54 protein-coding genes (1 of these 54 only partly in view) are annotated in these 57,671 nt (G+C 47.5%); 13 read left to right on the forward strand and 41 right to left on the reverse strand.

Annotation, left to right across the window (positions count from 1 at the left end; genetic code table 11):
* Window positions 1-111: 111 nt before the first annotated feature.
* The 4 genes from MKY01_RS17360 to MKY01_RS17375 all read right to left on the reverse strand — a co-directional run bounded on the left by MKY01_RS17360 (window position 112) and on the right by MKY01_RS17375 (window position 6,026).
* Window positions 112-378, reverse strand: coding sequence for an HPr family phosphocarrier protein (locus tag MKY01_RS17360; RefSeq protein ID WP_026081056.1), 267 nt, complete (start codon window positions 376-378; stop codon window positions 112-114).
* A gap of 165 nt (window positions 379-543) precedes the next feature.
* Entirely contained in the window at window positions 544-1,611 is a 1,068-nt protein-coding gene (locus tag MKY01_RS17365; RefSeq protein WP_315371975.1) for an NAD(P)-dependent alcohol dehydrogenase, read from the reverse strand.
* An 81-nt stretch (window positions 1,612-1,692) separates the two neighbouring features.
* Window positions 1,693-3,840: an alpha-glucuronidase family glycosyl hydrolase gene (locus tag MKY01_RS17370; RefSeq protein WP_315371976.1), complete on the reverse strand. Its 2,148-nt coding sequence runs from the start codon at window positions 3,838-3,840 to the stop codon at window positions 1,693-1,695.
* On the reverse strand, window positions 3,837-6,026 hold the full coding sequence (locus tag MKY01_RS17375) for a glycoside hydrolase family 52 protein (protein WP_339282835.1): 2,190 nt from the start codon (window positions 6,024-6,026) through the stop codon (window positions 3,837-3,839). The genes MKY01_RS17370 and MKY01_RS17375 overlap by 4 nt, the downstream gene beginning before the upstream one ends.
* Window positions 6,027-6,245: 219 nt before the next feature.
* Between MKY01_RS17375 and MKY01_RS17380 the strand changes: the two genes are divergently transcribed.
* Window positions 6,246-7,157, forward strand: a complete 912-nt coding sequence (locus tag MKY01_RS17380; RefSeq protein ID WP_076250429.1) for an AraC family transcriptional regulator — start codon at window positions 6,246-6,248, stop codon at window positions 7,155-7,157.
* A gap of 30 nt (window positions 7,158-7,187) precedes the next feature.
* Here MKY01_RS17380 and MKY01_RS17385 read toward each other — a convergent pair whose 3' ends face one another.
* Both MKY01_RS17385 and MKY01_RS17390 read right to left on the reverse strand, forming a co-directional pair.
* Window positions 7,188-8,591 (reverse strand): aldehyde dehydrogenase, encoded by a 1,404-nt coding sequence (locus tag MKY01_RS17385; RefSeq protein ID WP_339282837.1) that lies wholly within the window; start codon window positions 8,589-8,591, stop codon window positions 7,188-7,190.
* A 90-nt stretch (window positions 8,592-8,681) separates the two neighbouring features.
* Window positions 8,682-8,984 (reverse strand): metalloregulator ArsR/SmtB family transcription factor, encoded by a 303-nt coding sequence (locus MKY01_RS17390; protein WP_017688208.1) that lies wholly within the window; start codon window positions 8,982-8,984, stop codon window positions 8,682-8,684.
* A 271-nt stretch (window positions 8,985-9,255) separates the two neighbouring features.
* Here MKY01_RS17390 and MKY01_RS17395 point away from each other — a divergent pair, with 271 nt between their 5' ends.
* From MKY01_RS17395 to MKY01_RS17415, 5 genes are all read left to right on the forward strand, one after another.
* A complete protein-coding gene (locus tag MKY01_RS17395) occupies window positions 9,256-9,933 on the forward strand; it encodes a GntR family transcriptional regulator (RefSeq protein ID WP_026081054.1) in 678 nt (225 codons plus the stop codon).
* A 40-nt stretch (window positions 9,934-9,973) separates the two neighbouring features.
* Window positions 9,974-11,041, forward strand: a complete 1,068-nt coding sequence (uxuA, locus tag MKY01_RS17400; RefSeq protein ID WP_036673719.1) for a mannonate dehydratase — start codon at window positions 9,974-9,976, stop codon at window positions 11,039-11,041.
* On the forward strand, window positions 11,038-11,901 hold the full coding sequence (locus MKY01_RS17405; RefSeq protein ID WP_339282839.1) for an SDR family oxidoreductase: 864 nt from the start codon (window positions 11,038-11,040) through the stop codon (window positions 11,899-11,901). Before uxuA ends, MKY01_RS17405 begins: the two co-directional genes overlap by 4 nt.
* Window positions 11,902-12,107: 206 nt before the next feature.
* On the forward strand, window positions 12,108-12,836 hold the full coding sequence (locus tag MKY01_RS17410; protein WP_244988206.1) for a DUF421 domain-containing protein: 729 nt from the start codon (window positions 12,108-12,110) through the stop codon (window positions 12,834-12,836).
* A 26-nt stretch (window positions 12,837-12,862) separates the two neighbouring features.
* Window positions 12,863-13,234, forward strand: coding sequence for a DUF4363 family protein (locus MKY01_RS17415; RefSeq protein ID WP_076328606.1), 372 nt, complete (start codon window positions 12,863-12,865; stop codon window positions 13,232-13,234).
* Window positions 13,235-13,351: 117 nt separating this feature from the next.
* Here the strand turns inward: MKY01_RS17415 and MKY01_RS17420 are convergent, their stop codons facing one another.
* The 6 genes from MKY01_RS17420 to rpmG all read right to left on the reverse strand — a co-directional run bounded on the left by MKY01_RS17420 (window position 13,352) and on the right by rpmG (window position 17,754).
* Complete coding sequence (locus MKY01_RS17420; protein WP_036613817.1) at window positions 13,352-14,053, reverse strand: M50 family metallopeptidase; 702 nt, start codon at window positions 14,051-14,053, stop codon at window positions 13,352-13,354.
* A 237-nt stretch (window positions 14,054-14,290) separates the two neighbouring features.
* Window positions 14,291-14,773 carry a hypothetical protein gene (locus MKY01_RS17425; protein WP_339282843.1) on the reverse strand — a complete coding sequence of 161 codons (483 nt, stop codon included), beginning with the start codon at window positions 14,771-14,773 and terminating at the stop codon, window positions 14,291-14,293.
* Between the two features lie 165 nt (window positions 14,774-14,938).
* Complete coding sequence (locus MKY01_RS17430) at window positions 14,939-16,021, reverse strand: metal ABC transporter substrate-binding protein (RefSeq protein ID WP_339282845.1); 1,083 nt, start codon at window positions 16,019-16,021, stop codon at window positions 14,939-14,941.
* Entirely contained in the window at window positions 16,008-16,901 is an 894-nt protein-coding gene (locus tag MKY01_RS17435; protein WP_282321172.1) for a metal ABC transporter permease, read from the reverse strand. Before MKY01_RS17435 ends, MKY01_RS17430 begins: the two co-directional genes overlap by 14 nt.
* A complete protein-coding gene (locus tag MKY01_RS17440) occupies window positions 16,847-17,554 on the reverse strand; it encodes a metal ABC transporter ATP-binding protein (protein ID WP_339282847.1) in 708 nt (235 codons plus the stop codon). The genes MKY01_RS17435 and MKY01_RS17440 overlap by 55 nt, the downstream gene beginning before the upstream one ends.
* A 50-nt stretch (window positions 17,555-17,604) precedes the next feature.
* Entirely contained in the window at window positions 17,605-17,754 is a 150-nt protein-coding gene (gene rpmG, locus MKY01_RS17445) for a 50S ribosomal protein L33 (protein ID WP_036613813.1), read from the reverse strand.
* Window positions 17,755-17,923: 169 nt separating this feature from the next.
* Between rpmG and MKY01_RS17450 the strand changes: the two genes are divergently transcribed.
* Entirely contained in the window at window positions 17,924-18,781 is an 858-nt protein-coding gene (locus MKY01_RS17450) for a hypothetical protein (RefSeq protein WP_127549150.1), read from the forward strand.
* A gap of 69 nt (window positions 18,782-18,850) precedes the next feature.
* Here MKY01_RS17450 and MKY01_RS17455 read toward each other — a convergent pair whose 3' ends face one another.
* Together MKY01_RS17455 and MKY01_RS17460 are read right to left on the reverse strand one after the other, a co-directional pair.
* Window positions 18,851-19,138, reverse strand: a complete 288-nt coding sequence (locus tag MKY01_RS17455; protein WP_307720266.1) for a GTP-binding protein — start codon at window positions 19,136-19,138, stop codon at window positions 18,851-18,853.
* Between the two features lie 23 nt (window positions 19,139-19,161).
* Window positions 19,162-19,260, reverse strand: a complete 99-nt coding sequence (locus tag MKY01_RS17460; protein ID WP_127549146.1) for a GTP-binding protein — start codon at window positions 19,258-19,260, stop codon at window positions 19,162-19,164.
* Between the two features lie 223 nt (window positions 19,261-19,483).
* Between MKY01_RS17460 and MKY01_RS17465 the strand changes: the two genes are divergently transcribed.
* Together MKY01_RS17465 and MKY01_RS17470 are read left to right on the forward strand one after the other, a co-directional pair.
* On the forward strand, window positions 19,484-20,518 hold the full coding sequence (locus MKY01_RS17465; protein ID WP_127549144.1) for a permease: 1,035 nt from the start codon (window positions 19,484-19,486) through the stop codon (window positions 20,516-20,518).
* 84 nt (window positions 20,519-20,602) lie between these two features.
* Window positions 20,603-21,586, forward strand: coding sequence for a TIGR03943 family protein (locus MKY01_RS17470; protein WP_127549142.1), 984 nt, complete (start codon window positions 20,603-20,605; stop codon window positions 21,584-21,586).
* Window positions 21,587-21,709: 123 nt separating this feature from the next.
* Here the strand turns inward: MKY01_RS17470 and MKY01_RS17475 are convergent, their stop codons facing one another.
* The 6 genes from MKY01_RS17475 to MKY01_RS17500 all read right to left on the reverse strand — a co-directional run bounded on the left by MKY01_RS17475 (window position 21,710) and on the right by MKY01_RS17500 (window position 28,420).
* Window positions 21,710-23,011, reverse strand: coding sequence for a pyrimidine-nucleoside phosphorylase (locus MKY01_RS17475; protein ID WP_127549140.1), 1,302 nt, complete (start codon window positions 23,009-23,011; stop codon window positions 21,710-21,712).
* Window positions 23,012-23,187: 176 nt separating this feature from the next.
* Window positions 23,188-23,895, reverse strand: a complete 708-nt coding sequence (gene deoD, locus MKY01_RS17480) for a purine-nucleoside phosphorylase (RefSeq protein ID WP_017688193.1) — start codon at window positions 23,893-23,895, stop codon at window positions 23,188-23,190.
* A gap of 96 nt (window positions 23,896-23,991) precedes the next feature.
* Window positions 23,992-25,170 (reverse strand): phosphopentomutase, encoded by a 1,179-nt coding sequence (gene deoB, locus MKY01_RS17485; protein ID WP_127549139.1) that lies wholly within the window; start codon window positions 25,168-25,170, stop codon window positions 23,992-23,994.
* Between the two features lie 29 nt (window positions 25,171-25,199).
* Window positions 25,200-26,387: a NupC/NupG family nucleoside CNT transporter gene (locus MKY01_RS17490; RefSeq protein ID WP_036613804.1), complete on the reverse strand. Its 1,188-nt coding sequence runs from the start codon at window positions 26,385-26,387 to the stop codon at window positions 25,200-25,202.
* Between the two features lie 230 nt (window positions 26,388-26,617).
* Window positions 26,618-27,268 carry a deoxyribose-phosphate aldolase gene (gene deoC, locus MKY01_RS17495; protein WP_339287202.1) on the reverse strand — a complete coding sequence of 217 codons (651 nt, stop codon included), beginning with the start codon at window positions 27,266-27,268 and terminating at the stop codon, window positions 26,618-26,620.
* Window positions 27,269-27,481: 213 nt separating this feature from the next.
* Complete coding sequence (locus MKY01_RS17500; protein WP_036613997.1) at window positions 27,482-28,420, reverse strand: sugar-binding transcriptional regulator; 939 nt, start codon at window positions 28,418-28,420, stop codon at window positions 27,482-27,484.
* 240 nt (window positions 28,421-28,660) lie between these two features.
* Here MKY01_RS17500 and MKY01_RS17505 point away from each other — a divergent pair, with 240 nt between their 5' ends.
* Entirely contained in the window at window positions 28,661-29,287 is a 627-nt protein-coding gene (locus MKY01_RS17505) for an FMN-dependent NADH-azoreductase (protein WP_036613802.1), read from the forward strand.
* 113 nt (window positions 29,288-29,400) lie between these two features.
* On the opposite strand, the gene MKY01_RS17510 is transcribed toward MKY01_RS17505, so the two are convergent.
* The 13 genes from MKY01_RS17510 to MKY01_RS17570 all read right to left on the reverse strand — a co-directional run bounded on the left by MKY01_RS17510 (window position 29,401) and on the right by MKY01_RS17570 (window position 45,693).
* Window positions 29,401-29,751: a hypothetical protein gene (locus MKY01_RS17510; protein ID WP_036613800.1), complete on the reverse strand. Its 351-nt coding sequence runs from the start codon at window positions 29,749-29,751 to the stop codon at window positions 29,401-29,403.
* A gap of 85 nt (window positions 29,752-29,836) precedes the next feature.
* Entirely contained in the window at window positions 29,837-31,024 is a 1,188-nt protein-coding gene (locus MKY01_RS17515; protein WP_127549137.1) for an MFS transporter, read from the reverse strand.
* Between the two features lie 82 nt (window positions 31,025-31,106).
* Window positions 31,107-32,324 (reverse strand): Xaa-Pro peptidase family protein, encoded by a 1,218-nt coding sequence (locus tag MKY01_RS17520; RefSeq protein ID WP_339282855.1) that lies wholly within the window; start codon window positions 32,322-32,324, stop codon window positions 31,107-31,109.
* Window positions 32,317-33,162 (reverse strand): ABC transporter permease, encoded by an 846-nt coding sequence (locus MKY01_RS17525; RefSeq protein ID WP_036613795.1) that lies wholly within the window; start codon window positions 33,160-33,162, stop codon window positions 32,317-32,319. Before MKY01_RS17525 ends, MKY01_RS17520 begins: the two co-directional genes overlap by 8 nt.
* Window positions 33,155-34,072: an ABC transporter permease gene (locus tag MKY01_RS17530; protein WP_339282857.1), complete on the reverse strand. Its 918-nt coding sequence runs from the start codon at window positions 34,070-34,072 to the stop codon at window positions 33,155-33,157. Before MKY01_RS17530 ends, MKY01_RS17525 begins: the two co-directional genes overlap by 8 nt.
* A complete protein-coding gene (locus MKY01_RS17535) occupies window positions 34,069-35,199 on the reverse strand; it encodes an ABC transporter ATP-binding protein (protein ID WP_339282858.1) in 1,131 nt (376 codons plus the stop codon). The genes MKY01_RS17530 and MKY01_RS17535 overlap by 4 nt, the downstream gene beginning before the upstream one ends.
* 72 nt (window positions 35,200-35,271) lie before the next feature.
* The gene (locus MKY01_RS17540) at window positions 35,272-36,408 is read right to left on the reverse strand and encodes an extracellular solute-binding protein (protein ID WP_339282860.1); all 1,137 of its coding nucleotides are present in this window, start codon (window positions 36,406-36,408) and stop codon (window positions 35,272-35,274) included.
* Between the two features lie 68 nt (window positions 36,409-36,476).
* Complete coding sequence (locus MKY01_RS17545; protein ID WP_127549130.1) at window positions 36,477-38,450, reverse strand: hydantoinase B/oxoprolinase family protein; 1,974 nt, start codon at window positions 38,448-38,450, stop codon at window positions 36,477-36,479.
* A complete protein-coding gene (locus MKY01_RS17550) occupies window positions 38,447-40,495 on the reverse strand; it encodes a hydantoinase/oxoprolinase family protein (RefSeq protein ID WP_127549128.1) in 2,049 nt (682 codons plus the stop codon). The genes MKY01_RS17545 and MKY01_RS17550 overlap by 4 nt, the downstream gene beginning before the upstream one ends.
* Window positions 40,496-40,536: 41 nt before the next feature.
* Window positions 40,537-41,265, reverse strand: a complete 729-nt coding sequence (locus tag MKY01_RS17555; protein WP_245838229.1) for an FCD domain-containing protein — start codon at window positions 41,263-41,265, stop codon at window positions 40,537-40,539.
* A 289-nt stretch (window positions 41,266-41,554) separates the two neighbouring features.
* Window positions 41,555-42,217: a class II aldolase/adducin family protein gene (locus MKY01_RS17560; RefSeq protein ID WP_127549126.1), complete on the reverse strand. Its 663-nt coding sequence runs from the start codon at window positions 42,215-42,217 to the stop codon at window positions 41,555-41,557.
* A 70-nt stretch (window positions 42,218-42,287) separates the two neighbouring features.
* Window positions 42,288-43,778 carry a rhamnulokinase family protein gene (locus MKY01_RS17565; protein WP_127549124.1) on the reverse strand — a complete coding sequence of 497 codons (1,491 nt, stop codon included), beginning with the start codon at window positions 43,776-43,778 and terminating at the stop codon, window positions 42,288-42,290.
* Window positions 43,779-43,902: 124 nt separating this feature from the next.
* Window positions 43,903-45,693, reverse strand: coding sequence for an L-fucose isomerase (locus MKY01_RS17570; RefSeq protein ID WP_036673744.1), 1,791 nt, complete (start codon window positions 45,691-45,693; stop codon window positions 43,903-43,905).
* Between the two features lie 411 nt (window positions 45,694-46,104).
* Between MKY01_RS17570 and MKY01_RS17575 the strand changes: the two genes are divergently transcribed.
* On the forward strand, window positions 46,105-47,121 hold the full coding sequence (locus tag MKY01_RS17575; RefSeq protein WP_127549122.1) for a LacI family DNA-binding transcriptional regulator: 1,017 nt from the start codon (window positions 46,105-46,107) through the stop codon (window positions 47,119-47,121).
* Between the two features lie 237 nt (window positions 47,122-47,358).
* Here the strand turns inward: MKY01_RS17575 and MKY01_RS17580 are convergent, their stop codons facing one another.
* From MKY01_RS17580 to MKY01_RS17590, 3 genes are read right to left on the reverse strand one after another with little or no spacing between them, the layout of a single operon-like run.
* Window positions 47,359-48,252 carry an NAD-dependent epimerase/dehydratase family protein gene (locus MKY01_RS17580; RefSeq protein WP_076250366.1) on the reverse strand — a complete coding sequence of 298 codons (894 nt, stop codon included), beginning with the start codon at window positions 48,250-48,252 and terminating at the stop codon, window positions 47,359-47,361.
* Window positions 48,253-48,264: 12 nt separating this feature from the next.
* Entirely contained in the window at window positions 48,265-49,035 is a 771-nt protein-coding gene (locus MKY01_RS17585) for a class I SAM-dependent methyltransferase (protein ID WP_255319859.1), read from the reverse strand.
* A 30-nt stretch (window positions 49,036-49,065) separates the two neighbouring features.
* On the reverse strand, window positions 49,066-50,046 hold the full coding sequence (locus MKY01_RS17590; protein ID WP_127549120.1) for a Gfo/Idh/MocA family oxidoreductase: 981 nt from the start codon (window positions 50,044-50,046) through the stop codon (window positions 49,066-49,068).
* A 190-nt stretch (window positions 50,047-50,236) separates the two neighbouring features.
* On the opposite strand from MKY01_RS17590, the gene MKY01_RS17595 reads away from it, so the two are divergent.
* Together MKY01_RS17595 and MKY01_RS17600 are read left to right on the forward strand one after the other, a co-directional pair.
* A complete protein-coding gene (locus MKY01_RS17595) occupies window positions 50,237-50,821 on the forward strand; it encodes a bifunctional transcriptional activator/DNA repair enzyme AdaA (RefSeq protein WP_200868514.1) in 585 nt (194 codons plus the stop codon).
* Window positions 50,818-51,636 carry a radical SAM protein gene (locus MKY01_RS17600; protein WP_036613783.1) on the forward strand — a complete coding sequence of 273 codons (819 nt, stop codon included), beginning with the start codon at window positions 50,818-50,820 and terminating at the stop codon, window positions 51,634-51,636. Before MKY01_RS17595 ends, MKY01_RS17600 begins: the two co-directional genes overlap by 4 nt.
* A 168-nt stretch (window positions 51,637-51,804) precedes the next feature.
* On the opposite strand, the gene MKY01_RS17605 is transcribed toward MKY01_RS17600, so the two are convergent.
* The 5 genes from MKY01_RS17605 to glpX form a co-directional block, all read right to left on the reverse strand.
* On the reverse strand, window positions 51,805-52,911 hold the full coding sequence (locus MKY01_RS17605; RefSeq protein ID WP_036613782.1) for a Gfo/Idh/MocA family oxidoreductase: 1,107 nt from the start codon (window positions 52,909-52,911) through the stop codon (window positions 51,805-51,807).
* 96 nt (window positions 52,912-53,007) lie between these two features.
* Entirely contained in the window at window positions 53,008-53,733 is a 726-nt protein-coding gene (locus MKY01_RS17610; RefSeq protein ID WP_036613781.1) for a ThuA domain-containing protein, read from the reverse strand.
* Between the two features lie 69 nt (window positions 53,734-53,802).
* On the reverse strand, window positions 53,803-54,975 hold the full coding sequence (locus MKY01_RS17615) for a Gfo/Idh/MocA family oxidoreductase (RefSeq protein ID WP_076317674.1): 1,173 nt from the start codon (window positions 54,973-54,975) through the stop codon (window positions 53,803-53,805).
* Between the two features lie 54 nt (window positions 54,976-55,029).
* Complete coding sequence (locus MKY01_RS17620; RefSeq protein WP_339282867.1) at window positions 55,030-56,079, reverse strand: LacI family DNA-binding transcriptional regulator; 1,050 nt, start codon at window positions 56,077-56,079, stop codon at window positions 55,030-55,032.
* Between the two features lie 521 nt (window positions 56,080-56,600).
* Window positions 56,601-57,671, reverse strand: the 3' portion of a protein-coding gene (glpX, locus tag MKY01_RS17625) for a class II fructose-bisphosphatase (protein ID WP_036613775.1). 12 nt of this gene lie beyond the right edge of the window; only the last 1,071 of its 1,083 coding nucleotides appear in the window; its start codon lies off the right edge, out of view — the gene reads right to left on this strand; the stop codon is at window positions 56,601-56,603.

The following is a 57,671-nucleotide window of genomic DNA, read 5'->3' on the forward strand; positions in this document are numbered from 1 at the left end:
TTTAGAATCAAACTACATTTTATTATACTCTTTTTTTGGACAAAGTACCAGCAGGTTTTGAGGAATAGCTAAAAAAAATATGATATCTGTGATTTTGCACCTAATCAGGTGTCACGCCGTCCCTTTCTCCAGTACATTCAACATGTACTCCAAAGCCTCAAGTTCATCCCTGCCTCTTGTCTGTAATCTGACAACACTACCATATCGAATGGGTAGTAACGCCATTCCAAGCAGGCTTTTGACATCTACACGATGCTCATGCTCAGACTCCATATACGACAAAATAATATCCGAGGAAAAACGCGACGCTTGAGAAGATACCGACATCAAATCATCCCGATGAAAATCAGCGTGTATCATAAATTCATGTACTCTCACAACCTTCAGTTCCTTTCGCTAAGTACTTATTCACCAATATGGTGTGTATCCATTTATATATTAAAATCATCATGAATTATACCATGTTATGGGAGCTTGACCCATACTTTTTTGCAAAAAAAACAAAAAAAGAGTCCTGAACCGCAGGACTCTTCCAGGTTGTTCTTACATACCATTCGGATATACCATGACCTTCAGACTGCCGCTTTTATTGTGTAATGCACGCTCCATCGCTTGCTGTGTCTCTTCGAGTGAATAACGATCTGTAATCAGGGACATCACGTCATGCTGGCCGGAGCTCAGAAATTCAATTCCTGCCGGATAAGTATTGGCATAACGGAATATGCCATAGATATCAACTTCATTGTCCGCAATAAATGGAACATTGAGTGCGATCTCGTCCTGTGCAGGCAGGCCCACAATCGCAAGTTTTCCTCCACGTCGAAGTGAATACAGAGCAGATTGTAGCGCCTTCGGATTCCCCGCTGTTTCCCATGCAGTATCAACACCCACACCATTTGTTAACTCGCGAATCACAGCCAGCGCATCTTCATTCCGCACATTAATGGTATGAGTGGCACCCATGCGGCGAGCTGCTTCCAGCCTAACTTCCTCCAGATCCGTTACTATGATCTTCTCTACACCGAAAGATTTGGCAGCAGCCACAGCCATGAGTCCAACGGGACCCATGCCCATAATCGCCAGGGTTGTACCCGGAGCCAGTTTGCTGCGGCGTGCAGCATGAATACCAACAGAGAATGGCTCGTTCATAGCTGCTTCCTCATAAGACAGATGATCCGGGATCGGGAATACCATATCTTCACGCATCACCATATATTGTACAAATGCCCCATCCACCGGAGGGGTCGCTAGAAATTGTACATCCGGACACAGGTTATAGCGACCTTCCTTGCATGCCGTGCAGCGTCCGCAAGTCACCCCAGGCTCAATAGCAACCCGATCCCCTGTTTTCAGACGTGATACGTTCGAGCCAACAGCAGCAATGATCCCCGCACACTCATGACCCAGAATGATCGGTTTCTCCACCACAAATCTGCCAATGCGTCCATGTTCAAAATAATGCACATCCGAGCCACACACCCCGACTGCCATCACTTGGATTAACACCTCATCCGTTGCCGGTTGCGGGACGGGTTGTTCCTCAATAATAATGTGTCCTGGCTCTGTCATGACAGCGGCCTTCATGGTCTCGGGCAGTTGATGTTGTCCCATACGGTTCTCCTCCTCATGTATGTCCATGCTGTCTATTCTACATCAAAGAAAACAAGATATCTTCTTTCTTCATATCACCAATCAATAGATTGTTCGACCTTGTTCATCCGCAATGCCGCTCTTGCGATAGAAGTACGTATTGATCATGTCCCGCCATTCCTTCGCATGTTCGGCCTGGTTGTCCTGTAATGAAGCAACTTTGCTGAAAATGACTGGGTCGATTTTGCCCTCCAGCCCTCTCCATGTCTCGGCTAACGCCTCCGCCTGCTCAACACCTTCAAAGTGTGTATCATAAATATGCTGAATGACCGTTTTACCCGAATGCAGAACATGGGTGTATGGCACGTGATGGAAAAATAAGATCAGCTCATCCGGACAGGTGTCTACGGACTCATAACGATCAGCATTCTCAGGGTGATACTGTGAAGTGTATCCTGTACCACTGTTCACGGTTCGATCTACACCAATGCCATGACAATCGGCAAAGTGATACGTTCCCCATTTGGAATACTCGTATCCATCTACATTCGGCCCGTAATGATGATCCGGATTAACCATCCAACCTAAACCGAGAGGCGCCGTATAATTCTCATAGATTTCTAGTGAAGTCAAAAGCATGCCCGTAACCTGCCGCACAACTTCGTCTTCATGTCCAAATGTGAGTCTCACCCACTCATCAGCAATCTCTTCGGCGGACAGCTCCGGGTTCCACGCAAGTCTTCCGTATCCATATAGATTCGCCTGCGCGAGTGGATGCCCTGTCCAACAGGCATCTGCACCAATATTGGATACTGCGGCGAAGCCACTGTATGGTCGTTTATACAGAGAACCGTCCGCGATTCGCTTGATCTCTGAACCTTTGCCTTTGGCGTATGTGTCAAAGTCCAATACTTCTTTCCACTGGGGAACCAGATAACAGAGATGACGTTGTTGCCCGGTATACTCCTGTGTAATCTGAAATTCAATCACCTGATTTGTATTTTCCATGGCGCCAAACAGCGGGGATACCGCCTCTCTCACCTGAAAGTCCATCGGCCCGTTTTTGATCTGCAAAATAACATTTTCGGCAAAACGCCCGTCCAGCGGCGTAAAGTGGTCATAGGCTGCCCGCGCACGGTCAGTGGAACGATCCCGCCAGTCCTGCTTGCAGTTATAGACGAAGCAACGCCAGATGACCAATCCACCGAATGGCCGAAGGGCTTCAGCCAGCATGTTCGCACCATCGGCATGATCACGGTTATACGTGAATGGTCCCGGACGATGCTCGGAGTCTGCCTTGATCAGGTAACCGCCAAAATCCGGAATCGCTGCGTACACCTTGGCCGTTTGAATATTCCACCATTCCCGTACCTGCGCATCCAGCGGATCAGCCGTACGCAATCCACCAATCTCAATTGGACTCGCGTAGTTGGCGCTCAGGAACAATCGAATGCCATACGCTCTGAATTCAGCGGCAACCTTCGCCACATCATTAAGATAACGTTCCGTCAGAAACAGACTCTCACGGCGGTGTACATTGACGTTGTTGATCGATATAGCATTGATTCCCGTGGAAGCGAGCAAACGTGCGTAATCCCGGATGCGTCCCAAGTCCAGCGTGAATTCCCCGTTATCATAGAAAATGGATTCTCCTGCGTACCCACGCTCAATGCTACCGTCCACGTTATCCCACTGATTAATCATCCGTAGCGCATTGGTTGGCTGCTCTGTAATGAAGTTCCACTTATTCACAGCGTCATCCGCCTCATGTGCACTTCCTTGATCCATTGTCAGCTCTCGAAGCAGATGGAATGCACCATACAGCACACCTTGGGGGGTCTCTGATCCAATGACCAGTACACCCTCGGTCTTGTTCTCACGAATGACATAGCCTTCTCCTTGAACAGTTGAACGCTCTGTCTCACTGAACGACCCAGCCACCAAATCGCTCCCTGTCCAAGTGCCGATTCGTATTGCGGGAGTGGAAGCATGACTGTCCCGTTCACTTTCCTGAGCATCAGACAGATGACTGACCGACGGTTTCACGCCATATAACCTCTCCAGTCCCCGTGAAAGTTCGGTCAGAGCTGTTGTGATCACTCCATGGTTCTCTTCCGCCAGTATCAGTTTGCTCCATGCAGGAGCCGTCTTTTTGGTAAACTCATTCGCTCCTGGCAATTCAGAGTGATACCCCAGCCACGCATCATACTGTGGACCTGACAAAGCAGATTGAACGACGGATTGGCTCATTGTACCGCCTCCTTGCTGGCATAGATCTGCCCAAGGCGATTCCCTTTTCCTTCGAGTAGCCATAGAATCGACGTTACACCACGCGGATAATATTTGCTGCCAACCGCCACACCAGACAGGATCTGGTCACTCCAGCACCAGTAGGATTCCTCCGGATGCAGCAGCCAGTTGACATGAGCCGCGTCTGCTGCCTTACCTGTCTCATTCCATTCCACACCCAGCAGCTCTCTAGCGATAAACTGGGACAAATAGATTTTGCTCAGCCACGAGTTATTGCTTGTTGAGGACAGTTTCCAGCCTCCATCTTCGAACAGACATGTTCCCGGGACAAGAACCGTCTTCAGATGAGTTTGGAGTGCTTTCAGATAAGGGCCAAAGCGACCATTGACATCCAGTGCTGCTTCACAGCCTGTAAAGTACGGGAACACCAAACCTTCAATCGCCGGAATGATTCGAGAATCATTATTTTCTGCAATAACAGCTGGAATGTAGCCGCCATCAGTCAATTGTGCAGCAATACTGGCAGCGCAGCGATCTGCTTGAAGCCCTGCTTGATGGGACAGATCTGCCAACTTCTCAGTTGCGAACAGCTTCTCCAATGCAACATAGACCGCCCAACATTTACCCGCCAGATAGATATTATTGCGAGACTGACCAAGTGACACATCCAGGCTGTCGTAAGTTGTAATCTCCGCTCCACCTTGGGTACGACTGCTATCCAGACCCATCAGACCGTTACGCTGCTCTGCGTCGGGATGGTCACGATTAAGCATGCTTTCGAAGCAATCCTCGATAACAGGCAACATGTTTTTCACAAAAGCTTGATCCTGTGTCTGTTCAATGTATACTGTCGCGCAGCAGAGCCAGTTCACCAGCTCCTCGTGGCTCATCTGTGAGAAACAGTCGTCAATGCCAACCAGCTCATATGCCGAGTGTCCAGGGCGTGAGAACACATTGGCAACACCAATATCATGGGTAAAGGTAATTCCGCCCGGATATAACTTCTCTTCCCCCGGGAAACGAACCTGATCCGTATAACTGTATCGTTTCACAAACCACTCCAGCTCATTACGCACCGTCCATGGATTCAAGGCAAGCTCGAAGTACAACTGATCAGCCGTCAGATCAAGTGTGTTCATCATCCGATACTCCCCTTCGTTCACCACCCAGAGTGGCTCACCATCGGCATCCAGCAGTTGAGTACTCGCATAATAGCTGTGAATGGAATGAGCAAGCATGAATGATTGATCTTCGGTCAAAGCAGCCGATCCAAGGCGCTGTTCAACCTCTCCACAGGATGCAGTCAACTCACTAAAGCGTTGTAGTGCATACTCTCCTGCTGCCTGAATATCGGAGAAATAGCGCGTATACCAATACGTTGTGTCCATGCCGGTCGTCACAATGCCCCCGCGATAGAAACATACTGCGAATTGATACGTACGTTTCTCTCCAGCCGGCACCTCCATCAGTAGTGCAGCGGTTGAGCCAAGTCCAAATGCCAGATTCTCCCGATGTTTCTCCTGCAACAGTTTCTCCAGCGTAAATCCGCGTGCGGGCCACAGTCCATCATCTGCTGACATAATCGCTGTAAGTCGACCTTGTCCCACACCTGTGATGGAGCCACCTTCCGGTCCTCCAATCAGACGCATCGCAGAGTACGGATCATTGCCCTGATAGCCAAAGTAGGCTTTGCGGGATTGTTGACCTTCCGTATTGTCAATCGTCATCTCAACCAATACGGCAGGTACGAGTGCATCGATTAATTCTTCACGATCCCCATTCGTTGGATCAGGTACTGGACGTACAGGCGAGTAGATACGGAACGTCAGATCTCCAGCAGTCCACGTATCCGTACCTGAGGTAAATTCACGGGTAATATCTTCATCGCGAAAAGCCGTAATAAGAGGTTGTGGAACTTTGGTCGCTGTTGTCGACGCAGTGTCCCCATTCTCCAACTTCTCTACATCATAGCGGCTGCTCTCATCCTCGGAAGCTTCATAAAAAGGAAGCGCCTGATAATGGTCGCCATCGCGAGATTGTAATCCAATATATACATTCTGGTCAGCCGGCTTGCCGAGTTCAAGACCCAGCCCGCCTTTGGCTCCTTTGTAACCCAGTGTAAAACTCGCAAAAGCACCAATCGGTGCGTGATGTGCATTATAAAAGATGGATTTGGACGTATTCATGAATCATAACCCCTCTCAGAATGGTTGCATACGTTTTCATTAGCCCCATCCTAACACGTGGTTCCACCTCCGACCATGATCAAATCAATCGGATATTTACCCAAATCAAGCTGATAGACTATAATAGATTAAAGCGGTTACACAAAAACATTCCATTAGATATACGTGCGTAATCAAAATCACATTTTTTGAACAACCTCATATGAAGGGGGATCTTCCATGTCTTCAACGTATTTGCCTCCTACTTTGGGAGAAAGTGTCCATGAAGTTTTTTATCCAGATGTGCAAACAACGGTCAATCTGTTTGCCATTCATTTACGAAGTGTGGGTATGGACTGGGATTATCCGGCACATGAGCACCCTCAATATGAATTGAATTATGTCACGGAAGGCGAGCAGCGCATGATGGTGAATGGTACCCTATACATTCAAAAGGCTGGCGAACTGCTCCTGATTCCTCCGGGAAGCATTCATTCCAGCCAGAGTCATAACGGCAAGGGATTCACGTATTTTTGCATGCATTTTGACATTGATGATCAGTTGTTCCTATCGTTGCTGGCGCGCATCAAACAAGTGCGATTTAGTAGCGATAGTCCGGTTACACAGCAGATTGAGCCGGTTTTGCGCAAATTGATGTCATCTGCGGATGATGAAACAGCAAATACGATGGTACAGCGTATGCAGCTGCAATCTGCGGTATTTGAACTATTTGGCCATCTGTGGGAGGCGGTCTCGAAAGAGGCAGCTCACTGGTTTACCGACGGACACGAGAAGATCGAACTCGCCCACCAGATTCGTAATCGGTTGCAAGGCCTGATGAGTCAGCAATTCAAACAGGGACACGAGTCCAACGGTCACTATGGCATTGATGATATTGCAGCAGAGCTGGGCATCAGTTCTTCTCACTGTAATCGCGTGTTCAAGCAGGTGTTTGGTCAGTCTCCACGTGCTGTATTATCCCAGTTGGTTTTGCATGAAGCGAAGCTTCTTCTGGGCAATCCGAAGCTGTCCGTTCAAAATATTGCCGTCATGCTTGGTTATAAGGATATTGCCCATTTCAGTCGTCAATTCAAGCGCTGGTCCGGCATGTCACCCTCCCGTTACCGACAGGAACAGCCTGCTCTGGAATAGGTCCAGTAGCAGGCTGTTTGTCTTTCTTATTTATTTCAACAAACGCTTAATCAGCTTCAGCTTGTTATCATACGGTGGATACAGAATCGGCAGATTCAATTTGGTGCTTTTTTTCAGTACACTTTTGAGATGAGAGAAGGTTTCGAAGCTGTACTGCCCATGATACGAGCCAACACCAGAATGACCAACACCGCCAAACGGCAGACGTGGATTCGCTACATGCGTGATGGTATCGTTAATGCAGCCGCCTCCAAAAGAAACTTCGCGCAGCACTTTGTCCTGAACCCGGGTGTCGGAAGTGAACAGATACAAGGCGAGTGGTTTCGGCCGCTTTACGATTTCTACAATGGCTTCATCCAGGTTACGATAACTAATGATCGGCAGAATCGGTCCAAAAATCTCATCTTCCATCGTTGCTACATCCCAGGACTCCGCATCAATCAGTGTAGGTTCAATGAAGCGATCTTCCTCATCCGAAGTTCCCCCATATATCACTTTGGCCTGATCCCGCTCAATCAAAGTCGTCAGACGTTTAAAATGTCCCTTGTTCACGATTCGCCCATAGTCCTTGTTGTGCTGGATATCCGAACCAAAGAAAGACACGATTGCTGCCTTCATCTCTGTAATTAACGGTCCCTTCACGCGCTCATGCACAAGTAAATAATCGGGTGCGATACAGGTCTGTCCTGTATTGAGCAGTTTGCCCCATATAATGCGCTCAGCTGCTACTTTGATATCCGCCTGTTCATCAACGATGACCGGACTTTTGCCTCCCAGTTCTAACGTAACGGGAACGAGATTTTTGGCAGCTGCCTCCATCACAATCTTGCCAACCGGTACACTGCCTGTAAAAAAGATATAGTCGAATGGCGCGTTAATCAGCGCTGTTGTTGTATCTTTTGCACCATCGAGCACTTGTACGTATGCCGGTTCGAACACACTCGCAATCATTTCACGTACAACAGCGGACACCGCAGGTGTATTCTCTGACGCTTTGAGCACGGCTGTGTTACCTGCTGCAATAGCACCTACCAATGGTTCGATTAAGAGTTGAAAAGGATAATTAAACGGTCCGATAATCAGAACCGCCCCGTAGGGTTCGGGTATGATATAACTTTTGGAACCCAGGAGCGCCATTTGTGTTTTCACTTTAACAGGTTTCACCCATTTATTCACTTTACGAATGGTGTGTGTGATGCTATCCATCATAAATCCGATCTCGGTTGTGTAGGATTCAAACTCACTTTTGCCCAAATCCTGATAGAGAGCTTCTGTCAGTCTGGATTCGTACTTTTGAATGGCCTGCTTCAGTTGGGTCAGATGTGCGATTCGAGCTTCTGCCGATCTTGTTGCCCCGGAACGAAAGAACTGTCGTTGCTGCTCCAAAATCTGTTCAACTTCCTGACTGGTTACTTCCTGTATAGTCGTTGTCATATATACATACTCCTCTATTCATTATTGATCAAGCGTTTAAACTTACGAACCTATAAGGCACATGCAAAAGCATGTTTTATCACTATTACTCTACAGACACTCTTCTTCCAAAGCAGCTACCAGTTCCTTCAGCAGTTCCACCGATGCATTCAATGAAGCCGAATAATAACGCTGTGTGCCCTTCTGTTCCACAGATATAAGCCCTTTCTCTAACAACAGCTTGAGATGATGAGATATGGCTGGCCGGGATAGGCTGGATTGTTCGGTAATTTCATTCACTGTCATTCTGCCTTTCTCGGTGAGTGTCAGCAAAATGGATTGACGATGGTTGTCACTTAACACCTGAAATAACGGGATACAGGTTTGAAAAACGCTAATTGCTTTTTGTCCCATGGTTTCACCTCTATACTATTTCTTCTTCATTATTTCTACGTATATTTCTCTGTTTGATGTCTGTTAGTTTAAACATTCGAACCTAATGACTGAATTGTACTCTTTAATCACTTGAACTGCAAGTGAACCATCAACTAAATTTAATATAATACTTATAAAGCGCTACCATACTACCATACAAGTATGGTAGTATGTCATTGAAGGAGTTGAAGTTGTGGAATATATCCCAAAGTTATCATCCAGAGCCGGTTTGTTGCCTGTTGCGAGCAATATGTCTTCCATGAATAATAAGCAATCTTACTCAACGCGAGATGTCGTTTACTTCACGCTGAAACAACTCATTTTGAGTTTGAAAATGCCTCCGGGAACAGCTATTTCAGAGAAGGAAATTTCGCTGGAGTTCCAGGTAAGCCGGACACCTGTTCGAGAAAGTTTTGTAAGGCTTGCACAGGAAGGTCTGCTGGAAGTGTATCCACAGCGTGGCACATACGTCTCTCTGATTCAGGTCGATCTCGTTGAGGAAGCACGGTTCATGCGTGAACAGCTCGAACGAGCCGTAATCAGACTCGCCTGCGAGAACTTTCCGAACGAACAGATGGTAGCTCTTGAACAGAACCTTGCGTGGCAACAGGAATGCAGAGTCAAACCGGATGATGAACGAATGTTCCAATTGGATGAGGAATTCCATAGCACTCTTTTTGCAGGCTGCAACAAAAGCAACACCTGGACTGTTATCCAGCAGATGAATGTACATTTGAATCGAAGTCGCATGTTACGCCTGTCCTCGGACCACCAGTGGGATCATCTGATTGAACAGCACCGGTCTATGGTCAAGGCCATTCAGCAGCATGATGCCGACACAGCAGAGCGACTGATGCAGGAACACTTGCATTTAACTGTCACCGATTTGGCTGTCCTGCAGGATACATATCCGTCCTATTTTCAATGACTGAATTTTTCTTCCTACTATTCATGATGAGGTGAACGTGATGAGAATGGTTTTTCGCTGGTTCGGCGAAGGCAATGATACGGTAACGCTGGATCATATCCGGCAGATTCCGGGTGTTGAAGGTATTGTGTGGGCACTGCACGATGTTCCTGCTGGCGAGGAATGGCCAATGGACAAAATACTCGCTGTCAAAACAGCAGCAGACAAGGCCGGGTTACATCTGGATGTCGTTGAGAGTGTGAACATCCATGAGGATATCAAGTTGGGCCTGCCATCAAGGGATAAATACATTGCGAACTATATTAAAACAATGGAGAAACTGGCTCAAGTTGGTGTGAAGGTCATCTGTTACAACTTTATGCCGATCTTCGACTGGCTTCGCACGGATATGCACAAGGAAATGGAGGATGGCTCAACTGCCCTCTTCTATGAGCACAGTAAACTTGCAGATATAGAACCTCTAGAACTCGTTCGACGCATTACGGAAAACTCCGCACTCACCATGCCAGGTTGGGAACCGGAACGATTGCAGTATTTAACAGGTCTGTTCGAAGCCTACAAGGATGTAACCGAGGATCATATGTGGGAGCACGCACGTTATTTCCTGCAAGAGATTATGCCTACAGCCGAACGGCTGGGGATTCGAATGGCCATCCATCCAGATGACCCGCCATGGCCAATCTTTGGATTACCAAAGATTATTACAAGTCAGGAGAATGTTCGGAAATATTTGAATCTTTATGATAGCCCTTACAACAGCGTGACACTATGCAGTGGCTCTTTGGGAGCGAATGCTGATAATGACATTATCGGGATGATACACGAGTTCAAGGATCGGATTCCATTTGCCCACATTCGTAATGTCAAAATCTACGATAATGGTGACTTTATCGAAACCTCACATCGCAGTCAGGATGGCAGTGTTGATATTGCAGGGGTTGTTGAGGCTTATCACGATATCGGTTATGAAGGTTATGCAAGACCCGACCACGGTCGTCATCTCTGGGGAGAACAGTGCCGACCTGGGTATGGACTCTATGACCGAGCTTTGGGCATCATGTATCTCTGGGGCGTCTGGGATTCCCTGCAAAGGAGGGCAAAAGCATGAGTGAACTTCAATATGAACGCTCATCTCGTCTTGAAGGCAGAACAGCTGTAATCACCGGAGGTGCTGGAGTATTATGCCGCTCCATGGCGGAAGAACTCGCTCGGCACGGTGCAAGTGTAGCCATCCTGAACCGCACGGTGTCCAAGGGACAGGAAGTTGTATCTGCGATAGAAGCTGCCGGTGGCAAAGCGATTGCTATTGCCTGTGACGTAACCCAGGCCGATAGTGTGCAAGCAGCGGCAGATGCGGTGCTGGAACAGCTCGGACCATGTGATATTCTGATCAATGGCGCCGGTGGCAATAACGCTAGTGCCAACACCACAAATGAAATCTTCAGATTGGAAGATCTGGAAAAGAGCGATGTCGCTACATTTTTCGATGTAAGTGTAGAGGGATTTCGTCAGGTGATGGATCTGAATTTTGTCGGTTCTCTCATCCCTACTCAGATCTTTGCAAAACATATGATAGAGCGTGATGTTCCCGCTACTGTCATAAACATTTCTTCCATGAGCGCCCCATCGCCCATGACGAAAGTTCCAGCGTACAGCGCTGCAAAGGCAGCCATTAACAACTTCACGCAGTGGCTCGCCGTTCATCTGGCCGAATCCGGTATTCGTGTCAACGCTATTGCACCCGGGTTTTTCTTGACCGAGCAGAACCGTAATCTATTACTGCAACCAGACGGCTCACCTACGGAACGTTCCAGTAAAATTATTGCTCATACACCCATGCGCCGCTTTGGCAAACCGGAAGACCTGCTTGGCACATTGATGTGGCTTGCGGATGAAAGACAATCCGGCTTTGTCACTGGCACAGTCATTCCGGTAGATGGCGGATTTATGGCGTATTCAGGTGTATAATGATTAACGTGTAAATGAATCAGTTCAACTAATATAGGTATTTAATGAAACCGAAGCTTGGGATACATACCCAGGTTTCGGTTTTTTGCGTTCAAGCATAAGATCCTCCAGCATAGGAAAAGCTTGTTATAATACATGTTCAAAAGCAAACTTTTTAAACAATCTCTTATTACAGCTACGGTGAAATAAAGGAAGGTGATACATATATGATGGAAGAAACATGGGTTGTTGCCGTACGGTCTATTATTGCTTTTCTGACCCTGATCATCTACACAAGGGTGCTGGGCAAACAGCAGATGGGTAACTTGACGTATTTTGATTACATTAACGGTATCACAATCGGTTCCATTGCGGGGACTTTTGCAACCGATCTTTCCTCCAAGGCGTGGATTCATTTTGTGGCCTTGACCATTTTCACAATCATTACGATCATCTTTCAGTATATTACGCTGAAAAATCGCACCATCTCCAAACTGATGGACTCTGATCCAACATTGATCATCCAGAACGGTAAAATTCTTGAACAAAACCTGAGTAAAATGCGAGTCAAATTTGATGAATTGACCATGATGCTGCGGCAAAAGGATGTATTTGATATTACGACTTTGGATTATGCGATTCTGGAGCCGGATGGTAGCCTCTCGGTTGTTTTGAAACCTGAGAATCAGCCTGTAACCGCCAAAGATATGCATATGCACCCGCCCAAGAGCAAGCTAATGACCGAGATTATCATTGATGGCCTGCTGATTAAGCAAAATCTGGAGGAAAGACACAAAGATATTAATTGGCTCAGTGAACAGCTTAAGAAACAAAAGATCACGATACAGGATATTGCTTTTGCCGCCATATTGCCTAATGACAAATTGTATGTTGATCTGTTCGAAGATAAAATCACCGAAAAAATCGATATGGGCGATTATGAGGGACCTTTCTAAACTCTTTACATCAAGGAGGCGGTTGAATGAAAACGCGTTTCTGGCTGTTATATGTGCTTCCGATCTTCCTCATTCTTGTGTTCGTTGCAATTATGGCTAGCGGAGCCTTTCTTAAAAAGCCCTTTGGCAACGATGATCGCTTGCTTGAATCTATACAAACGTTAGAGAAACAGGTTGAGGGTAAAAAATGGACTGAAGCCAAGTCTCAAGTTAATTACGCAATGAAGGCCTGGGATAAAGTCGTCAACCGCATTCAGTTCAGTGTGGAACGTGAAACGATATATGATATTCTGGGCACGCTTGCTCGGATCAAGGGCGGCGTTGCGGCAGAGGATGATAAGGCGATTATGGAAGAGATTTATTACTTTTATGTGTTATGGGATAATCTTGGAGATTAGGTTCAATAATCTTTAATATCAGGCTTGAATATCAGAAGTAAGTCCATAAACAAAAGGCACTATCCTTTTTATGAAGAAAGGAAGTGCCTTCTTTGCTTTGATATAACTTTATATCCGTTACGCTCTTCGTAATCCCCGAGACCGTGACGATCGCGAAGTGCCTTCTTTGCGGAAAAAGAGACCGAGTGCTCCCTTGGCACACCACAGTGCAAACAAAGCAAACAACGTGCCCCAGAACAGCGCCGGAAGGAATGTCTGCTGAGCCAGATTCGCTGCATCCCCTGCCCGTGAAGGTTGAGTCCAGGACATAAATCCAACGTATACAGCACTAACAACCGACTCTTCCAGCGTAAGAAACGCCAGTAACAGATAATAGTACTTCACGATCTTGGCACCAAAAATCATAATGACAACGTTCAGTACGATGAACCCTGTCAGCCATAACATGCCGAACTCCCCTCTTACATATAAAAGGAGCGACACCAGAGCGACAGCCGTCATAATACCGAGTCCCCACATGTGCAAGCCTTTGCGGTATAAGTAAAACAACAGCAAGGCGAACAGTGATGCACTGATATATCCCGCCAGAGAAACCAGGATCGATCTGCCTGGCGTCAGCATGGATGAGTAAGTTACACCACTATGATCAGCGTACAATTCAATGCGCAGCACTTTACCGGACAATACCAGTGTCATTAGTGCATGACCGAATTCGTGAATCATCGTATCCAGGTTACGGAACAAGGACGAAAATGGGATGAATCGTGTAAGAAAGACGGAGCCTAGTAGGAACAGTATCGTTTTGACCCACTTATTCAATCGTGCCATACCTCCTTTACCTTAAAGTAAACAATCAAGTAAACAAGCCTATCCTTTATAAAGGTTGTTCAAAAAGTCCGCTTTTGATTACGAAGGATGCTTAATGGCATCATCAGCGTCGAAGATGGCATTCAGCCGAAATGTCCGTTGCTCACGTAGTTTCCTACGCTCCGCTACTCCATTTCTAGCTTCATCCCATCTTCTCGGTACTGAAAACCGATCTTTTTGAACACGCACTTATTCTACGCTTTTTTCACTCGATTCGTTTCGGCTTCCGAACTGTAAGGCACAGTGCTCCATCCACCAGCAGAAGCTTCGATTGTGTCCAATGAAAAAAGAAGATAGATCATAGCGGCCCTTTTCGGCCTCTAGCGTAACGAGCAGTCGATTGCGCATCCGACGGAGGGCATAGTGCACGAATTGATCTGCTACCTCACTTTGTATCAGGGTAACATAAGCATAAAGGGAATGATCGACAGGTTCATCAAGCGGACTCACCCCTGCACATGAAAATTCCGTCCTCACGCCCGCACTCTGAAGTATGGACAATGCCTTCACAAGTTCGGCATCAACTTCGATACCGTTCCAAATCTCCGTTTTCTTCGCGGCTACCGTATGTTTATCACGTTCCGTCCAGTGCATCAGCTCCAGCTTGCGTCGTCTCCACAGATGGGCAGGCTGTTCACTTAACAGCACTTCATGTTCCTCATTTAAATTCATGCAATGCGTCCTCCTGTTCTCCTTGATCCGGTCACCTTATTAAACAAAGAGAGAGCACATCCCTGTGCTCTCTGCTTTGCAAAAAGGCAAAGGAATGGCGATCCATTCCTCAGCATGTTGTATTATTGTACCTTTTTCGATGACAGGCATCAAACTGATTTTTAATTATTCGTTTAGTGCCAGTTTCAGAGCCTCCAGATTCTGTCTCATCACGCTAATGTAGTCCATTCCCGCCGCAATTTCTTCCTCGGTGAGTCCCTCAATCGGATTCAATACAGCCGTCTTGGCCCCCACTTCACTTGCGATCGTCTCAGACACTTTGGATGAAACCAGTGTTTCGAAGAAAATGGTCTTCACCTGATGCTCTTTCGCAAAATCAATGACAGATGCCATCTGCGCTGCTGAAGGTTCTTGCTCAGGAGACAATCCTGCGATGGGCACCTGTTGCAACCCATATTCCTTGGCAAGGTAACCAAATGCAGCGTGTTGTGTGATGAAATCCTTGCGTTTGCTATCCGTCCCAGCCGCTTTGAAGTCCTGATCCAGTGACTCCAATTGAGCAATGTAGGCATCTGCATTCTGCTTGAACTGTTCAGCATGTTTCGGGGCAGCCTGCGCCAAACCTGCTTCAATATTGCGCACTTCCTTTACAGCCAATGCAGGTGACAGCCATACGTGGGGGTCTAGTCCACCGTGATCGTGATCATGTCCTGCTTCTGCTTCTGCCTCTGCGTCATGATCATGGTCGTGTTCTTCTGTAGTCGCTTCATCCGCATGATCATGATCGTGGTCATGTTCTGTTGCCTCTGAATCTTCTTGATGGTGTTCATGCTCTCCACCTTCAAGAAGGTTGATGCCTTTGCTCGCTTCCACCTGAATGAGTGAAGCATTGCTCAGGCTTCCGGTGACCTGATCAATCCAAGATTCCATGCCCGCACCGTTGTATACAAGCACATCCGCTTTTTCAATGCTGGCAATATCTTGTGGTGTAGGCTCCCAATCATGGGGCTCCATTCCTGCTGGAACGAGTGTATGCACATCGGCTAGATCACCTGCCACATTTTTGGTGAACTCATACATCGGGTAGAAGCTGACCTGCACGTTTAATTTTGCAGTTTCCGTCTCGACTGGAACGGAAGTGCCTGTCGAAGCTGTATTTGCATCAGAAGCGGATTTTTGTCCGCAGCCTGCGACGATAAGTGTAAGACTAAACAACAATCCGAGCGTAGCTTTTTTACTGAATTTCATGTGATGTATTCCTCCTAGAATGGTTGACCAGAATGATGTGCTGTGATTTCGTTTCTTTGCGGTGACGCTTGCGGTTATATCGTGCAATCAGCTTTTGCGCTGATATTCCAGTCAATAGGATGACCAACAGGATGAGTGCAATTGTTCCTCCCGGTGGTGTATTTAGATGGTAAGATGTTGTGAGCCCGCTAAAAATACCGATTAATCCTGTAATTACCGCGACAATAATCGCTGCTGTAAAACTGCGAGACACTCTCAGTGCCAAGGCAGCAGGTAATACAATGAGAGCAGACACCAGCAACACTCCGACGATCGGCATGGCTGAAGCTACAGTCATTCCTGTCAGAATGGCAAATGCAAACGATAACCCTCTTACCTGAACGCCTCCAATGGAAGCAGTCTCTTCATCAAACGTAAAGTTATACAACGGTCTCCGGAGCAGGATGAAAAAAAGTAAACCAATGACACACACACCTGCCATCATCCACAATTGTATATCGCTAACCGCGACAATAGATCCAAATAAGTATGAGCTGAAGGTCTTGGACAGATTGGTTTTGAGACTCATCAATACCACAGCAAGAGCCAGCCCCGAAGTCATGATGATCGCCACAGGTACCTCGCTGTAGGTTCGGTAACTTCGCCGCAGTTGTTCAACCAGTAATGCACCGATAATTGCAATCGCGAATCCGCAGATCACCGGGTTAAGATTCATGACTGAACCGAGCGCCACCCCTGCGAGTGAGACATGGGATAACGTGTCTGCCATAAGGACCTGCCGCCTGAGCATCAGATAAACCCCGAGAATTGGAGCGATGACTCCAATCAGTCCACCTGCCCAGAAGGCACGTTGCATGAATTCGTACTCAAACACTGCCATTCCTCACTTTCTTGCCGCTCCAGAGTAATCGTTCGGTCCAATCGATCTCCCATCTCTTCCAGTCCATGAGTAACCATAATAATCGTTATCCCATGAGCATCAACATAGTGGCGCATCAGATTGTAAAATCCTTCACGGTTGTGGCGGTCCATTCCCGTGGTTGGCTCATCCAGTACCAGAACCTGCGGTTGCCCAGCCATAGCCCTTGCAATACAGATCCGTTGCTTCTGTCCACCAGACAGCTCACCGACTCGTGTATTCCGATATTCCCACATGCCAACTTCCCGCAAACTGCGTTCAACGATGGCATCCTGCTCTGCTGTGAAGCTTCGGAATAGTCCCAGCCTGGTGTAACGCCCGGACCGGACCAGCTCATTCACCGTACTGGGAAATCCACTATTGAACGATGCCACCTGCTGGGGCACATAACCAATATTGGACTTGTTCCCACGTTTCAACTGCGGATTCATATGTATCGTGCCGCTCCAGGGCTTTAATAGCCCTAGTAGCAGCTTTAACAGGGTCGTTTTGGCAGAACCATTGGGACCTGTGATGCCTATGAACTCTCCCACATGGATATCCAGCGACAGTTGATCAATGACCGGCTCTTTGCCATATCCAAATACAACATCACGCATGGAGGATAGTATCATGCCATTCCCTCTTTTCGTAAATATTACGATTTAAAAATAATAAAAAAATTTTATCTGGTTTCCCGGTGGATCGTCATTTTCTTCAAACGTGGGGAGTACTTCTTCATCTCAAGTCTCTCTGGATGGTTACGTTTGTTCTTGGTTGTTGTATAGTTGCGGTCCCCGCACTCGGTGCAGGCTAAAGTTACAATGACTCTCATGGTTGTTGCCTCCTCTTATTTAATCGTAATTATTACTATTTAATGATATTAGTCTATAGCTTTTCTTTTGTCAACTCCATATCTGTTACAGTAAAATTTTGTATGCATAATATAATTTCATATGATATACTGCTTTGGTATCATTATACTTTACCTACGGAGGAACTAGATGAAGATCAAAAAATCAACTTTTATTGGGTCATTGGTAGCATGCAGTTTGGCTTTCGGTGCCCTGGGTGTAGCAGCTTCAAACGGAATTCAAGATATTGAAGCAACACTCGACAGCAACATTAGCTTTAAAGTAAACGGTCTGTCTTGGACACCCAAGAATGAAGCTGGAGACAAACTGAATGCACTGGTATATGACGGTGATGTATACTTGCCTGTAAATACCACAGCAGAAGCACTCGGAGCCAACGTATCTCTGAATGTTAGCAACAAAGTTGTAAGTATCACTAATTCAGGTAGCGGTAAGTCAAGCAGTTCGAGTAGTAATAACAGCAGTACAGGTACCAAAGGTTCTGAAGATTCAAGTAAACCAAGTAGTTCAAGTAACTCAAGCACTTCTGGCTCAATCAAGATGACTGGAACTGACGCTCAGATGATAGTCAAATTGCAAAAAGAATCTTTAACACTGATCAAGATGTATGGTAAAGCACTTAAAACAGGTAGCACTAGTGAATTTGATAAATACATAGATGCTAAAGTTATTGAAAATCCCGAGATCGACATTTTTGATCTGGGTAAGCAATCCCAGAAAGATAAATTTAAGACTACAGTCAAAGGTATCATTGCAGCAAATGATAAAAAAACGCTGACTAAATATGCAGATCAGTTGATTAATGTGAAATCAGCTGATTTTAAAGTGATTGCAATGGATGATAAAACCAAAACAAGACACAGTTACAAAGCTATTTATTATCCACAAGGATGGACGGGTTCCTATGGAGTGTACCTTACCTTTGTGTTTAGTCCGCAAAAAAGTGGCAACGGTGATTTTTATCTTGGCGATTTGTACTTTAGCTAAAGTCCTTAATGCAATATAATCATTGATCTTCAGGGGCACTATTGCACTTGAAGATCTTTTCTTTTCACTTCAACTCCACGCTGGAAAAGGATCTTTCAGTTCACGCCAGTTCATCAACATCTCCTCCTCCGTAAGAAGGGTCTCATCCAATGTACGTTTAATCTCCGCCCGGTCCATGTCAATGCCGATGAATACTAATTTGGTTACCCGGTCACCCCACTCATCATCCCAGTCCGGTATGCTTGGCAGCGTGTCGCCAAAATGAAGTTCCCTTTCCTCCTCACTCATCGCACCTACCCATATTCCTGCTGGTGCAAGCTGCTTCGATGTACCTGCATGACTGAAAGAGATTGCCATATGGTTTCTTGTCGCCAGCCACATCAGGCCTTTGCATGATTGAGAAGTGTCGTTTTGCCTGCACCCAAATATCCACTAAGTACGGTTACTGGATCCCGCTGTTGAACCTGTTGATCTGACATTTCTGCTTCCTCCACTCTGTTTAAGTTTAAACTTTAATCGTAATTATTACTATTAATTATGATCAATCCGAACTATACCGTAGTTTTCTTTAGGTTGTCAACTCTAATATCATGAAGAATCTTGATTAATCGTAAAAATGTTGATTAGAACATAGGAATGATGTATGTTGCTGCACGTACAAGCATATATTTTAGCAAAGTCCTAGTTGTGGAGGTCTGTTTCATGAAAATGGCAGCCAATCTGAAGCTCCTGTCCTTCCTGGTCCCTTGTGCATTTCTTGTTCCTGTGTTGATCACAATGGCTCCAGACTTGAAGGAAGCATGGAACAGTGAAGCTTTGCAAAATATGAAAACCGTATTCATAGGTATCTTTCTTGAAGCCGCACCTTTTCTGCTCATGGGGGTATTATTGTCCTCGCTCATGCAGTGGTTCGTATCTGAAGAAATGGTCCGCAGACTCACGCCCAAGAATCCGATCGGTGGTGTGCTGGTCGCAGGACTGCTCGGTATTATTTTTCCCATTTGTGAATGTGGCATGATCCCGGTCGTAAGAAGGTTGATGCACAAAGGCATGCCAGCCTATGTTGCAGTGACATTCATCCTGAGTGGTCCCGTAGTGAATCCCATCGTATTTACGGCAACCTTGCTCGCCTTTCCCTCCCATCCTGAGATTACCATTGCCCGTATGGGACTGGCCTTTGCTGTAGCAGCTTCCATAGGGATGCTTGTGTATGTGTTTGTTCGTCGAAATCCTCTTCGGATGCCAAAAGTCGCAGCGACAGAGGTTAAGACACATCCTGGTTTTAAAATGGCGCAACCTCACGTGCACGCAAATGCACATGATCATAACCATGTAAAAAACTGGCGCAGCTTCTTCATTCACGCCGGAGACGAATTTGTCGATATGAGCAAATATCTGGTGATCGGTGCCCTGATTACAGCCTGCATCCAAACATTCATTAGCCGCAGCGATCTGATCTCTCTTGGTAATGGTCCTGTTGCCTCCTATGTGTTCATGATGGGATTTGCTTATGTACTGTCTCTCTGCTCCACTTCTGATGCTTTTGTGGCTTCTGCGTTCTCACATACGTTTGCACTGGGGCCGCTGGTATCCTTCCTTGTTCTTGGTCCAATGCTGGATTTCAAAAGCACGCTCATGTTGCTCTCAACCTTCCGTACTCGATTTGTTATAGGTTTAAGTCTAGCGATTATCACACTCGTCTTCGCCGGCTCGTGGTTGATTAACCTGCTGGTATAAAGGTTGAGCCCAATACTTCATGACCTGAATGGTTAATCCCATGAACTTGCATTCTGACTATGAATAGAAATGAGGTGATGATATATGAACCACACTATCTATACGATGACCAAGCCTCCTGTTCCAAGGTCACACGTCATCCAATGGCATAACCTGATCCGTGCAGGCTGGATCGGCGGGGTGGCAGTGTACATTATTCAGTTGAATTCAAGTGATTCGCTTCATTATTATTTGGCTCCTACCATGCAAAAACTGCTATTATGCTGTCCTGTTCCCTTATTGTTTATTGCCGTTATCATGGCATGGCACGGACTGTTCGGCAGAAACGAGGTTCATTGCGACTGTGAACATCCACCACCCTCGGGGTTCCTTCGTAGCTTAATGGTATATGGTCTGATTGCTATCCCCTTGTTGCTGGGGTTTCTGTTACCTGATCGGGCTCTCGGCAGTTCCATGGCCAGTCAGAAAGGCATGTCTCTCACCTATGCCCCTCCCGAGATTCGTCGAAAAGAGCCTTCACCTGATCCGGCAACGCAATTGAAAGTACAAGATCTCACGCAAAAACCAACGGCTGTTCAGGCTGCTTCGGCTACCAAAGTACAATTCATTCCCCCAGACGAGTATAGCCGCGAATTCGCTGAACTGGCGGAGAAGTTGTATGCAGAACAGGTCATCCGAGTCTATCCCGAGATCTTCTCTGAAACCCTCGGCACGATTGATATGTTCCAGCGACAATTTGCAGGCAAAGATATCTCCTTAACCGGGTTCGTTTATCGGGACAAAAGCATGGATCATGAATCACATTTTGCGCTGGGTCGATTTCTCGTCATGTGTTGCCCCGCAGATGCTGCTCCCTTTGGCGTGATGATTCACATCCCCGAAGCGGATAGCTTCCCTACAGACAGCTGGGTGCAAATCGATGGCAGCATCGGTTCTGCACAGGTGAACGGTAAGGATACGATTGAAATTCGGGCAACAAAGGTGACACCTGTGGCTGAGCCATCCACGCCTTATATTTATACCAATGCGGACTCGGTGATGGCTTATGAGAAAATAAAGAGCCCGTAGTTGCTAGTAGTAGTAACAACAGCGTACTTTTACGACAAAAAGCCCCAAAGCTATGGATTACATCGCTTTGGGGCTTTCATGTTCAGTCAGATACGAGATTACATCTCGTCTTCTCTGATTGTATTATTCCGTTACGATATCATGAACCAATACAGGAGCATCGGCATTATCCGCAATTGTAATGTTTTCTTTGATCTTCGCGATGACGTCTGCTACGTCTTCACGATTGGCATGGATCGTTACGAGGGACTCACCAGCTTTGACTGGGTCACCCACTTTTTTGTTCAGCATCAGACCAACAGCGAGATCGATCTCGGACTCTTTTGTTGCACGGCCTGCGCCGAGCAGCATTGCTGCAGTTCCGATTTCGTCAGCGACGATTCCGGCAACATAGCCGTCTTTGTCTGCTGGGACTTCAACCAGATATTGTGCTTGTGGCAAACGATCTGGATGATCCACAACCGAAGCGTCTCCGCCTTGGTTTGCCAAGAAATCTTTGAATTTCTCCAGTGCTTTACCGTTCTGGATCACTTCTTTCAATTTCTCCTCAGCATGCTCCAAGGAATCTGCCTTGCCAGCAAGGAACACCATCTGACGTCCAAGTGCCAGACACAGTTCTTCCAGATCTTTTGGACCTTTACCTTGCAGGGTGAGGATGGCTTCTTTCACTTCAAGCGCGTTACCAATGGCCAGACCCAGTGGTTGGGACATATCGGAGATAACAGCCATCGTTTTACGGCCAACATTGTTACCGATGCTTACCATGGCATGTGCCAATTCTTTAGCATCTTCCGTTGTTTTCATGAATGCACCAGCACCCGTTTTAACATCCAAAACGATTGCATCTGCACCTGCTGCAATTTTCTTGCTCATGATGGAACTGGCGATCAGTGGAATCGAGTTAACGGTAGCTGTTACGTCACGCAGTGCATAGAGCTTTTTGTCTGCAGGCGTTAAGTTACCACTCTGTCCGATAACTGCAACCTTATGTTCGTTTACGAGACGAATGAACTCTTCTTTTTCAAGCTCTACGTGGAAACCAGCAACGGATTCCAGCTTGTCTGTTGTACCACCCGTGTGACCAAGTCCACGTCCGGACATTTTGGCAACAGGTACATCAAGCGCAGCAACAAGCGGAGCAAGTACCAGTGTTGTTGTATCGCCCACTCCTCCTGTGGAGTGCTTGTCTACTTTGATGCCTTCGATAGCGGACAGGTCGATCGTTTCACCGGAATTCACCATCGACATTGTCAGATCGGCGCGTTCCTTGTCTGTCATATCTTTGAAGAATACCGCCATCGCCCAAGCGCTGACTTGATAGTCTGGGATCTCTCCTTGTGTGTAACCTTGAACAACAAAATCAATCTCAGCTGTTGTCAGTTCTTTTCCGTCGCGTTTCTTAGCAATAATGTCTACCATTCTCATGATGATCTCTCCTCGGGTAAATGATTTGTATAGAACACTTTGTACTGGGACCGTTCCGGCTCCGGATCGTTCCTTCAACGCTTTGCTTCTTCAGAATCGATTCCGGGTCCTTCACTCTGTGCTTAAAACAAAAGTTTCGATTAAAATCAAATGATTATGAATATAAAATGCAACAATTACAGTGTGATTGCTGTGTCCAGGGCAACTACCATCATGTCGTTGAACGTTTTTTGACGCTCTTCGGCAGATGTTTCTTCGCCTGTCAGCAAGTGGTCACTTACCGTCAGGATGGTCAGTGCGTTAACACCAAACTTGGCAGCGATAGTGTACAATGCTGTTGTTTCCATCTCTACGCCGAGTACGCCGTGTTTCATCAACTTCTCGGTTACGGAACGGTCATCGCGGTAGAAAGAATCGGAGCTGAATACGTTACCGACGTGAATCTTCATACCTTTAGCTGTTGCACGGTCATATGCTTCTTTCAGCAGGGAGAACGTAGCGATTGGTGAGAAGTCATAACCACCAAATACGTGTTTGTTCATGCTGGAATCTGTACATGCTGCTTGTGCAAGGATAACGTCACGTACACGTACATGCTCCTGCATACCGCCACAAGTACCCACACGAATCAGGTTTTTCACGCCATATTCGCTGATCAATTCGTTAGCATAGATTGCGAAGGACGGAATACCCATCCCTGAACCTTGCACCGAAATCCGGTGTCCTTGATATGTACCTGTGTAACCGAGCATTCCACGAACTTCGTTGTAACATACAACATCTTCGAGGTACGTATCTGCAATATATTTCGCGCGCAAAGGGTCTCCTGGCAAAAGGATCGTTTCTGCGATATCCCCGGGTTTTGCTCCAATATGTGTACTCATGAATGAATCTCCTCCAGTTATACAAATTAGTCTATTATGATGGCAGGACCGGAGCAGCCAAGCTACTCCGACCTCCCCTATCCAGTTTTGAAAAACTTATTTCAAATCTTTCAGGAAGCTGGTGCCGTATTCCGGCATTTTCACTCCAAAGTTCTCGGCGACGGTTGCGCCAAGGTCAGCAAATGTGTTGCGCAGATCAAGCTTTTTGCCCTCGCTGAAGCGCGGAGAGTAAGCAAGGAGTGGTACATATTCACGTGTATGGTCTGTACCACGGTATGTTGGATCGTTACCATGGTCAGCTGTGATCAGCAACAGATCATCATTGGTCATTTTGGCAAAAATCTCTGGCAGCCGTGCATCATAGTCTTCAAGTGCCTGAGCATAACCTTGCGGATCACGACGGTGACCGTACAGGGCATCAAAATCAACCAGGTTCAGGAAGCTGAGTCCAGTGAACTCTTCATCCATTGTTTCAGACAACTTGTCCATACCATCCATGTTAGAGACGGTACGAACAGCCTTGGTTACACCTTCGCCATCATAGATATCTGCGATTTTACCCAAAGCAATCACATCAAATCCACCATCTTGCAGTTCATTCATAACAGTACGACCAAAGGGTTTGAGTGCATAGTCATGACGATTCGCAGTACGTTTCCAGTTACCCGCTTCTCCTACAAATGGACGTGCAATAATGCGGCCGAGCATATACGGATCTTCAAGTGTAATTTCACGGCAGAACTCACAGATCTCATACAGTTCTTTCAGGGGAACAACGTCCTCATGTGCTGCAATTTGCAGAACCGAATCCGCGGATGTGTAAACGATGAGCGCGCCAGTTTCAACATGTTCTGCACCCAGCTCATCCAGAATTTCCGTGCCGCTGGCCGGTTTGTTACCGATCACCTTGCGGCCCGTTTTCTCTTCAATGCGTTGAATCAACTCATCGGGAAAACCATTCTCGAACACACGGAAAGGTGTATCAATGTAAAGACCCATTAGCTCCCAGTGACCTGTCATTGTGTCTTTGCCTCTGGATGCTTCCTGCATCTTGGTGTAATACGCTTTAGGTGCATCCGCTACAGGGACACCCTCGATTTCTTTGATGTTGGACAGTCCGAGACTGGCCATGTGAGGCATTTTCAGACCTCCGCGTTCACGTGCAATGTGACCGAAGGTATCTACATCAAAATCATCAAATTCTGCTGCATCCGGCGCTTCGCCGATCCCTACAGAATCCATAACGATCAGATGTACTCTTTTGAATGTTGACATAACCTAAGCACTCCTTCCAATAATCCGGTTTACAAGAACAGTCCAGTAATGATCGCTGACAGCACGCTGACAAGCGAAGCACCGTAAAGCAGTTTCAGACCGAAGCGGGCGACCACATTACCTTGCTTCTCATGGAGTCCCTTCACCGCACCAGCAATGATACCGATGGAGGAGAAGTTGGCGAACGACACGAGGAAGACAGATACGATACCCGTTGTTCTGGCAGACATTGCAGTCTCCTTCAAATTAAGCATAGCTACGAATTCGTTGGACACCATTTTGGTTGCCATAATACTTCCTGCCTGAATCGCTTCTTTCCATGGAACACCCATGATAAAGGCAAATGGTGCAAACACATAACCAAGTAGCTCCTGGAACGAAATGCCAAGCACCGCGCTGAAAATTCCGTTAACAAGTGCGATCAAGGCAACAAAACCGATTAACATCGCAGCTACGATGATAGCAACTTTGAATCCATCCAGGATGTATTCGCCGAGCATTTCGAAGAAGGACTGTTTCTCCTCTTCCTGTACTTCCAATATATCTTCTTCCTCTGTAACCTCATAAGGATTCACAATAGAAGCAATGATAAAACCGCCAAACAGGTTCAGTACAAGAGCTGTAACCACATATTTCGGCTCGATCATGGTCATATAAGCACCAACAATCGACATCGATACCGTGGACATCGCCGAAGCACACAAGGTGTACAGCCGATGTTTTGGCAACAACCCAATTTGTTTTTTCACAGAAATGAACACTTCAGATTGCCCCAATACAGCCGAAGCAACCGCGTTATATGATTCCAGTCTGCCCATTCCGTTGATTTTGCTTAATACCAGACCAATATATTTTATAACAAAAGGCAAGATTCGGATATACTGCAGTATCCCAATGAGTGCCGAGATGACAACAATCGGCATCAATACGCTGAGGAAGAACGGCGCCCCCCCGCTCTCTGCACCTACGGTAGTTAAACCCCCAAATACAAATGCGATACCTTCATTCGCATAGTCGAGTAAACTTTTAAATACGGTCGCGAAACCGCCAATTAAAAAAGTACCCACTCCTGTATTCAACAGAGCATAAGCTAGTATAACTTGCAAAACAATCATGATAGCCAGCGGCCGGTAACGTATCTGCTTTTTGCCGTTGCTTGCGATATAAGCCAGTCCAAAAACAACGAGTAAGCCGATAATGGCAATTAGAAATTTCATTTGATTTCTCCTTTGAAGGTAGTTAAGCCGGATGTGAAAATTCAGCTCAAAGGGCTCTTAAGCATTCTTATCAGTAATCTTTCAGAAAACTTATGAAGCGCTTACAATAAGTTCAGTTAATTAAAATATAAGTGTAAGTTGTATTCCCTGTACCTGAGTCGAACGCCCAAGTACAGAGAATATAACATTACTTTTATTTATTAAGCTTTTTCTTGATAAGATGCTTTTGCTTAATAAGAAGATGTAGACTGACCACCCTGCATAATCTTCACGCCAGAACTTGCACCGATACGAGTTGCACCCGCTTCGATCATTTTTTGCATATCTTCCAGGCTACGTACGCCACCGGAAGCTTTAACGCCAATATCAGGACCTACAGTACGACGCATCAAAGCGATATCCTCTGGCGTTGCTCCACCTGTGGAGAAACCTGTAGAAGTTTTAACAAAATCAGCTCCAGCTCGCACAGCTGCCTGACAAGCACGTACTTTCTCTTCATCCGTCAACAGACAAGCTTCAATAATAACTTTCACCAAAGCTTTACCCGCAGCCGCTTCAACGACAACACGAATATCTTGTTCAACGTAATCATCATTGCCATCTTTCAAAGCACTGATGTTGATGACCGTATCGACTTCAGTTGCACCTTTAGCAATCGCATCTTTCGTTTCGAAAGCTTTTGTCTCCGATGTAGATGCTCCCAGAGGGAAACCAATAACGGTGCAGATATCTACGCCAGTACCCTGCAACTGCTCAGCAGCATAAGCAACCCAGCCTGGATTAACACATACGGAAGCAAACTGGTATTGCTTCGCTTCTTCGGTTAACTTGGCCATTTCACTTTGCGTTGCGTCCGCACGAAGCAACGTATGGTCGATCATTTTCGCTAATTGTGGTGTAGTCAATTGAATCTCTCCCTTATCTGAACTAGTTATTTTCTATACACTTACACTAACATGAACATATGTAAAAATCAACTTGAACTTTTGTTCACATTTACACTTACATTTCTTCTTCGTTATATTTTCTTCCTAAAAAAGCAAAACATCCGCCCTTTTTACGTGGCAGATGTTGTCATCCATATCCATTTGAAATTAAAATCGAAGTAATGCCTGCGCTGTGTACTGATCCGTGACCAGAATATTTGCGTAATGACCTTTGAGCGCGGCGTGTATGGCTTCAATTTTGCGTTGTCCCCCAGCGACAAGGATTGATTTTTCCTTATTTCTCAACTCGGCTAAATCAATTCCAACGGTTCTGCTGTTAATCTCTTCACTGATCAACTGACCTTCCGCGTCGAAAAAGCGTGAACAAATGTCACCTGCACCGGAGTTCATCAGCAATTGTTGCTCTTCTTCATTGAAGTAACCGAGCCTGAACAATAATGCATCTTCTTTCACAGTACCCACGGTAAACAAAGCAATGTTGGCCTGTCTACCAAGTTCCACGATTCTGCCGATATGTCGATCCGCTTCTACCATGTTTTTTACTTCAATGTTGTCGAAAATAACAGGCAGCGGCAGATACCTTGGTACCGTATGGAATGCCTCAGCGAACAAATGAACAATCTCAGCGGCATACGTATTGACATGGGAGTGGCTTACGCCCCCCTTCAATTGCACGACTTCGACACCTTTAACCTGCTTGGGACGAAGCTGGCGTGCTACAGCATGCATGGTTGTTCCCCAAGTCACCCCGATAATATCTGCATCCTGAACCGTCTCTTGAAGGTAGTCTGCTGCTCTTTTGCTGATATGCTTCTGTATTTCCTCATCACTCTTCAACGGGGTAAAACACACAAGTGCCGTATCCAGATCATATTTTGACTTAAGTTCTCCGGCAATGATGTCGATATCCTCCAGCGGGTCCATAATTTCAATCCGGACATATCCACGATCTTTGGCGTACTGAAGTAACCTTGATACGGTTGGACGCGACACGCCCAACCTTGCGGCAATATCCTGCTGGCTATAATCGGACTGATAATACAATTTCGCTGCTTCAATGCTTAATCGTTGCTTCTCCAGGTCCATTCCCATGTGCGCTCATCTCACTCATCCTATTGTCTTTGGAAAATAAATACTCGTCCTGTATATTATACATGGATTGAGTATCCGGTCACCATATAACATCCAATTCAGTATCATGATCGATCCATTCATTCATATCCCTTTCTGACGTATAAAAATGGGGAAACGATGCATACTACTGCGGTCGCTTCATCATTGCCAAGATCAATTCACCCCATTAATCGCACAGAGAGGAAGAACTACATGTCTACCTTATTGTATATTACTGCCCATCCTCATGATCATGAAACCTCCTTCAGCATGGCTACGGGCAAAGCATTTATTGATGCTTATCGTGAAAGTCACCCTTCTGATGAGGTAGTTCACCTCGATCTGTATCGTTCGGATATTCCGCATATCGATGCGGATGTCTTCAGTGGTTGGGGCAAACTGCAATCGGGCAGTGATCTGACTGCCGAAGAACAGACCAAAGTAAGCCGTTTGAATGAACTATCGGATCAATTTGCCTCAGCAGATAAATATGTTTTTGTAACCCCGATGTGGAACTTCTCTTTCCCTCCTATTCTGAAGGCTTATGTGGACTCGATCTGCGTAGCTGGCAAAACATTTCGTTATACCGAACAAGGTCCTGTTGGACTGCTGTCTGATAAAAAAGCACTGCATATTCAGGCGCGCGGTGGCATTTATTCCGAAGGCCCAGCGGCTCAAATGGAATCCGGTCATCGTTACTTAAGCATTATCATGTCATTCCTCGGTGTGCCGAAGCTTGATGGCATTTTTGTTGAGGGGCATAATCAATATAAAGATCGTGCAGATGAGATCAAGCAACAAGCTATAGAGCAAGCACGCACTTTCGCAAAACAGTTCTAAGAGAGGTAGTTCAAAAAGTTGAATAACACTCAAAACATAAACAAAACCCGCGTGCGACCTAGGGGATAATCCCAGGAAACACGCGGGTTTTCAATGTATAATCAACCTAGAGCTTACTGATGTCCAGCACTGGCACGGCTCATGGTTTCAAGTTTACGTGTGATCGCATGACGGTCTACTTTCAATCCCCAGATCATTTCAATAATCTGTTCTTTCTCTTCAGGACTGTCGGCATGCTTCAATTGCATTAACAGATCATGCATTTGTTCATTAATGCCTTCAAATTGAATCCATAAATCCTGTCTTACCTCTTTGGAATCCAAATGATGATTCGCATCGACTTCTTCCTTCAATGCTTGCAGAATAGCATCTTTCCATTCGTCATCACCTAGCTGTTTCGCAATGTTCAGGAGATCCAGATAATCGTCAACAAGAAGTGAGTTCAATTCAGCATGTGTTTTCATCGTTTATTGCATCCCCTTTTCGTCTATTTACCAAGTATTATACTCGGTATTTCAGGATATGCAATAGCTGTCGGAAAAAGTTGATTTATGTAGCCTGTCCCTTCAACCTGTGAACAAGCAAATTACACAAGACAAAACCGATCAAAACGTACACACCGATCATCCCCACAATGCCTATCCATCCAAGATGACTGTAAAGCAGTCCACCTCCTGTTCCACTTACGCTTGAACCAAGATAGTAGAAAAATAAATACAACGCATTGGCCTGGGATTTGTGCTGATTGGCCACGAGTCCAACCCAGCTGCTTGCGATGGAATGACCGCCAAAGAAACCAAAGGCAAACAGGGCGAGTCCGATAATTTTGACCCAAAGCGCTGGATGAACGGTACAGACTGCACCAGCCAGAATAATTCCCAGCGCGATTCCAAGCACATGTGACCTGCCGTACCGATCTGCCAGCCTGCCCATCCAGGTGCTGCTTACCGTGCCCATCAGATATACCACAAAAAGACTTCCAACGATAGACTGGCTAAGATGATAGGGTTCACCCGTTAATTCAAAACCGATATAGTTGAACAGGGTCACGAACCCCCCCATCAGGAGAAAACCGAGTCCATACAGGCATAACAGCCTTGGATTGCGACATTGTGACCACAAAAGAGGTATTGGATTTTTGAATCCGGGTGCAGCTTTGACAAAATGACGGGATGGCGGGATGACAAGCCAAAAAATAACGGCTGCACACAGTCCAAGAATACCAATGAAACCCACAGCAGCGCGCCAACTGAACCAATCTGTCACCACACCGCTGATGAAACGGCCGGCCATGCCTCCTATCGAATTGCCACTAATATATAGGCCCATAGCATAACCAAGACTTCTAGGTTCAATTTCTTCTGACAAATATGTCATAGCTATCGCTGGCAACCCCGCGAGTGCCACACCCTGGAGAATACGAAGTAGAAGAAGCTCCGTATATCCCGGGCTGAATGCGCTGAGCAAAGCAATAACTGAAGATATCACCAGTGCAGCTGTCATTATAAAGCGTCGGCCCACAGAATCAGACATGGACCCGATGAACAGCATCGTCAGTGCCATGGCGATCGTTGTAACGGATAACGTAAGACTGGCGTGTGCCGGCGTAATGGAGAATGCGTTGCTAATCTCAGGCATCAGGGGCTGGAGGCTGTAGAGCAAAGCAAAAGTGACAAAACCTCCGGCGAACAGTGCAAGGCTAATGTTACGAAACGTCTTAGTTCCCTGCTGAATCATGGATGTTCCAACTTTCCCAGTAAGAAAGCTTCTTGGATCGACTGTGGTCTGATCGCCGGTCAGCGAAGCCTTCCATCTATCGTTATTTAGTGAACAATTTCCGCTCCATATGGGTTAAAAAATCATAACCATCTGGCGTTACAACAATTGTATCTTCGATTTGGAATCCACCAGCACCTAGCTCGTAATAGGGTACCTCAACACATAACACCATACCGGGCTCCAGTATACGCTGGTCCCCAGGGGAGAGGGTTATATCGTCGTACAGTTCCAACCCGATGGCATGTCCGACATGCTGACGTCGGTAATGTGGAATCCCTTCACGCTGTACGCGAGATACTGCCGCATGGAATACTTCCGACGCCTTGACGCCAGGGCGCACCGTTTCAAGTGCCGTCTCCCATCCACTTTTGACCGCAGCAAAATGTTTTTTCATCCAAGCGGTAGGCTCCCCTGCAACAACCGTGCGGCCCGTATCTCCCCAGTATCCTTCCAGCTGCAGGCAAAGATCGAAACGGACCTGATCTCCAACCTCAATCATATGAAAATAATTTTCGATGAGTGGTAGCGCACTACGTGGCCCTGCCCCTACCGCTGTCATTGCCGGAGTTCCACCCGCTCTCATCACAGCCAGACGATAATGATCGGCAAGTTGCTTCTCATGAACACCTGCTACAATCAGGTCAATTAGTTCCTGCTCAATCCGTTCATTTAATTGGGCAGCCTGACGAAGTTGCTCGATTTCGAAAGGTGTCTTGACCAGACGGATTTCTCGGAACAACTTATATGCGGGAATTACCGGTCTGTCAGGAACCTCCTCCCTGATTCTAGCCAGAATATCGGGAGCGATCCGCATCTCATCGATTCCAATCGGCTGATCTTCGATCTCAAGCTGTTTTAATGCGGCCTTGAGTGCTTCAACAGGACCCGGATGAATAACCGTCGTTTGCAGAAGAGAATAAAAGAGATCAATGTCGTCAGTGGAAGGTTTGCCTTCAATTGAACCTTCCACAAAGAAATCACTGTAGGCAAATATATCTACCCCCGTAATACCGAACTGAGCTACAACGCCTAACCGATTCGTTGGAATGACGATACAAGGCTTTGCAGATCTGTCGGCAGGTAAAACAGCATAAATCTGCATGGTCCAGTTGCTTGCGCGTAGCTGGGACCCGATGACATAGTGAATATTCTCCGGAGTTGTTGCTATCAGGGCGCTTAGCCCTTGAGTTTTCATCACTTCTTCCGCCCGGTCCCAGTTAAGACCTGAGCTATGGGATAGATGCTGTGAATTATTCATTTTGATCCAGTCCTCCTTTAGTTTTCCTGCGACCAAACAAACTTTCAAGTCCTGGTACAGAGCGCAACACTAGTTTAATCGTCATAAACAGAGCCAGCGCAAACGCGATCAATACAACAGACACCACGGCTATCGTTGGGTCCTGCCATTTCTCCATATACAGGAATAGTTGTATTGGCAACGTGTAGCTGTCCTGACGGAGCAGCAACAGAGCAGCCTCTACCTGATCAAAAGTGAAGACAAAAGCGATTGACCCTGACAAAAGCAGGGATAGTCGGAGCTGTGGCAGCGTAATTGTGAAAAAAATGCGTATCGGCCCAGCACCAAGGTCCGCGGCAGCTTCCCGATGAGCCGGGTGCAGATTGGCTAACGCACTGCCAACAATAGTGAGCACAAATGGCAGCACAATGACCGCTTCACCCAAAATAAGTGCAAACAGTCCGCCTGCAATATGCATTTTTGAGAATAAAATCAGGTATGCAATACCCAGCGTAATTTTTGGCATAACCATTGGAGATACAAAAAATGCCCTTAAGATACCAGAGCCCGGGAAAGGGTATTGCACGATTGCTAACGCAGCAAGCGTACCTGTAATCAAAGCCAGCAGAACCGCCCCTGTAGAAGCAATAAGGCTGTTCTTGAATGCATCGAGAAACTGGGTCTGCTCACTCAGATTGGCATACCACTTCAAGGTGAGACCTTCCGGGGGAAATTTGCTGGCTGAACCTGAGCCTACAGATGTCAACATAATCATCAGCAGTGGCAACAGCAAATAAATCGCTACGGCGCCCACGAAGATGTAGAGTAACAGCTTGGTGCCCCTGTTCGACTTAACCATACGCCTGACCTCCCTTACGGGAACGACGGAACATCAGCATTTCTGCTCCTTTATTCACAAGCAACGAGACAACAATGGAAGACACAAGTAAAAACAGGCTGGCAACCGCAGCCATCGGCCAGTTCGTGTCCAAGGTTCGCTGGTATATAAATACCGGAAGTGTCATGACTCTTCCCCCGCCGATCAGCTGAGGTGTGGTGAATGCGGTGAGACATAGCGTGAACACAATCTGCACCCCGCTTGCAATGCCTCTTGCCGATAAAGGCAGGGTAATGGTCAGGAACGTTCTCCAGTTGCCCGCCCCCAGATCCTGAGCAGCTGCCTTTAAGGAAGCGTCACTTTGGGACAGTACATTTAGGATCGGAAAGACCATAAATGGCAGAAAAATATGGACAAGGGCCACAACAACACCTGTCTCGTTGTATATCATGCTGAATCCTTCCTCGGTTAGCCCCAGACGGATGAACAGCCAGTTCATGAAGCCCTGTTTGGACAACAAAAGCTGCCATCCGTAAGAACGCACAACCGCACTGACAAGTAGCGGAAGAAACGTGAGTAGCAACAACCATTGCTTCATGCCAGGCTTCTTTAGACCCGCAATGCAATAGGCCAGCGGATAGGCAAGCAGAAGACTCCATAGCGTAACCTTGAAGGCAATGCGAAACGTTGTGCCAATCAGCTTCCAATAATAAGGGTCGGACAGAAACGCACGATAAGCTCCTAAATCCCAGCCCCGAATAAGCTTTCCATTCTCATACATATCAAAGCTATATCTGCCAAAGATCAGCAACCCACCCAGATACACGATGCCCATCAGAGCAAGCGCAGGCAACAGAAGCAGTAACCGGGTTACCCATGTGCGGTTTCCAAAGGAATACAGATTCACGATCCGTTCCGCGATCCGGTTCATATTCTTGCCCCCTGTACACGGTCATCAATGGGTTCGGATAACAAGAGCGCGTCCTCTGGATCAAAGCCAACCTGTATTGGCTCACCTGGACTATAACGTGAGGTTCCCCGCTGATGCAGCACACTGGCCTGAATTAGAAAACCCTCAGCAATCTGCACACTGTATCGAATATTTGCTCCGCCATACACCGCTTCAATCACGTGTCCATCCAGCTTGTTCAGGCAATGAGTTGCATCTTCTCCAAGTCGAATATACTCATTGCGGATTGATAAGGAATGTCGTGCTCCCGCTTTCGGTACAGCATTGCCATCACTGACTTTCACCAGCAATGGCTTGCCGAAGCATTCCACCCGAATTCCATTCACATCATGTCCCAGTACTTCCGTCTCAAAGAGATTGGTATCTCCAATAAACTTGGCCACGAAACTATCGGTCGGTCTTTCATAGATTTCATCAGGGGTTGCGTATTGCAGCAGCCTTCCATCGCGCATAACGCCAATTCGGTCAGACATATTCATGGCTTCGCTCTGATCATGCGTTACAAAGATAAACGTTCCGCCGAATTCACGCTGGATGCGTTTCAGTTCACGCTGCATATCGAGACGCAGCTGCATGTCCAATGCAGAGAGAGGTTCATCAAGCAGCAGCACTTCGGGTCTGTTGATCAGTGCGCGAGCAATGGCGACGCGTTGGGCCTGCCCCCCGGACAGCTCGGATACAGCACGCCTGCCATAGTCTCCGAGCTGGACTAGATCAAGCATTTCACCTACCTGCCGTTGGATATCGGCTTTTGGTAACTTCTTCACTTTTAGCCCATAGGCAATGTTGTTGAATACATCCATATGAGGGAACAGCGCAAGCTGCTGAAAAATCATATTGCTATTGCGTCCATAAGCCGGGATGCCAGTAACATCCCGACCTCCCAGCATAATGGTGCCCTGATCCGGTTGCTCAAGTCCGCCAAGCATGCGCAGCAGTGTTGTTTTGCCACAGCCACTCGGACCAAGCAAGGAAACGAATTCGCCCTTTTTCACTTGGAGTGTTACTTGATCAACGGCGGCTCGCTCACCATAAGTCTTCGTGACTTCCCTTGTTTCAATGGATATGGTCTCTTGTCCGCTGCTCATCTCTGATTCCCTCCCATCCATTCCAGGTTCATAACAAGACCCGGAATCGTAGTGTACCTGGCAACAATCCTTTTATTGAAGCTTTGTTTTCACGAGTCGATCCCATAGTTCTTTCCAAGAAGAACTGTTCTGTGCAAGCACATCCCAGTCTGGATTAATGCCGTTACTTTGCGTTTCGACGGAGAATGAAGGATCATCCTTGTACTTGTCCGGAACTGCAGCTGTCGTACTGGTTACCGGCGTACCCGTTGCTTCTGCATATTGTGACAGCGCCTCGGCGCTCAACAACTCGTTAATAATTTCATTTGCAACACGTGCTTGCTCAGGTGTTGAGCCCTTCACTACCTGAAGTGTGTACGGGAAGGAGATGGCACCTTCACTCGGATACGCTACGGCAAGTGGAGAACCACCATCAATCCATGTCTGTGCAACCTGTGCACTGAATGGGGCAATGAGCGCATCACCTGACTCCAGCAGTGCCTTCAGCTGATCATTGGATGAAACCAATGTGCCAATCTGGTCACTGCGATCTGCCCAGAACTGGAAGGCTGGCTCGGGATTTTCATAGGATGCGCCAATCTCTTGACCTTTGGTAGCAATAAGTGGGGAGATATATGAATAGAACATGTAGTCCCAGAGCGCAGTTTTTCCTTTGAACTCCTCGTTATCCCATAGATCGTTCCAGCTGGTAGGTGGCGTTTTCACCAGATCTTTGTTATATACCAGGGCGAAGCTCGAAACGCCCCAGACCACACCTTTATTTTCTGGCTTGTGGAAGGACTCGGGAATATCCTTAATATTGGTCACGATGCTGGTATCCAGTGGCTCCCACATGTCATCATTCAAGCCTTTTGCCGTCGCATCTGCATTGAAGTAACCGAAGTTAACAATCGGATTGTTGGCATCAGCCTGCTTGCCTGCGACCATCTTGGGGTACATTACCGAATTGGAGGATTCCTCAAAGGTGACTTCAACGTTGGGATGTTCTTTCACATACTCGGCAACCACTTCTTTCGGAACGACATCCTGATTGGAGCCAGCCCAGATAAACATCGTCAGCTTAACTTTGTCTCCGCTTGCTCCTGAAGAGTCGCTCTCTCCGGCAGTATTACTTGAGCTGCCTGCTCCACCGCAGGCGGAAAGCACCAATGTACCGGCCAGTGTCAGAGAGGCGAGGCTGAGAAAGCGTTTTTTGTTGGATTTGAACATGCAAATTCCCCCATCCATGTAGTTGGTTTTACCGATAAGACAGAACTAGATAGTCTCCATACACTTGATCAATGCAACCCTATTTGCTGGCGTAAACCTTCCATAATGTCGGATATCTCCCGTGGATCTACAGATAGGGAATCCTTATACTTCTCCTCTACAACGCCCATGGTCTGACGCTTCAGGTAGTCTCTTAGTGCAAGCGGAGCATTCAGCAAGGCCTGATTCAGTGTTACCTGCATCTCATCGCTCCATATGTCTTCAAATTGCTCCCGCGCCTTGCCAAAGGCGAATTCCTCCTGCTGCCGTGGTCGCTTGGCTCGCATTTGTTCGGTATCGCTCTCGTTCAGCTCCAGGCCGTCAATCACAACACCATATAACTCAAGAGCTTTCTCCGGGGATACCAGCCCACTTCTTACATCCTCCAGAACTAGGCGTGGTTCACGTTCAAGTGGATCACCATATCCGCCTCCGCCTTGCGACAGGAACGTAACCGTTTCTCCAGGTTGAAGCAGCAGCTCATCAATTCTTCCCAGATGATGCTCACTTGCACGTCCAGCATTAAGAATCGCTTCTCCATGTGAACCTACGCCACCACCGAGCCTGCCCCAGGGCTGGAACTCCATACGCTCCATGTTTCTGGCCGTCATCACGGTATCCGGTGTTAGAATTCTGACACATAAATCAATTCCGCTTCCGCCACGGAAGGTTCCTGCACCCGCCGAGTCAGCACGAAGACCATAATGCTCAATCAACACAGGCATCTCGGATTCCACCGTTTCCGCAGGAATATTCCGAAGATGACCGACCGCAAAATCCATGCCATCAATGCCGTCTTTCATCGGCCTAGCTCCCGAACCTCCGCAGATCGGCTGAATTACGCCCACCTTTTTCTTGCCATCGGATGCATCTGTCATCGCCATCATGACGATGCAGGCTTGTCCAGCTCCTGCCGCGGGAACCATACTGCCCTGAGCTTTCCCCAGTGCTCCCGTGATAACGTCCATCAGCCGGATAAAGGTCGCAGCACGTGCCCCAACTGCTGCCATCGGCTCCGGGTTTAGTACGGAAGCAGGCGGCGCGTAATTTCGCACCATACGAATCATGCCCGAATTCCAAGGAATGGTCGGATCGAGCGTACGGAAATAACGAATGAGTGCGGGCACCAGCATGTAATGGCCCTGTTGGTTGTGGGTAGGAATGTTGAATGAAGCCCTAACCTGAGGATCGGTGCCGCTAAAGTCCAGATGAATGTCACTACCTGCAATCGTCATCTTGCAACGCAACCGAATAGGATATCCCCCTGGTCCTTTCTCCAGATAGTCCCAGAAGTCATAGGAACCGTCCGGGATATCTTGCACGATAACACGTGCCTTCAGCTCGGCATATTCCAGCAAATGTTCGATGCCCTGCTGGATTTTTCCCACGCCATATCGTGCAATGAGTTCCTCAAGCCGTTGCTCTCCCCGATTCAATGCAGCCATAAGCGCTTTGAGATCACCGAGATTTTGCTCCGGAATTCGGCTGTTGTCCATAAACATTCGCAGGAACTGCTCGTTGAGAACACCAGCTTCATACAGCTTGACTGGTGCAATTCGAATGCCTTCCATATGAATATCGTAGGCGCTGGGAGATACGCTCCCCGGTACCTTGCCGCCCACATCGGATGAATGGACAAAGCACATGCCGTAAGCAATGATTCGCCCTTCGTGAAAATAAGGCTTGATGAGATGAATGTCTGGAAGGTGTGTGACCATGCCTTTGGTGGAATAAGGATCATTACATATGACGAGATCCCCTTCTTTCCAGTCTTCTATACTGTTAATGGTCGCAGCAGCAGGGATGCCCAGGGACAGATTGTAACCCGTCTCCAGCGGCGATCCGAACGTTTCCCCGGATGGAGATAAGAGGTAGGTTCCAAAATCGCCAGTTTCTTTGACAAAAGCGGTGAATCCTGTGCGCAGAACAACATTTGCCATTTCTTCCACGGCAGCTTGAATTCGGTTGTTAAAAATCTCAAGAAAGACCTTGTCGCCGATCATGCTTCCACCTCCCCAATCACGTTCCCATGCACATCCCGGTATACCTTATATCCTGGCGGAATAAAGATCGTTGTATCATATTCCTCCACAATAATGGGCCCGGGGATGGGGGCATCCACCGATGGAATTTGTCCCCTTTTCAGTACCTTGGCAATCTGCTGTACATGGTCAAAGGTGATGAGCCTTTCTTCCGCTACACTCTCATCAAATGGCAAATTTGCCGGATCTACCGTGTTATGGGTAGGTAAAACACCAACAATGGTTGCTCTGAGACTTACAAACATTACCTCTGCCTCTGGCTGACTAATGCCAAACACGTTTTGGTAACATGTATGGAATTTAATCCCTGCCTTCTTGGGATCTTGAATTTCTTCCAATGTCAGCGTGACCTCTATATCAAAGGCCTGTCCCTCATATCGCATATCCGCACTGTACAGGCAATAAATATTGTCCAGCTTGACACCACCACGGGCTTCCTCATCGACCCAGCTACGTCCCAGGTTTTCCAATTCAGCAAAAAGAGAGCTTAATTCACCACACTCCAGAGTCTGAGTGCTTTTGTGTAACGTATGAACGAAATCATTGCGGAGATTGGCAACCGTGCAGCCCATGGCACACAGTGTTCCCGGAGATGGCGGGATCAGCACTCTGCCGATACCTACCTCACGTGCCATCAGAAAAGCATGCATCGGGCCGGCTCCACCATATGCGAGCAGCGTAAAATCGCGGGGATCAACACCCTTGCGAGCCATGAGGGGAGAAAACTGGGCGTACATATTGGCAGTTGCCACATCAAGAATGGCTTGCGCAGTCTGTTCGGCATTCAGTCCAAGCTTCTCTCCCAGATTGCCCAGAGTACGCTCTGCAAGTTCGGGATACAGACGCATTTGTCCGCCAAGGAAATGGTCAGCATGCAGGATACCGAGCTGTAGATAGGCATCTGTGGTTGTCGGCTCTTCTCCCCCGCGCTGATAACATGCCGGACCGGGATTGGCTCCCGCGCTGCGCGGTCCAACCTTGAGTACGCCTACGGAATCAAGCCAAGCAATTGAACCACCACCTGCTCCTATAGCCGTTACATCAACAGCGGGAATGATGACAGGAAAATCTCCAACCTTGTTCTCAGAAGAATAACTCGGTTCTTTGTCAATAAGGGCGACATCAACGCTTGTCCCACCCATGTCAAATGTGATGACCTGATGAATGCCCGCTCGTTCAGCAATATGGGTCGCGGCCATTACACCGGAAGCAGGCCCGGACAGAAGCGTACGTACCGGCTCATTAGCCGCTCTGGCAGCCGTCATAATTCCACCGTTGGACATGGTCGACAGCAAGTTGGCTTTGAGGCCGTATGCCTGAATCCCTTCTTGCAGACGCAGGAAGTAAGACCCCATCCGTTCACCTACATAAGCGTTCATGGCCGTTGCGAGTGTTCGTTCGAACTCACGCTGTTGTGGCCAGATGGCGCTGCTTCGGCAGATGAACAGTTGCGGATAACGTTCCCTGATCAGATCTTCTGCAAGCTGCTCATGAGCAGGATTCACATAAGCATGTAAAAAACTAATCGCCAAAGCGGTAACGCCATCCTCCACCAGCTCATCCACCGATTGCAACAGTTGTTCCTCATTCAGTGGCTGGAGTATGCCTCCACTCGCAATGACCCGTTCATCGACTTCCTTAACGCGATGTCTCGGTACCAGAGCATCGGTCTTGTCACCATACAGATTGGTTGTATCCTCAAGTCGCAACCGGCGGATTTCAAGAATGTCACGGAATCCTTTAGTGACCAGCAGACCTGTAACTGCGCCATTTCGCTCAATCAACGTGTTGACGCCAAGCGTTGTTCCATGCACAAACAGATCAATCTCATGAATATTCACGCCACTCGCCTTCAACTGATCAAGTGCGTTAAAAATCGCCTGTTCCGGAGCTACTGCAATCGATGGCGTCTTCAGCGCCGCAATCACCCTGCCCTGATGGTCCATCACCAGCGCATCCGTGAAAGTACCTCCGATATCTATGCCTAAACGGTAGATTGTGTCCACAAGCTCAACTCCTTTATCACCGGGTCTGTTTCTAAGGAATGTTATTGGTTTTGCATGGCGAAATAACGTTTGACATCATCGATCATTTGGTTGATATGATTCACCATTGCCGCTTCAGCCTGCTCCGGAGAGCCCGCTACAATAGCATCCAGAATCTGCTGATGATCCACAACTAATTCACTTCCTACTCTCCGGCGAATATACGCTGTTTCCAGAAAATCGCGGCTTGTCTCCCATACCAGTTCAACCGCATGCAGAAGAATTTGGTTTTGCGCAGCATAAGCCAGCAATCTGTGAAACTCCCGGTCCTCCTCGTATGGTATAATATTCTTGGAGAGCAATTCATGCTGGTTGGCAATAGATGCTTGCAACAGTACTATGTATTCTTTCGAGGCACGTTGTGCTGCCAAGGAAGCGATCTCCCGCTCAAGTGCCCTTCTGGCAACGAGAACATCTAACAGAGCCTTTTCCCCGGAATGGTTCAGCATCTGAATTAACTGTGAGTTCACGCTTTGTTGCTGCAAATCTTTTTCCAATGTCTTCATTCGATCCAGACCCTGTTCGGTCAAAGTTCTTCCCTTGCGACCTTCCAGAACTGTAAAACCTTCAACATCCATCTCCATAAGTCTTCTTCCGATGGTTGCCTGACTCAGACCATACGTTTTGCCCAAAGTATGAACCAACGTACTGGCCCCGATGGGAGCATTAGCGTCTCGAAGCTGCTTCAACAGTTCGTATTCCAACTCCATTTCGTTTAGCTCAGGACCCACTGATCTCACCCCTCTTAGATACTTAATTGTTTTTTTATCTTCTTCGTAGTTGTTACTCACTGATGATTAACGTTAGTATACCTTGCAGACATCACAATTTCAACAATTCTCATCAAAATAGTGCGAATTATTCCCTCAACTATACTGTGCACCTTTTCAATTCAAAATTAAAATTAAAAAAGAGCATTTCACATCCTTTATTCCAGCGTTTATCTGGAGGATGCAATCTGCCCTTAACGTAGCAATCTTTTAAGATCACGAATGTAATCATTAATACTCAAATCAGGTATCAGGACTTAAGTTGTTGTAGTAACTGCACACGGTAGGCTTCACTTTCAAGCGATTGAATTTCCTTATATTCTTCAGCAGTTAACACTTTGGGTTCCCCGGCTGCCTTGGCGATCATATATACCTTCGCGCTTTCTTCCACCACTTGGGTGCGGTAATAGGCTTCGCGGAGGTTTTTACCGGTCGTAACCAATCCGTGATTGACTAGAATGAGTGCCGTATGTTCTTCTACCTTTGCTGAGACTGCATCGGCAAGTTGTTTCGTCGTTGGTAGAACATATGGAACAAATCCGATATCACCTACCAAGGCGGACTGATCAGGGAACAAGTGTGGCAATTCATCGAAAACGAGACTAAGTGCGATCGTATATGCCGGATGCGTATGCACAATGGCTTGGATATCAGGATTCACACGATAACTGTACAGATGCATCAATACTTCGGAAGATGGACGTGTTGATCCCGCACGAGTCTCTCCTGTCTCGATATCAATGGCGATCCATTCGTCAGGCTCCAGATCCTCAAGTGCATAACCACTTGGAGACAACAACATCGTTCCCCCAGAGCGAGCGCTCAGATTCCCACCGGGTCCTACCACCAAGCCTTGGGCAACTGCTCTACGTGCATACTTCGTCAACTCTTCCCTTACTTGCTGTTCAGACATGTTGCTCACCACTCCTCATACTTTTCTTTTTAGCATTTTGCGTCAATGCTCATTGCATTGAATCTATTTATTACCTGTTGATTTGATTTAGACTTTGGTAGTTTTCATAAGCTTCCTGCCACAGCTCTGTATCCTCAGGCTCATAGGTCTCGGGGGAAAAGGAAGCAGCCATGACCTCCCGTACCTCGGCCAAACTACTCACTTCTCCATGCGCAAGGAATTGCAGCATGCAATTCCCGGCTGAAGTCGCCTCTGCCGGGCCTGCCACTACCGGGACACCGGCTGCATTGGCTGTAAACTGGCATAATAGTCGATTGTGCACACCGCCACCAACCATATGAATGACACGAGGTCTTGTACCTGTAATCAACTGCAATTCATCCAGCGTTTGTCTGAATTCCAATGCAAGACTTTCCAGAATGCAGCGCACAATCGCTCCAGTCGTTTCAGGCACAGTCTGTCCGGTGAGACTGCATTGTTGCCGTATTCGTTCAGCCATATTTCCTGGCGCCAAATACACGCCATCTCCCGGCGATACATAACTTTGATGCGGCGTTGCCAAGGTAGCCAATTGAATCAGTTCTTCATGTGTAAAAAGTTGATTCTCCCGCTCCCATTGCCGTTTGCATTCCTGTAGCAGCCACAAGCCTGAACGATTTTTCAGGGTGCGTACTTTTCCACTTACCGTCCCTTCATTGGTGAATCCGAGTGTACGACTTCGGTCATCCAATACAGGTGTATCACGCTCCACCCCCATAAGAGACCAGGTACCACAGCTGATAAAAGCGAAATCCGAATCATTCGCAGGGATTGCTGCCAAGGCAGATGCCGTATCATGTGAGCCCACAGAGACTACCTGCATCGGTCCAGTCCGTAACTCCGCGCACAACTCATTTGTTAAATCACCCAGCACGGTACCCGGTTGAACGAGTTTTGGAAATAATGTTTTCGGTATACCGAGACGCCCGATCAGATGTTCATTCCAACGCGCCTCTCCTGCATGCAACAGCCCGCTAGTACTTGCAATCGTATACTCACAAGCCTGCTGACCGGATAGATAATAGTGAAATAAATCTGGCATAAATAACATGCGCACATCCGGACGCAAACCTTCGGCCTGCTCTCGTACACTGCCTAGCAGTTGAAATACTGTATTGATCTGCTGCGGCAAAACGCCTGACATGGCATACAGTTCTTCTTCTTTCACCATGTGCAGAACTTCTTCCATCCACTGTGCGTTGCGTGCTTCCCGATAGTGACGTGGGTTCGAGCACAACCTTCCTGCACCATCCACCAGTCCATAGTCCACTCCCCACGTGTCCACTGCTATAGAACGGACCGATGGAGTGATGCCTTGCGTCCCTTTCACAATGCCTTGTTTTAATTCATGAAAAAGTCGCAAGAAATCCCAATACAATCCGTCCCCCAGCTGCACGGGTTCATTGTTGAATCGATGCACTTCTTGTAACGAGAGTCTGTTTCCATCAAAAGAACCACGGACTACGCGTCCACTCCCGGCGCCGTAATCGGCAGCAAGCACATGTGTTGCTTGATTGCCCATTCTTTCAAGCCTCCTTAACTCTTCGCGATAAGCCGTATTCGAGTTCTGAGCACAGCTTTCAAGAGAAAGCCATGTTACCTCATCTCACAAGGAACATGGCTTTTGACAGGAATGGAACTTTATTTTAACGATACAACGGGCCAAACACACTGCAAGCACGGTAGTCTGCACTCTCCGGCTCACTTGTGCCGAACAATCCCCATGCACGCGGACGGAAAATTTCCGTTTCAGGTACATTATGCATATTTACCGGAATGCGAAGCATGGAAGCAAGCGTAATCAGATCAGCACCGATGTGTCCATACGAGATGGAGCCATGGTTGGCGCCCCATTGATTCATGACTTCGTATACGGAAGTAAACGCTCCCGCTCCGGTTAGAACAGGTGCAAACCAGGTGGATGGCCAGGTTGGATCTGTCCGCTGATCCAGCGTATCATGCACATCTTCAGGCAGATCGACCGTGTAACCCTGAGCGATTTGCAACACTGGTCCCAGTCCTTTGACCAGATTCAGACGTGTCATCGTTACAGGCATGCCACCTTTGGTCAGAAAATCCGCTGAATAGCCGCCCCCGCGGAAATACTCTACGGATGCCGGTCTCCATGATGTTGCTTTCAGGCAGTCCTGAACTTCCTCATCTGTAATTTCCCAGAATGGCTTGAGTACAGGCTTACCATCTCTGGACTGTTGTCCAGTGCCATCCAAGGCTGCCGAACCAGAGTTGATTAGATGCAGAATGCCATCCTTTGCGTTTCCTTCCAACTGGTGCCCCGTCACACGCTGTACTGAATCCGGACTCCAATACGTACGCACATCAGCAAAGATCTGCGCCGTATGCGTCAGCAGCGAACCGAATAACATCGATACCCCGTTCAGGCTGTCATTCTCCGTTGCAACCAGATAAGGCGCACGTTTGCCATTCCAGTCAAAGGAAGAGTTTAATATCGACTCCAGAAAATCTCCGTTAGGTGAATGATCTGTCCACTGCCGTTGTCCCTGGAAGCCGGATACAATCGCGTGGTGGCCCATCGATTCCTCTGTAAAACCAAGCTCTGCCAATCTTGGGTTGCCCGCCATCAAGTCACGCACAATTTGGGTCATTTTCACAACGGTTTCCCATTCGTACTCTTTGCGTTTGCGATCCGTTTGCAGATGGGCAGCGTTGTTGTCCGGACCCTCGCTACAATTCTCCTTCACCCAGGCCAGTGCGAGCTTATACTCCTCGGGGTCGTAGATTTCTTCTTCGATACGACGAGTGAGTTCACTCATATCCACGTATTCATTACGCATGCCCAGATACTCTTGGAAAAATGAATCGTTCACAATCGAACCTGCAATCCCCATGGATACTGATCCAATAGACAGATAGGCTTGCCCTTTCAAGGTCGCGGCTGCAAGACCTGCACGGCTGAACCGGAGCAATTTCTCACGCACGTCATCGGGAATTGTTGTATCTCCGCCGTCCTGCACATCTTCTCCATAGATCCCAAAGGCCGGAATCCCCTTCTGTGCATGGGCAGAGAGTACCGCTGCCAGATATACTGCACCCGGACGTTCAGTTCCGTTAAAACCCCAGATGGCTGTAGGAATGGATGGTGACATATCCATCGTTTCCGTACCATAACACCAGCATGGTGTCACGGTGATCGTTACGCCAACGTTGGAACGGCTGAATAGTTCTGATGCTGCGGCCGCTTCAGCCACTCCGCCAATACAGGTCTCGGCCACAACACACTCCACCGCGGAGCCGTCAGGATAACGCAGTTCAGCTGCAAGCAGTTCCGCAACAGATGTCGCCATCCTCATCGTTTGTTCTTCCAGTGACTCCCGAACACCTTTGCGTCTTCCATCAATCGTGGGACGAATACCAATCTTGGGAAAAGCCTGTTTATAACGATAATCCTGATGTGTCATACTGGAATGTCCTCCTTCAATTCGTTTCATAGAATTTGGGTTGAATTGAGAAACCTTCTGTCTGATCCATATGCATTGATTGGAATGAAATAATGACGGAAATACAACCGATACCCGGGTGGCACGCAAGAGCTGCATACACAGATTACCAAGAGCCTTATTTTAGTTTGAATACGTTTACATATTTAAAAAATAACAATAAACCATTTCAATAATTAGCTATGTATGTAGTTCCTCTATTCAAGAAAATGGAACGTGCATGAGCGAATTCAACGAAATGGTATATGTAGTAAAGACGTTCAGAACCCTTTAGGGTTATCGGTAACCCTAACATAGCACGAGCCTATCTTGCTGTCAATTGACATTATCCTATAGAATGGTAAGACTATGTTGCGGAAAGGTTAGATTCTAATGATTACCATTTACGATATTGCCAAAAAAGCCAACGTCTCCGCCATGACGGTCTCCAAGGTCATTAATCATACAGGCCGTATAAGTTCCGCGACACGTGAACGTGTGCAACAGGTGATCGACGAACTGGGTTACATCCCGAACTCCAATGCACGCAGCCTTGTGCTTCAACGAACCCAGATGCTCTCCCTGCTTATTACGGATATTACCAACCCTTTTTATACAACACTGGCGCGTGGTGCTGAAGATGCAGCCCATCTTCGTGGGTACCGTCTTTTATTCGGCAATAGTGACGAGGATTACAAAAAGGAAAAGGATTATGTAGATGCGATTCTGTCTACTCGTGTGGATGGTGTACTCTTTGCCCCAGCGGGAGATCGTTCTCTCCAACATCTGAAACAGCTGCAGGAACGTCACATTCCGTTTGTCTTTCTAGACCGCACCGTACCTGGCATTACGTCAGATATCATTGCTGGAGATAGCCGGGAAGGCGCGATTGAGTTGATCCGATATCTGGTGCAATTGGGCCACCGGCGCATTGCACTGGTCAATGGTTCTTCGGAGGTTTCTACCGCCAGACTGCGGGAGGAAGGTTATATAGCGGGTTTACGAGAGGCCGGAGCTGATATTGATCCCGAGCTTGTGCTTCGAACCGGGTACCGGGATTTCAGTGATGTAGAGGGACTCGATCGACTACTCTCTCAACCAAATCAACCAACAGCCATTTTTGCAGCCAACAACATGCTGGCGATTGGGGTCATTCGGCTTTTGCGCAAACGGGGACTACGTGTACCAGAAGACATTTCTGTTGTGTGTTTCGACGATCTGGATCTGGCTTCTGCCTTCGATCCTTTCCTGACTGTAGCTGCACAGCCAGCATATGACTTTGGGTTTCAGGGCGTACAGATGCTGATTGACCGGATTGAAGGCAAGGCCCCTTCCGAAGCCCAAACCGCCATTTTACCGTCAGAACTGCGCATACGTGCTTCAGCTGCTGCTCCACGTGAGCAAAAATAGAGTTAAGCGCGTGAGTTGACTAAATAATATCGTGTAAAAGATTAGTCCCACTTATCTAAATTAGGTCCCGTTCAAATTCGTAAAAATGTACAACATAAACAGGGTGCACCGGAGATTACACTCTGGTTGCACCCTGTTTGATGTTCATTCGCTGAAATAATTCGTCGTTCGAGCCGTTTGGTTAGTCTGTTTCATTCAGGCTCGTCGTTTCATTTCAGTTCCATCCATGCCGATATTCTACCGCTCCGACTGTAATGCAAGAGCTACCTCACGAACGAGTCCCGGGAACCAGTCCATCAGAGCTTCGAACGTATATCCCGCTTGTTCAGCTTTGGTCGTCTCCATCGTCCATGATTGCTCAATTCCGAAGGGTGACATGTCCTCTTTCACCGTTTCCGTGAGGATCTGGGACTGCATGCCCGTTACCGTCTCGATCAGATGTATCATGGCTGACAGCGTAATCGCACCCTTGGAAGCTGCATTCACCGGACCGGTAATGGACGAATGTCCAAGCCAAGCGAGAAATCTTGCCGCTTCTGTGGAATTGATAAATCCAATCTCCGCATCCGGATTTGGCATGCCGATCGGTTTTCCTTTTTGCACATGTTCAATATGAAAATGAAGTCTTCTCGTATAATCATCAATCCCGAGTACAATTGGAATTCGCATCGCAACAACCGGGAAATCCGCTTCCTGGAAAAATACGGCCTCCGCAAGCCGTTTGCCTTCTCCATACGAAAAATCCTCCGCACTCCCATACTGTAATGGATATGTATACGGGTCAAAATCCGTTTCCTTAAATCCAGGTCTGGGATCACCGTACACCGAGAGTGTGGATGTCAGAACGTATCTTTTGGTGCGTCCTGCAAAAGCTTCACATGCCGCTTTCGCCGCATCTGGGGAATAACAGATATTATCGTACACAACATCCCACATGTCTGTCTGTGCAACCTCTGCCAGAGATTCCGGGTCTTCACGATCCATCTTGATTCGGTTTACTTCGGGTCCGAAGTCAACATCCGTTTTACCACGAGTTGCGACTGTGATCTGAGACTTCCCTTCCCACAGCAAGTGATCCACCAGACGTTTACCAAAAAAACGTGTACCCCCAAGTATAAGAACTTTATTCATCCAAAAAACCTCCTATCTTGTTCGATTATGTTTAACAATTTGAAGCATGGTGTGAGCATTCCGTTGAAACTCATATGAAGTTGGTTCTTCGGATACCGTGTACCCAAGCTCTTCGAGTATTAATTTCAACTCATCCATGTGCTTGTAACGTTCGCCAGACAGATCCACTGTTGGAAAAATGCGAACCTCTTGTTTGGTCACACGCAGCAGCTCCATTACGGTTGCAACATGAAAATCAACATCCAATCGATCCGCATAAGTAAACAGGAAATGGGCGGATAACGTCAGATCGAATTGTTCATCTGCAAAGGGTAGATCCGGGAGCACAGACGCCACATAACGGTCAGGAAACATTCTCATATCTGCGATGCAATCTGTGATGGCACGAGTTCGTTCTTCCTTTAACCCCTGGATTGATCCAAATTGATCCCACACATATATCCCTTGCACGGGTTCCATCTGTTTCATCGTATGCTCAATGTCCTGAAATCCCTTTACTTCAAGCTCGTCGATCTCGTATTCGTAGGCAATATCCACGGCCACGGGATCAGCACCCAACTTGCGCGCCTGGCTACTGAACGAACATGCTCCACCTGGACAATCCAGAATAGACTTGCCATTAATCTCGTCCACCGTCAGGTTGAACATCTTCATATATTCCTCGAAGGTTCTTCCTATGAAAACGATCTGTGACAGTTCCAAACCGCCAGAATTACTGGACCTATTACCTTCTCTACGGTTCTTCTTCTCTACTCTACTGTTGCTCTGCTCATCTCTACTCATCTCGTCTCAGCTTCCTTTCCTGCGCTTGAATCAATCGTTGGGGAACACAAGCCCAATCTGCTTCCGAATCTGATCCATGACCTGCATCGTCACATAAGAGCGTTCATACGTGTTCATGTCAGACTCTTTTTTGCCCTGCTCAACCAGATTCACGAACTCCTCCACTTCATAATACATCGCCGGATGGTTTTGTTCGACTGTGAGCTGCTCCACCGTACCGTCATTGTAACGTATCTCTGCATGTTCCGGTGAGCCAATCTTGTCAATGATGATGCTGCCCAGCTCACCCATGATTTCGCTTGGTAGATGAGAGTTGGAGATTTTGGAGTATGTAACGACCGCATCCATCCCATCATAGTCCAGCAGCACACTACCTTGTCCATCCACGCCAGATTCAAGCATCATCGCTTGGGATTGAACCCGGTTAGGTTCACCGAACAACGTAATCAATGGGTAGAGACAATACACACCGAGATCCATTAACGCTCCATTAGCGAGTTCAGGCTTGAACGCGTTCAGGACAATCCCTTCTTTGTACTTGTCGTAACGCGAAGAATACTGAGAGTATCCTGCTACATATTTGCGGACAGGACCGATTTTATGCAGGCTCTTCTGCACCATTTTGAACTGGGGAACAAGGGTCGATTTCATCGCTTCCATGAGCAGAACCTCGTGTTCTCGTGCTGTATCGATCATACTCCGAACTTCGGCGCTATTTGCAGCCAGAGGTTTCTCACACAATACATGTTTACCGTTTCTCAGAAAAAGCTCAGCCTGCTCCGCATGAACCGTATTCGGTGTTGCGATGTAGACTGCATCAATCACATCACTTGCCGCCAACTCTTCCAGATCGGTGAAGCGGTGTTCAACATCATATTTATCTGCAAATGCACTAGCCTTATCTTCAGTTCTGGAATACACAGCGGTCAATTTGAATCCTTCAACCTGTGCTGCGGCTTCAAGAAGCCTTTCTGTAATCCAGTTGGTACCCACTACTCCAAAACGAACCATGCTTACCTACCTCTTTCATCTATAAATTTCATTTGAGATATAAACCACTTCCATCCTGTATATTGTAGCTCATATTTCGTTCAGATTGAAGGAAGGGGCCATATCCCCAAATATTGATATCTTGCTTTTTAAGTTAGAACTTCGTCAATCCCTTCGAATCAAGGGTATAATTAGAGATGAGGTGATCACCGTGGAAAGTCGAGATCAAGATCGCATACTGCCCGAATCTATAGATGAAAAATACTGGCACGCCATCATCCACAACGATAATTCTTATGATGGAACGTTCTTTTACGGTGTGCAGACAACGGGTATCTTTTGCCGACCTTCCTGTAAGTCCAGAGCACCCAAAGCTGAAAATGTGCTGATATTTCAACATGTTGAAGAAGCATTGGCACGAAAGTTCAGACCCTGCAAACGTTGTAAACCTACAGGCGAGCGGGTACCTGATCAGGAGTGGATATACGGGATCACGGATTACATCGAACATCATTACGCCGAACCTCTAACCTTGGATGTCCTTGCCACTGTAAGTCATGGCAGTCCTTATCATCTGCATCGTGTGTTCAAGCGGATTACAGGCCGCACACCGGTTCAATATATTCAGGATAAACGAATTACCGAAGCCCGGAAGTTGCTTGAACATACCGGACTTACCGTCACCGATATTGGCCGCCATGTCGGTATACCTAACTCAGCTTATTTCATTACTGTATTTCGCAAACACACAGGTCTCACACCTGCACACTACCGCGAAAGGCATGAGAACTTATGAAGACAAATCTTACTTACAAAGTACCCAAAACGTTACTCAACAAGGGGACAGGGTTCCTTAATGGCTATACACATACACTGAATCCTTACACAGGCTGCGCCTTCGGTTGTTCTTATTGTTATGTCAGACAGATGCCTGTCTCCCTATTTCGTAAAGAGGATTGGGGGAGCTGGGTGGATGTAAAACAAGAGGCCTCCCGGGTGTTCGCCAAAGAGTTGCAGCGTGCCCAGACCAAAGGGAAAGTCACTCTGTTCATGTCATCCAGTACCGACCCGTATCAACCCGCCGAATACAAGGAGTGTATCACGCGTTCATTGCTTGAAACCATGTTACAGCATCCACCCGATTTTGTATTAGTCCAGACCCGCAGTCCACTCGTTACCCGGGATATAGATCTGTTACAACAGTTAGGTGACCGGGTTCGGGTCAGTATGACGGTGGAGACAGATCTGGACGATATGCGGAAGCATTTCAGTCCTTCCGCTCCCCCAATTGCAGGCCGATTACGTGCACTGGAACAGTTGCGGGATGCCGGAATACCAACGCAGGTTGCGATTGCTCCCGTATTACCCAGCAGTGAACAGTTTGCTGCCATCTTGAGACCTCTGGTTCAGCGTGTATGCATTGACGATTATTTCATGGGCGATGGCAGCGAGGGCAAGCGAACCCGGCGACTCGGCATGGAGTCGCTCTATCAGCAAGTGGGGATGGAGCATTGGTATCATCCAGATGCGTATCAGACTGTAGTTCAGCGGATGAAAGACTATTTTGCCGAGGATGAGATCTGGATCAGTCAGGCGGGATTTGAGCCCTAAATGGATATATAAGTTGGACTAAAGAATATTTACACTGGACACTCCAATGACAGAACAACATTCCGATCGCTGTTATTCCCAGATTTTTTTGATTTAATAAAAAACAGCCCCTTTCCTTGTTCGAAGGAAAAGGGGCTGTTTATCATGATATAAGTCATAATGGCTATCTTATTTATCCAATGTATACAATGGCAGATCCACCGGCAATGCAGCCGGGCGCTGACACGAGCTTTTCATCTGGTAGAACGTCTGTTCATCTGATGAATCGTGGAATGCCCACATGGCCTCAAGTACGTGGTATGCCAGTTCCCCACTCGCACGGTGTGCACGTCCACTATGTGCTGCATAGGCCATATCTGCCACACCGATGCCGCGTGTATTTTCCTGATATCCTGGGAGGAGCGGAACTTCCGTCCATTCATGTTCACCCAGCAAGCGATAACGAACCGGACCACCAAAGGTGTTGGGGTCAGGTACCTGCAATGTACCGTGCGTGCCATATATCTCAATCGGTGGCAATGCACTTCCGCCAAATACGTCAAAACTTGTAATCAGTGTGCCAATGGCTCCCTGTTCAAACTGTAACAGACCGGTAACGTGAGTTGGAATTTCGACGGGAACCGTCTGACCTCTCTTTTTCTCACTCGTAATCGTCCGTTCTTCCATGGCTTTACCCGTCATGCCTGCAATTGACTTGATCGGGCCCATTAGTTGGACCAATGCGGTGAGGTAGTACGGACCCATGTCAAACATTGGCCCACCGCCTGACGCGTAATAAAACTCCGGATCTGGGTGCCAGTGCTCATGACCACGACTCATCATAAATGCGGTCGCCGCCACCGGCTTGCCGATTACCCCTTCCTCCACCAATTGAAGTGAAGTCTGGATGCCTGAACCAAAGAACGTTTCTGGTGCACAACCCACGAGCAATCCTTTACGCTTCGCTGTTTCGAGCACGGCCTGCCCTTCTTCACGGGTAACCGCGAGCGGTTTTTCTACATAAACATGTTTGCCAGATTCAAGCGCCCGCAAGCATACATTCGCATGAACGGAAGGAATCGTCAGGTTGATGATCAGCTCAATCTCGGGATCAGCCAAGATTTCGTCGACGCTGTATACGTTAGGGACGTTATAGGCTGCTGCCTGCTCCTCGGCACGTTTCCGGTCGAGATCCGCAACAGCAACAAGTTCCAGCACCTCGAACCGGTTACAGTTTTCCATATAAATACCGCTGATTTTACCGCAGCCAATAATGCCTACTTTCATTGTTTTCATACCTGGGGCTCCCTTCGCCGTGGATCAGAAATGGTTTATCCATTAAGGATGAATGGTTAACACTGAAGTTACGTTTGCAATCAAACTATAATCTCATTAGTTCTGGTTGTCCGCCATACCTGTGTACACTTCGGTTGCTGAACTTACTCGACTCTTGGCAAGTTCTTTGCCTGCTGCTGTCCATTTGAACCCACTGCGCATCATTTCAGTCACGGGTTTCATGTCTACAATGTCTGCATGATGTCCCAGTGAGTTGTAGAATACCCGTCCTGCACCCCAGCGTTTCGTCCAGACAACAGGCATATCTACGGGCCCATTCGCTGCATGCGGACCAGTTACCACTGGGAAACGAGTTGTTGCCAGCACTTCCACTGCCGGGTCTACGTGCAGGTAGTACTGTTCACTTTTCACCTGAAAATCTTCAATATGATCCAATAACGGGCTAGAGCCACGCTTCATGTTCACCATATACTCCACACCATCGTTACCTGGATGGGCAACCCATTGTCCACCCGTCATAAACTGCCAGTCTACGTTATTTCGGAAGGCATCACACATCCCGCCATGAAGACCAGCCAAGCCCACACCGCTCTGAACAGCCGCTGATACGTTATTGACGAGTTCTTGCTCAATCTGTCCCATTGTCCACAACGGCACGATCAGATCCAGACCTAGCAGCTTCTCTGCATCCGCATAAGACTCCAACGTATTCGAGACTTCAACCTCAAACTGCTCTTCCTTCAAAATACGCTCAAATATCGCTGCTACCTGCTCCGGTTCATGTCCATCCCAGCCGCCCCATACAATCAGTGCTTTACTCATCGTTTATTCACTCGCTTTCGCCTAGTTTTATGTGTTCAACCTTATTTCTGACGTCACTGTCTTGCTTGCTCACATCTCTTCAAGCGTCACCCAGCGCCGTTCTGTTACCGAACGTTCTACTGCTTCCAGTACAGCCTGACACGCGACCCCATCGTGGAAACTCGGTGATGGTTGGCGTCCTTCAGAGATCGCTGTCACCAGCTCCAGCATTTCATGGGTGAACGTGTGCTCGAATCCAATCGTATGTCCAGCAGGCCACCAGGCTTCAGCATATTTATGTGCCGGATCGGTCGCCAGTACACGGCGGAATCCCTGTACGTCCTCTTCATCCTTTGTGAAATACACTTCCAGTTCATTCATCCGCTCAAAATCAAATCGTACACTGCCGAGACTGCCGTTAATCTCAAACGAGTTCGTACTGCGATGCCCCGCTGCAAAACGTGTAGCCTCGAAGCTGCCCAGCGCACCTCCTGCGAATCGTGCCAGGAACAACGTAGCGTCGTCGACGGTTACTTCTCCTTTCGGTGCATCCGCATTTGAACTGCCCTTGGCACTTAGTCCGGTCATCTCGGCTGCAAGCGGTCGTTCTTTGATGAAGGTTTCGCTCATGCCGATGACTTCCTGGAATTCACCAACAAGGAAACGAGCCAGATCGATTAAATGCGCGCCCAGATCCCCGTGGGAACCAGAGCCAGCCACTTCTTTTTGCAAACGCCATACCAGCGGGAACGAAGGGTCCATAATCCAGTCCTGAAGGAAAAATGCACGGAAATGATAGATCTTACCCAGTCGTCCGCTCTCCACCAGATCCTTCGCTAATTGCACCGCTGGTGAGAAACGATAGTTGAACCCGACCATATGTGCGACTCCAGCATCCTCAGCTGCCTGAAGCATCTCACGCGAATCCGCAAGCGACAGGGCCAGAGGCTTCTCACAGAACAGATGCTTGCCCTGACGAGCTGCTTCCAACGCAATTTCCTTATGGGCATCACTTGGTGCGTTAATATCAATCAGATCGATATCATCCCGCTTTACCAGTTCACGCCAATCCGTTACACTTTCGGACCAACCGAACTGATTCGCTGCCTGGTGCACTCCCTGCTCGTTACGTCCACAGATCACAGACATCTCAGGTTGCAACGGAGCAGATGGGAAAAACATCGGCAGACTGCGATAGGCATTACTGTGGGCCTTCCCCATAAACTTGTATCCAACCATTCCGACACGAAGACGATTTGACATGATCATTTCCTCCTTTGGAATAATAAAAAGTCTTTCAATATGTGTACCAATAAACTATTGACGGATAGAAGAAGCACGGATAATCAGTTCGGTAGGCAACAACGCTCTCGCAGATTTGGGTACCGCTACAACAGAGTTATTCGCTTCATGTGTATCACCCACAGACCCATGCATAAGCTTCGATACTGCAAGTTCACCCATCTCAAAAAATGGAACCCTGACGCTGCTCAGCGGCGGAACCGCCATCTCGGCGGCATCGGAGTCGTCATAACCCACAAATGCCGGAAAATCCGCAGGCCCTATTCCCCGCTCACGTAAACCATGCATGACACCAATGGCCATCCGGTCATTGGCCGCAAATACAGCATCAATCTCATGTAGGCGATCTGCTACAATCGTTGCCGCCTCAATGCCACTTCTTCTACTATAATTCCCTTTAAGCAATAGACTCGGCTCCAGCTCCATACCTGCTTCTTGCAGGCCAAGACAAACGCCTTCCATTCGCTCCTGGCTGTTGGAATAGCTGTCTGGACCATTGAGAAAAGCGATTTTGCGATACCCCTGATCCGTAAGATGACGTATGGCAAGTCTGCTTCCTTCCACATGATCCGCATCCACTTCCGTGAACGATTGGCCCTCAAAATGCTGATTCATGACACAGAATGGGTGTCCTTCCTGATGAAGTTGCTGCATGGCCGCCAGTTCTTCATGATCATCTCTGGCACCAAGGATAATGCAAGCGTCCACTTTCTGTCGCCGGAACAAATCCGTATAATTCATCACTTCACCGGGTGTTCGGAACATAACCAACAGGTCCATGCTATTGTCTCTGGCTTTGCTTCCAATCCCACTCAGCATTTCCGAGAAGAAATACGCCGAGAACAGATGCGCCTTCGGAACATAAGGTAATACCACGCCAAGGTTTCCGCTTTTACTTCTGGCAAAACTGCGAGCAAGCGCGCTGGGCACATAGCCTAACTGTTCGGAAGCTTCAAGAACCTTGCGGCGTGTCTCTTCTTTAATAGGACCTACCCCATTAAGCACCCGGGAGACCGTCGCCTCGGAAACACCCGCAAGATCAGCCACTTCTTTACGAGATGCCATGAATTTCACCCCCTTTTATATAAGTTGAACTAAAGATTATTTACACTGACACTACGATGACAGAACAACCTTCCAATCGCTGTTATCCCCAGATTTTTCGATTCCTTTTTTCTAAAGGGGAAAATCCGGGGATAGCGTATGCTTCCAGCGTATGCTTCCGATGTAGCTTTCCTTCAGAAAGCTTTTAGGCGAACGCTTTGCTTTTTCAGGTTTTTTCTGTCCTCTCCGTTATCGTGCAAATGATTAGTTCAACATATATAGCTCATCATTAAATCATAAAATGGTTAAAAATCGATATTTATGTACGCGCGTACATTTTCTCATGCCATGTAACCGTTGTCAATGCTTTTAACACAAAAAAATAATGAGGGTTTGGGTTAATCCAAGCCCTCATTATTATCTTCCAGAGATGGTACTTTCATTGAATCCGTGCCCTGTAACCTTAGGGGTTCAAATTACTTATCAAACTCACTACAACGATTTCAGTTTGATCCTGTTTGTTCAATTATGGGGAGTGTAGCTCACAACGTCGTTGTAACGCCAAGATCAACGGAGGATTGACTAAACTCAGCCTGCTCCATTGTTTTCGCATGACTCGGAATACGATCCGAGGGTTCTGGTGTGGATTGGAGCTGTCTTACTTTGTGCAGCACTTCTTTGTTCGGCAGGAAGTGTTGGGAACGAATAAACCGAATTGTTTTGGTTTTGGCACGCATAACAATCGAATCCGTCTCGGCGCGATCATCCGCAAGATACCTTACCCCTCCCAAAATCTCACCTGGCGTCACACCTGTTGCGGCAAAAATGACATCCTCCGTGCCGATCATATCCTGCATCGTTAACACTTTGTAGGGATTATCGATCCCCATCTGCAAGCAGCGCTGGAATTCGTCTGCGTTGGCAGGCATCAGACGACCTTGGATCTCACCCCCAAGGCAAGATAGCGCTGCGGCAGCCAGCACACCTTCTGGCGCTCCTCCAGATCCGACATACAGATCAATGCCCGCCTCCGGGAAGGCCGGTGCCATCGCACCCGCAACATCACCGTCACTGAGAAACTTGATCCGTACGCCAACCTTGCGTAGCGTCTTGATGGTACTCTCGTGTCGCACACGATCCAGAATCATCACAGTGAGGTCCGAGATGTTTTTGTTCAATGCGGCAGCGGCTTTCTCCAGTGTGACTTCAACCGGGTCTTCAATGCTGACCTTGCCTACAAGCGCAGGCCCTACCGCCAGTTTCTCCATATACATGTCCGGTGCGTGGAGCAGGTTACCTTTTCCCGCCACTGCAATAACCGATAGAGCGTTGTTTAGTCCTTTGGCCACGATTTCTGTACCTTCGAGCGGGTCTACAGCCACGTCAACCTCGGGGCCCTCAGCGTTGCCCACTTCCTCGCCGATGTACAACATGGGTGCTTCATCCATTTCTCCTTCACCGATTACCACCGTGCCGCGAATGGACACGGAATCGAACATGGCGCGCATGGCCAAAGTAGCCGCTTCATCTGCACTGTTCTTGTCGCCTCGTCCCATCCAAGGTGCTGAGGCTAACGCAGCCAATTCTGTTACTCTGACAATTTCCAACGCCAG

It is taken from the genome of Paenibacillus sp. FSL R5-0486, assembly GCF_037975155.1.
In the GTDB taxonomy this organism is placed as follows: Bacteria; Bacillota; Bacilli; order Paenibacillales; family Paenibacillaceae; genus Paenibacillus; species Paenibacillus amylolyticus.

Bases quoted from the DNA above. Each gene is read 5' to 3' on its own strand.
- MKY01_RS17505 (WP_036613802.1), top strand. From the start codon at position 28,661: ATGTCTACCTTATTGTATATTACTGCCCATCCTCATGATCATGAAACC.
- MKY01_RS17610 (WP_036613781.1), bottom strand. From the start codon at position 53,733: ATGAGTAAAGCACTGATTGTATGGGGCGGCTGGGATGGACATGAACCG.
- MKY01_RS17430 (WP_339282845.1), bottom strand. From the start codon at position 16,021: ATGAAATTCAGTAAAAAAGCTACGCTCGGATTGTTGTTTAGTCTTACA.
- MKY01_RS17370 (WP_315371976.1), bottom strand. From the start codon at position 3,840: ATGAGCCAATCCGTCGTTCAATCTGCTTTGTCAGGTCCACAGTATGAT.
- MKY01_RS17530 (WP_339282857.1), bottom strand. From the start codon at position 34,072: ATGAACCGGATCGCGGAACGGATCGTGAATCTGTATTCCTTTGGAAAC.
- MKY01_RS17520 (WP_339282855.1), bottom strand. From the start codon at position 32,324: ATGAATAATTCACAGCATCTATCCCATAGCTCAGGTCTTAACTGGGAC.
- MKY01_RS17490 (WP_036613804.1), bottom strand. From the start codon at position 26,387: ATGAAATTTCTAATTGCCATTATCGGCTTACTCGTTGTTTTTGGACTG.
- rpmG (WP_036613813.1), bottom strand. From the start codon at position 17,754: ATGAGAGTCATTGTAACTTTAGCCTGCACCGAGTGCGGGGACCGCAAC.
- MKY01_RS17615 (WP_076317674.1), bottom strand. From the start codon at position 54,975: ATGTCAAATCGTCTTCGTGTCGGAATGGTTGGATACAAGTTTATGGGG.
- deoC (WP_339287202.1), bottom strand. From the start codon at position 27,268: ATGATCGACCATACGTTGCTTCGTGCGGACGCAACGCAAAGTGAAATG.
- MKY01_RS17500 (WP_036613997.1), bottom strand. From the start codon at position 28,420: ATGGACCTGGAGAAGCAACGATTAAGCATTGAAGCAGCGAAATTGTAT.
- MKY01_RS17375 (WP_339282835.1), bottom strand. From the start codon at position 6,026: ATGAATACGTCCAAATCCATCTTTTATAATGCACATCACGCACCGATT.
- MKY01_RS17510 (WP_036613800.1), bottom strand. From the start codon at position 29,751: ATGAAAACACATGCTGAATTGAACTCACTTCTTGTTGACGATTATCTG.
- MKY01_RS17590 (WP_127549120.1), bottom strand. From the start codon at position 50,046: ATGGTTCGTTTTGGAGTAGTGGGTACCAACTGGATTACAGAAAGGCTT.
- MKY01_RS17540 (WP_339282860.1), bottom strand. From the start codon at position 36,408: ATGTTCAAATCCAACAAAAAACGCTTTCTCAGCCTCGCCTCTCTGACA.
- MKY01_RS17440 (WP_339282847.1), bottom strand. From the start codon at position 17,554: ATGATACTATCCTCCATGCGTGATGTTGTATTTGGATATGGCAAAGAG.
- MKY01_RS17455 (WP_307720266.1), bottom strand. From the start codon at position 19,138: ATGGCAATCTCTTTCAGTCATGCAGGTACATCGAAGCAGCTTGCACCA.
- MKY01_RS17525 (WP_036613795.1), bottom strand. From the start codon at position 33,162: ATGGTTAAGTCGAACAGGGGCACCAAGCTGTTACTCTACATCTTCGTG.
- MKY01_RS17450 (WP_127549150.1), top strand. From the start codon at position 17,924: ATGAAGATCAAAAAATCAACTTTTATTGGGTCATTGGTAGCATGCAGT.
- MKY01_RS17390 (WP_017688208.1), bottom strand. From the start codon at position 8,984: ATGGGACAAAAAGCAATTAGCGTTTTTCAAACCTGTATCCCGTTATTT.
- MKY01_RS17600 (WP_036613783.1), top strand. From the start codon at position 50,818: ATGAAGACAAATCTTACTTACAAAGTACCCAAAACGTTACTCAACAAG.
- MKY01_RS17585 (WP_255319859.1), bottom strand. From the start codon at position 49,035: ATGAGTAGAGATGAGCAGAGCAACAGTAGAGTAGAGAAGAAGAACCGT.
- deoD (WP_017688193.1), bottom strand. From the start codon at position 23,895: ATGAGTACACATATTGGAGCAAAACCCGGGGATATCGCAGAAACGATC.
- MKY01_RS17425 (WP_339282843.1), bottom strand. From the start codon at position 14,773: ATGAATTTAAATGAGGAACATGAAGTGCTGTTAAGTGAACAGCCTGCC.
- MKY01_RS17395 (WP_026081054.1), top strand. From the start codon at position 9,256: ATGTCTTCCATGAATAATAAGCAATCTTACTCAACGCGAGATGTCGTT.
- MKY01_RS17545 (WP_127549130.1), bottom strand. From the start codon at position 38,450: ATGATCGGCGACAAGGTCTTTCTTGAGATTTTTAACAACCGAATTCAA.
- MKY01_RS17415 (WP_076328606.1), top strand. From the start codon at position 12,863: ATGAAAACGCGTTTCTGGCTGTTATATGTGCTTCCGATCTTCCTCATT.
- MKY01_RS17565 (WP_127549124.1), bottom strand. From the start codon at position 43,778: ATGGGCAATCAAGCAACACATGTGCTTGCTGCCGATTACGGCGCCGGG.
- deoB (WP_127549139.1), bottom strand. From the start codon at position 25,170: ATGTCAACATTCAAAAGAGTACATCTGATCGTTATGGATTCTGTAGGG.
- MKY01_RS17470 (WP_127549142.1), top strand. From the start codon at position 20,603: ATGAACCACACTATCTATACGATGACCAAGCCTCCTGTTCCAAGGTCA.
- MKY01_RS17405 (WP_339282839.1), top strand. From the start codon at position 11,038: ATGAGTGAACTTCAATATGAACGCTCATCTCGTCTTGAAGGCAGAACA.
- MKY01_RS17410 (WP_244988206.1), top strand. From the start codon at position 12,108: ATGATGGAAGAAACATGGGTTGTTGCCGTACGGTCTATTATTGCTTTT.
- MKY01_RS17575 (WP_127549122.1), top strand. From the start codon at position 46,105: ATGATTACCATTTACGATATTGCCAAAAAAGCCAACGTCTCCGCCATG.
- MKY01_RS17605 (WP_036613782.1), bottom strand. From the start codon at position 52,911: ATGAAAACAATGAAAGTAGGCATTATTGGCTGCGGTAAAATCAGCGGT.
- MKY01_RS17460 (WP_127549146.1), bottom strand. From the start codon at position 19,260: ATGTCAGATCAACAGGTTCAACAGCGGGATCCAGTAACCGTACTTAGT.
- MKY01_RS17385 (WP_339282837.1), bottom strand. From the start codon at position 8,591: ATGACAACGACTATACAGGAAGTAACCAGTCAGGAAGTTGAACAGATT.
- uxuA (WP_036673719.1), top strand. From the start codon at position 9,974: ATGAGAATGGTTTTTCGCTGGTTCGGCGAAGGCAATGATACGGTAACG.
- MKY01_RS17475 (WP_127549140.1), bottom strand. From the start codon at position 23,011: ATGAGAATGGTAGACATTATTGCTAAGAAACGCGACGGAAAAGAACTG.
- MKY01_RS17380 (WP_076250429.1), top strand. From the start codon at position 6,246: ATGTCTTCAACGTATTTGCCTCCTACTTTGGGAGAAAGTGTCCATGAA.
- MKY01_RS17570 (WP_036673744.1), bottom strand. From the start codon at position 45,693: ATGACACATCAGGATTATCGTTATAAACAGGCTTTTCCCAAGATTGGT.
- MKY01_RS17465 (WP_127549144.1), top strand. From the start codon at position 19,484: ATGAAAATGGCAGCCAATCTGAAGCTCCTGTCCTTCCTGGTCCCTTGT.
- MKY01_RS17535 (WP_339282858.1), bottom strand. From the start codon at position 35,199: ATGAGCAGCGGACAAGAGACCATATCCATTGAAACAAGGGAAGTCACG.
- MKY01_RS17560 (WP_127549126.1), bottom strand. From the start codon at position 42,217: ATGTCTGAACAGCAAGTAAGGGAAGAGTTGACGAAGTATGCACGTAGA.
- MKY01_RS17515 (WP_127549137.1), bottom strand. From the start codon at position 31,024: ATGATTCAGCAGGGAACTAAGACGTTTCGTAACATTAGCCTTGCACTG.
- MKY01_RS17620 (WP_339282867.1), bottom strand. From the start codon at position 56,079: ATGGCATCTCGTAAAGAAGTGGCTGATCTTGCGGGTGTTTCCGAGGCG.
- MKY01_RS17580 (WP_076250366.1), bottom strand. From the start codon at position 48,252: ATGAATAAAGTTCTTATACTTGGGGGTACACGTTTTTTTGGTAAACGT.
- MKY01_RS17365 (WP_315371975.1), bottom strand. From the start codon at position 1,611: ATGGGACAACATCAACTGCCCGAGACCATGAAGGCCGCTGTCATGACA.
- MKY01_RS17435 (WP_282321172.1), bottom strand. From the start codon at position 16,901: ATGGCAGTGTTTGAGTACGAATTCATGCAACGTGCCTTCTGGGCAGGT.